This is a genomic window from Caballeronia zhejiangensis (assembly GCF_000698575.1).
In the GTDB taxonomy this organism is placed as follows: domain Bacteria; phylum Pseudomonadota; class Gammaproteobacteria; order Burkholderiales; family Burkholderiaceae; genus Caballeronia; species Caballeronia zhejiangensis.
The window spans coordinates 112,777-169,206 of the sequence record NZ_JFHD01000004.1 but is presented as its reverse complement, the minus strand read 5'-3'; the positions used below and the strand labels follow the sequence as shown (position 1 = coordinate 169,206).

The window sequence follows — 56,430 nt, the reverse complement described above, 5'->3', positions numbered from 1 at the left end:
ATCTATTCGCTGCATGTCGGCGTGCGTGGCGCGGGACGGTAAAAACATCAATAACAGGAGACGAGCATGAGAATCACAACACTGGCCGTGGCGCTGTGCCTGGTCGCGGCATCGGCGGGCGCGTCGGCGCAGGTCGCGACGGGCGATACGTCGTCGATGAAGATCGCGCTGTCGAACAACTACGCGGGCAATAGCTGGCGCCAGCAGATGCTCAAGAGCTGGGCCAACGTCGCCGATCCGGCCGTGAAGCAGAAGGTCGTCGCGGCGGCGCCCAGCTTCACGACAGCCGAAAGCCAGGCGACAGAGCAGGTTCAGCAGATCCAGAATCTCATCTTGCAAGGCTTCAAGGCCATCGCCGTCGATGCCGTTTCGCCCACGGCGCTCAACGGCGTCATCAAGCAGGCATGCGGCGCGGGCGTGACGGTCGTATCGTTCGATGGCATCGCAACCGAGCCGTGCGCGTATCGCATTGCCGTGGATTTTCAGGGCATGGGCCGCATGCAGGTCGATTACTTGGCGAAGCGGCTGAACGGCAAGGGCAACTTGCTCGAAATTCGCGGACTCGCGGGCGTCTCCGTGGACGACGAGATTCATCAGGGCATCGTCGACGAACTCAAGAAGTATCCGGGGATGAAGATCGTCGGTTCGGTGCACGGGGACTGGACGCAGACCGTCGCGCAGAAGCAGGTCGCGGGCATCCTGCCGACTTTGCCGAAGGTCGACGGCGTGCTCACGCAAGGGGGCGACGGCTTCGGCACCGCGCAGGCGCTCAAGGCCGCGGGGCGGCCGACGCCGATCATCATTCTCGGCAACCGGCAGGAAGAACTCGCCTGGTGGGCCGAACAGAAGAAGAGCGGTTACGAGACGATGTCGGTGACGATTCCGCCGGGCGCGTCCTCGTTCGCCTTCTGGGTGACGCAGCAGCTTCTCGCCGGCAAGAAGATGCCGCACGACATCCGTATGCCGGTTCTGGAAGTGAAGCCGGAGGAACTCGACGCGGTGCTGGCCAAAACGCCGGTTGGTGCATTGGCGAACAAGGAGTACACGCGCGACGAGGTCGTCGCCGTCGTGGATGGGAAGAAGTAGGCACGTATCATCGGAGATGGAAACACGACGAATGAATCTGCGGGTACACGGCGCGTTGAATGCGGTTGGCTCGTCGCCCGCCAGCCTGATCGCCTGCTCCGAGCGCTGATGAAGCTCGGCAAGCGTGTATTGGCCAGAGCGTCTCTGCTCGTGGTGTTCAGAAGGTATTGCCGAGACGTCCTGCGGCAAGGACGTCTCGCGCTCATTTCGCCCGCGAGGCGTTCGCAGTCAGCTTGACGATTGCGTCGAGCGCGCCATTCACCATGCCGCGTACCACCGGCTCCACTTTCTTCGCGACCTCGGGCAGATAGTGGAACGGTGCGTTTTCGCTCATATAGGTGGACTGGCACATCTCCAGTTGCACCGCATGCACGCCGTCCTGCGGCGCGCCGGCGTGCCGCGTGATAAAGCCGCCCTTGAAGCGGCCGTTCGCAATCCATGTGAACGGACTCGCCGCTGCGACGCGCTGTATTGCTTCCTGCACGGAGGGCGCGGCGGTGCGGCCATCCTGCGTACCGATGTTGAAGTCCGGAAGCTTGCCTTCGAAAAGGCGCGGCAGCACGCTCGCGATCGAGTGCGCTTCCCAGAGCAGCACATTCCGATGCTGGCTGCGCAGGCGCGTCAGCTCTTCCTGAAGGGCGTCGTGATACGACGTGCCGGACAGTTGGGAGTCGTTCCGAAGGGAGTCGAGCACAAGCCCTGTGCAAACGCAGAAGTCAAGCTGCTGCTTATCGAGCCGCGAGGTGTCGTGAACACAGGCGACGGCGCGGCAAGCGAGCGTACTGTCGCGAACGACCAGTGGATTTGAGCCGGCCACCGGGGTATGACCGGTGAGACGTGGCGGGCGGAGACGGGCGATTCTCCGAGGGCGCGATTGCGTCGATTCCAGTTCAACGTCCGCTCTTGTGTGGGGCCAGGTAGTTCCACCGGCGATTCGCTTGAGGACACAAGGCATGTGCCGGTCGAAACAGCCCGGCGCCTGCCACTCGGCCATGGCTGGTGAACCGGCGACAATCGCGAGGAAACACAGAGCGCAACTAATCGTCTGCGTTTCCGTCCGCCTTCAAGAACATCTCAGGTCACCATCTTCAGGATATGCCTTTGAGAAGGGGGCAAGACAATCAACCGCCCGAAGAATCACCCTCGGTCAGGCACACGCGATTCGTGGGGCGGGCTCGAAGGTTTCGTCGTGCGACAGTTTCGAGCCGAGCGAACCCGTTCCTGAATACGCTACCAGTCGAGCATCGTCCGCATTGCGCGGAAGCCAGAATGCTTAGCCGGACGGCAGGCTCACGTACTGCGGGGATCTTAACGGCCGCTCGCTTTACGGAGCGAGGCTCGATAGCGAAGCTCGAACATCAGGCGCGAGACATCCGAGGCCGATTAGCGTCTTTTCGACGGCCACGTCCAGCGGTGTATGCGGCTCGTGGCCGAGCGTCTGCACGAGCCGCGCGTTATTCAGATGCACGGACGTCGTCCATAGATAGCGCATTTCCTGAAGCTCCCTGAATGTTACGTTGAACGGCGCGGCAAGCGCGAGCAGCCACCACGGAAAGCCGACGACAGCGGGCGCCCGCCCGGTGCGCCGCGCGACCACGCGACGGATCGCGTCGGCAAAGCCGGTGCCGTCCTCGTCCCAATGACCGCTCATGTGAAAGCGCGCGAACGCATCGAGCGAATGGCGGTGCGCAAGCAGTTCAACCATCGTGCGAGCGACATCGGGTAGATACGCCCATTGATGCCCGATGCCACGCGCACCCGGATTGCTGACCTTCGCCACCGGCTTTCCTGGCTTCACGAGTCCTTGCGCGAGCCAGTTATTGCCCGCTCTTGGCCCGAAGAAATCGCCCGCGCGCACGATCAGCACTCGCGCACCTTCCTTGCTCGCGCGTTGCAGACGCGCTTCCATTTCCACGCGAATCGCGCCTTTGCGCGTGACGGGATGCTGTGGCGCGTCTTCGTCGATGAATGGAAACGCGTCCGGCCCGAAGTTGTAGACCGTGCCCGGCAACACGATGGTAGCGCCCTGCGCCTTCGCCGCCGCGATGGTGTTGTCGGTCATCGGCAGCACCAGTTCGGCCCAGCGCTTATAGCCTGGCGGATTTACCGCGTGCACGATCACGGATACGCCCTGTGCCGCGCGCATCACGTCGGCCGCGTTCATCGCGTCGCCGTGAATCCATTCGATGCCGTCGCCCTTCGATGCCCCCGCGCCACGCCGCAGCCCGTGCACGCGCCAGCCCCCATCGCGCAATTGCCGCGCAACTTCCCCGCCGATGCCGCCCGTCGCCCCAAGTACCAGAACCGTTTCGCCTTGCGCCATGTCACGCCTCCCAGGTTGTCGATGACGCCATTCTCCGCCCTTCGCGGACACATTAAAATTGGCGAACCTCGTTGATCCGATATTCAAAAACGTATGGCAGACGACATCGGCTGGGAGCTTTACCGAACGTTCCTCGCAGTGCTGCGCGAGGGCTCGCTGTCGGGTGCAGCGCGCGCGCTCGGCATCACGCAGCCGACGGCTGGGCGGCACGTTGAAGCGCTCGAACGGGCGCTGAAGGTAAGTCTATTTACGCGCTCGCAGAACGGGCTTCAGCCGACCGACGTTGCGCTTGCATTACAGTCGCACGCCGAAGCGATGCAGAGTACGGCGGCATCGCTCAAGCGCGCGGCGAGCGGCCACACGGGCGACGACGGCGCGGGCGTGCAGGGCGTCGTGCGCGTATCCGCGAGCGAAGTGGTCGGGGTCGAAGTGCTGCCGCCGGTCATCGCCGCGCTGCGCGAGCGGCATCCGCGATTGATCGTCGAACTCGTGCTGTCGAACCGCGTGCAGGACTTGCTGAGGCGCGAAGTGGATATTGCCGTGCGCATGGTGCGCCCGCGCCAGACGCAACTCGTCGCGCGGCGAGTCGGCGTGATCGAGGTCGGGCTCCATGCGCGGCGCGATTATCTCGACCGTCACGGCACGCCGCGCAGCATGGCGGCGCTCGCAGAACACGCGGTCATCGGCTACGACCAGCCAAACGCGTTCATTCGCGATGTGAGCCGCACGTTGCCGGGTTTTCGTCACGCGTTGTTTTCGATGCGCGCCGATAGCGATCTCGCGCAACTCGCACTGATCCGCGCGGGTGCGGGAATCGGCGGATGTCATGTCGCGATTGCGCGCCGTGATGGTCTCGTACGCGTGCTGTCGAAAGCGTTCGCGCTCCGGCTCGAAACGTGGGTGACGATGCACGAAGATCTGCGCGCGAGCCCGCGCTGCCGCGCTACCTTCGATGCCCTTGCTGACGCGCTCGAACAGTACGCGCGATAACGCCGCGACTGGGCGACACGCGCATCCGCAAGCCTCACTGTGAGCGTCGGCGCGAGGCATCGACACGGCGCAGTCCGCACCCGTCTTCCGAAACACTTCCAGCGGAGCTTCGACGAGCGGCGCAACCAGTTCGCATGGGCACGACGGATTTGTTCGATCCCGTATCGATGATTCTCCGCGAGACGCGACAGCGCATGTTATAGCGCGTGCTACCAGGGAGGAAGAGGCATTTGACCGTTCTGGGCGAGGTCAATCCAGAAACTTGACGCGGGCAGCGAGGTGAGAGCCGCGCGTTCTGATTGCCGAGCGAACCGAACAGCCATGTGCACGCCGATGAACTCAAGCGCGTCTACGAAGGGGTGTTGAATACGTACGGAATCTCGGCACCATGCGTGCTGCCGAGGCTGGTTTCTTTCCGGGGGTCCTACTGTACCTCTCGTACTGGATTCCGGCGTCGTACCGCGCTCGCATCGTTGCTATATTCATGGTGGCGATCCCGCTTGGTAACTTCGTCGGTTCACCACTATCCGCACTGCTTCTGCAAATGGATGGAATCGCAGGGATGCGCGGATGGCACTGGCTTTTTATCCTTGAAGGCCTGCCGACTGTGCTTCTTGGTCTGATGTGCCTGTTCTTCTTGACTAACAAGCCGGAGCAAGCGAGATGGCTCAAGGAGGAAGAGCGCACGTGGCTCGCCAATGAACTTGCGACAGAGACGAAGGCGCCAAAAAAAGTCTTGGATATGCCGCTGACGAAGCTCTTCCGAAACCGCTACGTCCTTTGCCTTGCTCTTGTCGATACCTGCGCGTCGGCTGCGGGTAGCACCCTGAACGTGTGGCAGCCACAATTGCTCAAGTCGTACGGCCTGACCGTTATGCAGACAGGCCTCATTAACTCCGTACCCTACGCGTTGGCGTGCGTGTTGATGGTCTATTGGGGCCGACGCTCTGACCGAGTAAAGGAACGTCGCTGGCACACAGTCATTCCGATGCTTCTTATCGGTATGGGCCTATTCGCCACGTCGCTTAGCGGCGCCGTGCTCCCGACGATCTGCCTGCTCTGTGCCGTTTTGGTCGGTGCTTATGCGTTCAAAGGGCCTTTCTGGGCGCTCTCTGGCGACATGCTCTCCGGCAGCGCGGCGGCGGCGGGCCTTGCAACGATTAACGCCATCGCAAATCTGCTTGGTGGCGGCCTCATGGTGAACGTCTACGGCTGGGTTAAGGAGGCAACGGGCAGTTACTCCCTCGCGCTCATGCCGCTTGCCATCCTTACGCTCGTCAGTGTCGCAACGTTGCTGCTCTTGACGCGCAAAGGACGATCCGGGCACATGGTCGGCAAGACGGAGGCAGCCTGAGCATGAAAATCTCGCGCGGCGCGGCTTTCTGGAGCTCGCCTGCGCTTCGAGGCGAATCTGGATTTACCTCGGTATGTTGCTTCTCGGATTGATCGCGATCGCCTTCATTCCCTCAATATCAACGGTCTTTCTGTGAGGCGCCGTCGAAAGCCGAGGTTGCTTAGTCAGAGGCCGCTGGCGCGCATCAGGGCGTACGCGAATGCAGGCGTCGATCCGATGACCATGCCTCGATTCCACGTACAGCAGGAATTTGCTAATTCCTGTCTGTACGGAGGTTTGAAGGTCGGAGAAGCTAGTGCCAAAACGACAACGGTGTCATTGCGCTGCGGCCGCCGTGTCGCGCAGCGCCGTGCGATCCCAGCCGCCTCCGAGCGCCTTGAGCAGTCGAACGCTAGCATTCAGTCGGCGCGCTTCGATCGTCTCGCCGTTGCGCTGGTTCTCGAGCGCAATGGTCTGCGCGCTGGCGACATTGAGATAGTCAACCGAGCCGGCCTGATAGCGGTTCGTCCCCTTGAGCACGAAAGGGTGGATGGAACGTTCTTACCTTCGTAGCTGTGTCGACTATGAGGTCCGACGTGCGCGCTAAGGTCTTAGCGACGTTCGGGACTGAAAGCGAGCTTGCTTGGCGAAACAAGTAGCATCGCCGATGGCGACCTCGACCGGCTGAAGTATGGCTGCTCGCGGCTGCCCGTTGGATCGCTAGCTGCGCGGGACGCAGCAAACGGACTTCGATTGAGATCATCTTCTAGTTCTTGACCGTTGCGGTTACTGGATCTGTGCCGAGTTCTCGCGATGGTGCTATGTTCGCGTGCATCGGTTCCGCGCATCCGAGCGGACCCCCAACGGAGTCGAACCGAACATGAAAGGTTGTGTACGGAAAGCGGTGGTCGGTTTCACCTTTGTCGCGTCGGGCGCCATGGCGCAATCCAGCGTCACGATGTATGGACGCCTCGACGGGGGCATCGAATATCTGAATCACATCGCGAACGGTACCGGCGGCACATCCGCGCGATGGAGCGCCGAGGGCGGCGACTGGGGCACCAGCATGTGGGGCCTCAAAGGCAACGAAGATCTAGGCGGCGGCCTGACGTCGGTGTTCAATCTCGAAACTGCGATCCAGATCATGAACGGCACCACGGGGGGCGGACGTCTCTGGTCGCGCCGCGCCTATGTCGGACTGAGCTCGAAGACATACGGGCAGTTGCAGGCGGGCCGCAATCTGTTCATTGACAGCGACGGCGTCTGGGAATTCGATCCCTTCGTGCAACAGGCGGTGTCATCGGCATCACTCGTGCGCGGACGCAACTGGCAGCAGACGAGCAACAACGTCGAATATCACAGCCCCGTGTTTCATGGATTCGACGTGCAAGGACAGTACTCGCTGGGCGGTCAGGCGGGCGCGTTCAACTCCGGCGCGGCGGGCGAGTTCGGCCGCTCGGACGGCATCATGCTGACTTACCACTCGCCGCTTTTCGACGTGCGCGGCATCTATGACGAACTGCGCAGCCAGAATGGCCAGATGAACAACGTATTTCAGGCGTCGCGCGAACTCTTCGTGGGCGCGAACCTGAAGGTGGATCGATGGAAAGTGCAGGCCGCCTACACGCACTATTCCGCGCCCGACACGCCCGCGGGCCTCTCCAGCACCGCCGATCACTATTGGCTCGGCGCGACCTATCAGGCGACGCCCGCTTGGGCCGTCACGGCGGCGGGCTTCTATGTCCACGTGGGCGAGGGCGGCGGCGACGCATCGCATGACCCGGCGAGCCACGCGATGCTCTATGTGCTCGGCACGACCTATAACTTCACCAAGCGCACATTTCTGTACAGCACGGTCGCTTACGTGCGCAACAGCGCGAACGGTACGTTCTCCGTCTTCGCCACGCCGCGCGACGCCGATCCGGGCACGAGTCCGCTCGCGGGGCAATCCCAGACGGGCGCGTACATCGGCATGATGCATATTTTCTGACGCGCCGACGTTTCTTTTCGGCCGAAGTAGTCATGTGCCTTGCGCTTGGTGCATTACGCGAGCGTGACCGCGCAATCGAGGCGTGGCTGCGGGATGAGGTTTTGCCAGACGACGACCGGCCTGTGCCCCGATCTGACGTTTCGCGGCGAGCAGGTGAATCGTGAAGGCTGCGCTCCCGATGCCGCCGAAAAGCAGCGTCGCGTGACAGCGTACTGGCAGCCGTATCACGATGCGATCGCCGCCGAGCTTGTGCGTCTGCGCGACATGCACGGGAACGTGCTGCTGTGGGAAGGGCACTCGATCGCGAGCGTGCTGCCGCGTCTTTTCGACGGCAAGCTGCCAGACCTGAACATCGGCACGCAGGATGGGAGGACGGCGGCGGAATCGGTGACGAGGGCGGTGACGGATGCGGCCGCGCAAAGCGATTACACGTGGGTCGCGAACGGGCGCTTCAAGGGCGGCTTCATCACGCGCCATTACGGCGCGCCGCAGGACGGGATTCACGCGGTCCAACTGGAAATGTGTCAGTCCGCGTATATGGATGAAGCGCCGCCGTTCGTGTATCTGCCGGAGAAAGCCGACGCTATCCAGCCGACGCTGCGCGCGATGGTCGGCGGCGCGCTCGATGCGGTCGTGGCGTTGGATTGACGTCGGCGAGCCGGTCATCGGCCACAGCATCGACGTGACTTGCCGGACGTCGACCCTCTTTCCGATCGTCGCTGGACTTTGCGCAGCAAGTGACGTGCTTCCGATGCAGATCGAATATTCATCGGGTTGCGTCGCGCGAACGGAATTGACCTCGCAATGACGCATTTCACGGTGATGCGCAACGGCCGCTGCTGGTCAGGCAGTCGGCCAGGCGCGCCGCTACGCGCCCATCGAGCTTACATGCGCGCTGGCGACGCGCCATCCCTCGGGCATCTTCACGCACGTTTGAGTCTGCCGGCCGATGCGCGGATCGCCATCGCGCCGGAACTCGATGTTCGCGACGGGAAGGCATCGCCGCATGTGGTCACGACGCGCGCGGTCACCGTGCGCGCCAGTGTCTTGCCCGGTCGTGCAGCCCGGAACGCGCGGATCGCCTTGTAACCGTAGAGGTTTTCCGTGGCGCCGTAGCGCAGCGTATGCGGCGTATCGAAAAACAGCGCGTCGAGCATCGCGACGTCGTTCGTGACGAGTGCGGTCTCGTACGCGTCGAAGGCCGCTTCGACCTCGGCCAGCTCGGCCCGAAGTCCTCGTAGCGTTCGCGGATCAACGCCAGCGCGCGCTGTGCCACGCCGTTGGGCAATTGATGGTTGCTCGGGCGTCCGCGTTTGCCTGACACCAGACCGGCCACGCCGGCCGCGTGGTAACGCCACACCAGGCGTTCGACTTGCCGTACGCTCAAGTTCAGCCGTTCGGCCGCACGCTCGGGTTTGAGTCGCGCGTCGGCGACCGCCTGAATCGCCTTGAGTCGGTCCAGTTCACGCATCGACATCGTGATGGTCCCAATCGTGTTCATCGCCCGCGCTCCTGAAACGCTTGTGTGGCGACGAACCTACGCCAAAACGCGACATCTCTACTTAGCAGAAACACGACATTTGAACTTGGGACCTACACTTAAAACTCTGATAATGTTGATTATGTAAAGCCAAGGATGGAAATTAGCCGCGCTTCCTGTTTGAAATTGTTGCTCACCGGGAAGCTCTATGGCGATTTGGGCGCGCGCTTCGGCCGCGTCTTCGTGCTTGACGTGCACTCACCACCGTCATGTGCCGCTCAGTGGCATCGCCGCAAGGCAGGGACGGTTCGACATCGTGAACTCGCCGCTGACCGAAGAGGCCGTGCTTGGATTCGAGTATGGCTACAGTGTTCAAACGAAGACCACGATGACTGTCTGGGAAGCACAGTACGGTGACTTCGTCAACGGCGCGCAGGTTTTCATCGATCAGTACATCGCGGCCGGCGAGTTCAAGTGGGGTTATGATTCGGCGCTCGCCGTATTGCTGCCGCATGGCCATGAGGGCGTCGGTCCGGAGCATTCGAGCGGCTATCTCGGCCGCTTCCTGCAGCTTTGCGCGGACGAAAACATGCGGATTGTCGTACCTTCGACCTCGGCGCAATGGTTTCATCTGCTTCGCCAGCAGGCGACGACCGAGCGTCGGACGCCGCTCATCGTCATGTCTCCGAAGTCGAAGCTTTACGGCAACGTCGCGTCGCACTCGACGCTGCGAGAGATGATCGATGGCGCATTTCAATGCGTACTGGGCGACGAACGCATCGCAGATGCAAGTGCGGTTGAACGCGTCGTCCTATGCAGCGGAAAGTTCTACTACGAATTGCGCGATGCTCGCGACGGGTCCGGCGACGAATCGACGGCGATCATCCGCATCGAGCAGCTGTATCCGTTCCCGCATGACCCACTCCGGCGCGTGCTCGCCCGGTTCACCAGCTTGCGCAGCATCGTTTGGGCGCAGGAGGAAGACCGCAATCAGGGCGCATGGCGATTCGTTCGCGACGAACTGGAGACCGTGCTTCCCGCCGATTGCGCCTTACGCGATGTCTGCCGCACCGCGACACCAGCCGGCGCGCATTCTTCCGTCGCGGCGCATCGTCGGGAACAAGCACAGCTGGGCGCGACCGCACTGGCGGCGGCCGAGCTTTAGGCCGAGTGCCAATTTTGCAGCAGGACGATGGGCGTCGATCGCGCGGAACGTACGATCGTACGCCGGGTACCCGAGTTCGCAATCTCCAGACTGATGAAACGTTGCGAGCTTGCTAGTCGAACCCTTGCGCGCGACGCATCGAGGATCCATCTCCATGTCCCCGCTGCTGGTTAAGCCGCGGCCGCCGGACGCCCTGTCGCTCGTGTGACGTCTTGCGTCCCTATTGCGGACCCCACTCACTCTCGCAATCACTCCCTTCATACTTCAAACCGGTGCATCGCCGTGCGCGGCGGTGCATTCGCCCGCTTCTACACCCCCCTTTCAGTGCATGTCGGAAGACGAAGCCCCGCAGGTCCGGGCGCTTCGCGTTGGCACACTTCATGCCTAATGAATTGCATTCAAGTTGCTTGAATGAAATTCCGATTGCCTTCAACATAGCCCATACGCAAGGGGAGTGTCATGAACAAACGTCTTCGCCATTTGCTGGCCGCACTGACGGGCGCGCTCGCGCTCAACGCCGCCGCGCCGTCGCTTGCGCACGCGGAAGATCTGCTCGCCCGCATCAAATCGAACAAGGAAATCACGATCGCGACGGAAGCGCGTTACGCGCCCTTCGAATACGTCGATAACGGCAAGATCGTCGGCTATGACGCCGATCTGATGGCCTACGTCCTCAAGTCTCTGCCCGATGTGAAGGTCAAGCAGCTCGACCTGCCCTTCCAGGGTCTGCTGCCCGGTCTCGATGCAAAGCGCTTCGACGTCGTCGTGACGGCCGTGACCGTCAACAAGGACCGCGCCGATCATTTCGCCTTCACTGTTCCCGTCGCCGACGCGACCACCGGCGTACTCACCCGGTCCGCCGATACCTCCATCAAAGCGCCGAACGATCTGAACGGCAAGGTGGTCGGCTCGCAGACCGGCTCTGCACAATTGCAGGCGCTGATGGCGCTCGACAAGAAGCTGAAGGAAGCAGGCGGTCCCGGCATCAAGCAGATCAAGCAATACGTCGCGTTCGACGAAGCCTATGCCGACCTCGCCGTCGGCCGGCTCGATGCCGTCGCGCAGTCCGTCGCCAATCTCGGGCCATTGCTGAAGTCGCGTCCGGGCGTTTTCGCGGTGTTGCCGCAGACCATCGGTCCGAAGAGCTACTTCGCCTGGGTCGCACGCAAGGACGCCGACAGCGCTGCCCTCCTCAAGCTCTTCAGCGATGGCATCGCGAGAGCGAACAGCGACGGCACCATGAAGAAGCTTCAGGAGAAATGGTTCGGCTCGACGATGGACGTTCCGGCCACGCTTCCCGCACCGTCTATCTGACATCGCGATGAACGGTCCCGATCTGCTTACGCGCTGCATCGGCTACTTGCCGCAACTGCTCGACGGCGCGCTGACGACACTCGTGCTGTCGGCGGTTGCTGTCTGCTGCGGCTTCTTCGTCGGCGTGTTCGTCTACACGATGTCGGTCAGCGACAGCCGGCCGATGCGCGGCACGGCGCGCGTGTATGTGAGCCTGCTGCGCGGCACGCCCGTACTCGCGCAACTGCTGGTGTTCTACTACGTGCCGTCCGCGCTCGGGCTGGAGTTACCGGGGCTCGCTGCCGCCGCGATCGGGCTGTCGCTCAACACGGGCGCGTATCAGTCGCAGATTCTGGGTGCGGGTTTTCGCTCCATCGCGCCGGGGCAAATCGAGGCGGCATCGACCTTCAATCTCACGCGGCGTCAGACCTTGTGGCATATCGAAGTGCCGCAAGTCGTGCGCGCGACGCTGCCCGCGCTCGTCTCCGAAATGATCGATATCGTCAAGGCGTCGGCGGTGGTGTCGGTGATATCCGTAACGGATCTGATGCGCGTCGGACAGCAGCTTTCGTCATCGACGTATCGGCCGCTCGAAGTGTACGCGTTGGCGGCGATGTTCTATCTGGCAATCACGTCGCTGCTCGCGGGCGCGGGTCATGTGTACGCGCTGCGTGTGGCACGGCGTCCGTGAGGCATCGGCATGAACAACTTCATCGCACTCGTTCCGCGCTTCATCGAAGCGATGGGCATCACGCTCGAAGTGAGCGTGCTGGCGGCCTTCATCGGCATCGTCGCGGGCTTCGCGATCAACGCGATGCGGCTCGCGTTCGGCCGTCCGTTCGCGCTCGTCTATGGCGCGTTCGTGTGGCTGGTGCGCGGCACGCCTTATCTGTCGCAGCTCGTGATCGTGTACTTCGGGCTGCCGGTTTTAGGCGTGACGTTGTCGGCCGTGCAGGCCACGATCCTTTCACTCGCGTTCTATTCGAGCGCTTATTTCGCGGAGCTTTTTCGCGCGGCATGGGCGAGCGTTCCGCGCGGTCAGCTCGAAGCCGCCGCCGCTTTCGGCGTGAGCCGGCGAGACGCGTTCCGCTCCATCGAACTGCCGCAGGCGCTCGCGTTCGCGGCGCCGCTGATCGCGAACCAGACGATTCTCGTCATCAAGGAGAGTGCGGTCGCGTCGATCATCACGGTGCCCGAATTGACGATGACGGCCAGCGATATCGTCGCATCGAGCTACACGTATATCGGTCCGTATGCGCTGCTGATCGCATGTTACTGGCTGCTGACGCAAGCCGTGTCGCTGATCGCGCAGGCCGCGACTTCCCGCATTCCGTTTCTGAAGAAGACATCATGAGCGACCTTCCGATTCTCAAGCTGCGCGCCGTCGGCAAGTCCTACGGCGAGAACCGCGTGCTCAAGGGCATCGACCTGGATGTGATGCGCGGCGAGATCGTCACGCTGATCGGGCCGTCCGGTTCGGGCAAGACCACCGCGCTGCGCTGCATGAATTTTCTCGAAGCCTATGACGAAGGCGAAGTGTGGATCAAAGGCCAGTTGCTGGGCTATCGATCGACAGGACGCACGGCGAAGGATCGTGACAGCGAAGCCAGCATCGCCGACGTGCGCCGTCCCATTTCGATGGTCTTCCAGCAATTCAATCTCTGGCCGCACATGAACGCGCTGGACAACGTCGCGACGCCGCTCGTGCTCGCCAAGAAGATGAGCAGGCGCGACGCGCGCACGAAAGCGTTGGCCGCGCTCACGCGTGTCGGTCTCGAGCACAAGGCGGACGCGTATCCCGCGCGGCTGAGCGGCGGGCAGCAGCAGCGCGTGGGCATCGCGCGGGCGCTGGCCATCGAACCGGAAGTGATTCTGCTCGACGAACCCACATCCGCGCTCGATCCCGAACTCGTCGAGGAAGTACTCAACGTGATCCGTTCGCTCGCGCAGGAAGGCATGACGATGGTGATGGTCACGCACGAGATGAGCTTCGCCGCGAAGATCTCCGACAAGGTCGTGTTCATGGAAGCCGGGAAAATCGTCGAAGCCGGACCGCCCGCGCAACTGTTCGGCAATACGCGCACACCGCGCTTGCAGCAGTTCCTTAGAGACGGATTCAAAAAGGCTGCTCCGTCCGTCTGAGGATGTTCCAGCAGACAAGGGAGCAACCGAGTTTGAGAAATGCTTCGTGAATGTCGGCGCGACGTTCGAAGCGAATACGAAGACGACGGAAGTTGTGAAGCCACGCATGAGTACGTTCGACAACCCAGCGGAATTTGCCCAGACCACTGCCGTGCTCTGTCCGGCGCTTGGCAATCACCGGCTTGATGCCGCGCTTGCGAAGCTTCTGGCGATGCGTCTCGGAGTCATAGCCACGGTCTGCGTAGATGACTTTGGGCTTCTGAAGAGGTCGGCCACGTACGCCGCGCATCGGTGGAATGGCGTCAACGAGTGGCAGCAATTGAGTGACGTCATTGCGATTCGCGCCTGTCACGATCGCGCTGACAGGAACGCCGTTAGCGTCTACCAGGATGTGGTGCTTGGAACCTGGTCGCGCGCGATCCGTGGGGTTCGGACCAGTTTTTCGCCCGCCCCAACGGCTCGCACAGAAGAAGAGTCGACGGCTGCTCGCGAGAAGTCCAGTTCGCCTGCCTCGCGCAACTTCGCCAGCAGTAGCTCGTGCAATCGCTTCCAAACACCCGCCTTCTGCCAGTCGCGCAACCGTCTCCAGCAGGTTGAGCCCGAGCCAAAACCCAATTTTGTCGACACGTCGCGCCAGCGGATACCGGTCTTGAGCACGAACAGGATGCCGTTCAGCGCAGCCCTGTTCGCGACTGGTAACCGGCCTGGATACTTCTTGCGCCGTGGTTTCGGCGTCGGCAGCAATGGCTCGATCCGTGCCCATAGTTCGTCATCAACAATCGGCGCACCCATCCTTGGTTCCCGTTGTTCAGATGGCCAAGGTTAACAGCTTGCCGAGAAGGTTAACAGCCCCACCGGAGTCTTTTTGATTCCGTCTCTTAAACCGTGGCTGGAACGCAGCCTCGATTTCGTGAGCGAAGGAGTGACATCGTGAGCGCAAGACAAGTGGCGGATGCCGTGAACGCGGCGCGCCTGCTCGAATCGATCGAAGCCCTCGCTGCATTCGGCGCGCGCGATGACGGCGGCGTGGACCGCCCCGCGCTCGGCGAACGCGATATCGAAGCGCGGCGCTTTCTGATCGACCGCGCGCGTGCGCTCGGCTGCAGCGTGCATGTGGATGCGTGCGCGAATCTGTTTTTCTGCCGCGAGGGCGACGCAGCACTTGCGCCGGTGATGACCGGCAGCCACATCGACACGCAACCTGCCGGCGGCAAGCTCGACGGATGTTACGGCGTGCTTGCGGGCTTCGAAGTGCTCGCCGCGTTGAACGATGCGAACGTGCCCACGCGCCGCCCGCTCGAAGTCGCGATCTGGACCAACGAGGAAGGCACGCGCTTCTCGCCGGGCGCGATGGGATCGAGCGCCTTCGTGGAGCCGTCGCGGATGGCGCGTTATGCGCACGTGCAGGACGCCGAAGGCACAACCCTGAGCGCGGCGCTGCAACGCCACGTCAGCGCGTTCCCCGAACTGCCGCCGCGCGCGCAGCAAGACGCCGCGCATGCCTTCGTCGAACTGCATATCGAACAGGGTCCGCAACTCGAAAAGGCCGAGGTGCCGCTCGCTGTCGTCAGCGGCATTCAGGGCGTGCGCTGGTACGCGTTCCATGTGCAGGGCATCGCCGCCCACGCGGGCACCACGCCGATGCCACTGCGCCGCGACGCGATGACGCTCGCCATCGCGCTGCATCGGGAACTCGATGCCATCGCCCATGAACTCGGCCGCGCCGATACGCGCGTCACGTTCGGCCGCTGGAACATCGCGCCGAATTCGATCAACACGATTCCGTCGGCGGTGAGTTTCACCGTCGACTTCCGCCATCCGGACGCGCGCGTGCTCGGCGCGTTCGATGAACACGCGCAGGCCATCGCGCAATCTCATGGCGCGCGCATCGAAGCGCTGTTCGCCCATGCGCCCGTCGCGTTCAATCCGTCCGTGTTGTCGCGCATCGACGAAGCCTGCCGCGCGCTCGATACCCGCGCGCTGCATCTGACCTCGGGCGCATTCCACGACGCCATGTATCTCGCGAAACATTGCCCGAGCGGAATGATCTTTGTGCCCAGCATAGACGGCATCAGCCACAACCCCGCCGAAGCGACGGACGCCGGACATCTCGTGCTCGGCGCACGCGCGCTCGCTCATTGCCTCACCACACTCTGCAACGACTGAAGGAGCCCACATGAACGCATCCGCAACGACTCTTGCAAGCACCGAAGACAACGGCCAGGAAACCGGCGTCAACGCCACGCTCAACGAACCCATCTCGCCGGACGGCACGCCTGAAATCGGCATGACGTATACGGTGCCCGCGCGCTGCGGCCGCGCGGTGCGCGTGAAGGCCGGGCAGACCATCCGCATCGCCAATCCGCACGGCACGCAAGTGTGCGATACGTGGATCTTCAACGCGCAGCATCTGAACGAGTTTCTGTCGTTCGAACATACGCGCGCGTTCATCGACAAGATCATTCCGCAGCCGGGCGATCCGCTCGTGACCAACCAGCGCCGCCCGATTGCCGAACTCGTCACGGATACGTCGCCGGGCGTGCACGATACGCTCATCGCCGCGTGCGATCTGTACCGCTATCGCAATCTCGGCGTCGAGCACTATCACGACAACTGCGCGGACAACCTGCGGCTTGCGCTGAAGGCTATTGGCTTGCGCACGAAGGAAGTGCCCCAGCCGTTCAATCTTTGGATGAACATTCCCGTCAAGCCGGATTATTCGATTGACTGGCTGCCGCCCGTGTCGAAGTCCGGCGATTACGTGGATATCAGGGCCGCGATGGACTGCGTCGTGGTCATGTCGGCGTGCCCGCAGGATATCATTCCGATCAACGCGCTCAACCCGCTCGAAGTCGAGTTCACGGTGCTCGCATAAGCGCGCCCTTCTTCTTTTCGATGGTGTTCATTCGTGGCCAGCAAACGACCTTCCTCAACTGCAGCGCGTACTTCACCTAAAGCCAACGCCGCGCCGGCGTCCGCCGCCGATGGCCTCGGCACGCGTCTGCGTCATGCGCGCATGGTGCGACAGATGACGCTCAAGGTGCTCGCGGGAGCGGCGGGTTGCTCGGAAAGTCTTCTGTCGAAGGTCGAAGGCGGCCACGCGACGCCTTCGCTCGCCATGCTGCACAAGCTCGCCATTGCGCTCGACACCAACATCGCGGCACTGCTGTCCGCGCCGACCCTCACGGCTTCGCCGGTTCAGCGTGCGAGCGAGCGGCCCTCGGTGCGCTTTCCGGGCGCGCGGGCCGCTCCGGCGGCCGGCAAACGCAGACGTGCCGAGGGCTCCATCATGCTCGAACGCCTTGTCGTGCCGAGTCCGGGCCAGTTGCTTCAGGGCGACATCCACGTACTGGAGCCGCTCGCGCGCAGCGACGAGCAGATTCATCACGTCGGCGAAGAGTTGGGTTATGTGCTCGAAGGCGAACTGGAACTCACGCTCGGCGATCAGAGCTATTCGCTCAAGGCGGGCGATTCGTTCTATTTTCCGAGCACCGAGCCGCACAGCTATCGCAATCCGGGCGATGCGGTGACGCGCATACTCTGGGTCAACACGCCGCCCACGTTCTGATCAGCGGGAACTCATCATGGCCAGCACCGATCTTTCGCAGATGCAGTTGCCGCGCTTCGCCGGCATTCCCACTTTCATGCGCGTGCCGTTCGAGCGCGACCTCGCGGCGCTCGATATCGCGCTGGCGGGCGTGCCCTTCGATGGCGGTGTCACCGCGCGTCCTGGCGCACGCTTCGGGCCGCGCGAGATCCGCAACATGTCCACGATGATGCGCGCGATTCATCACGTCACGCGATTCAATCCGTTCGAAGCGTGCCGCGTCGCCGATATCGGCGATGTGCCCTTTGAGCATCTCTACGATCTAGAAGCCGCGCACGCCGATATCCGCCGCTTTTTCGAGCCAGTATTCCGCGCGGGGAAGATAGCGCTGATCGCGGGCGGCGATCACTCGATCACCTATCCGGTCTTTCAGGCGATCGCGCCGAAGCAACCGCTCGCGCTCGTGCATATCGACGCGCACACGGACACGTGGGATGCGTTCAAGGGCTCGAAATTCACGCACGGCGCGCCGTTCAGACGCGCGGTCGAAGCGGGTCTTCTCGATCCCACGCGCACGATTCAGATCGGCATACGCGGCGCGCAGAATACCGACGAAGGCTGGCGTTATTCGTTGGATCACGGCATGCGCGTGGTGTTCATCGAAGAGTTCGAGGAACGCGGCCCGGCGGCGATCGTCGAAGAAGCGCGGCGCGTGGTCGGCGATGCGCCCGTGTATCTTTCGCTCGATGTCGATGGGCTCGATCCGGTGTTCACACCTGGCACCGGCACGCCGGAAATCGGCGGATTGACGACGCGCGAAACGCTTGCGTTGCTGCGCGGACTCGACGGGTTGAACTGGGTCGGCGGCGATGTGGTTGAAGTGTCGCCGCCGTATGATCCGAGCGGCAACACCGCGCTCGTCGCCGCAACGATGATGTACGAGATGCTGTGTCTGTTCGCGGCACATCAGGCGGGATCGAGCCGACGCTAGCGCAGCGTCGAACGGGCTGCCGCTCGATGGTCCCGGCGTTAGCGAGCGACGTACCCGCGTCGCGGCCATACGCGGCCAACTATGCGTCGACTAAGAGCTTCTTGCTGCCGGACCTGCTCTTTCAGGGAGCCCGATAGATGAACCGCCCTCCGAGAACTTCCTTTGACGCTGCTTGCAGTGTCGTAACAGCTCGCTAACAATGATGCAGGCGTGCTATTACGCGAATGTCTCGAAGCGCAGATCACATTGCTGTCGGGCTTTCGGTCGTCAACCGACACATCGCGACTGCGGCGCCCTTCGCAATGGGCGCGCTCCATGGATCGGCCGGCAAAGTCCGCCCGAGCAATGCCTTGCCGGAAGCTGCCACAAGCGTCTCCCGATGCCTCATTGATGCAGAATCGGCGCAAAGACCACACCGACACGACCTGAATACCATGGACGACGCAGAATCGCTTTCCCTCGCACTACCCGACGGCTCTAAGGTCTCTGCGCTCCTTCAAGTGCCAGAGCACGCGCGAGCGCTATATGTCTTCGCGCACGGCGCTGGGGCGGGCATGCAGCACGCCGGCATGTCGTCTTTGGCCGACGCGCTTGCCGCGGCGAACGTCGCCACATTGCGCTACCAGTTTCCGTACATGGAGCGGGGCTCCAGGCGGGTGGACTCGCCGGCCGTGGCACATGCTGCCGTGCAGGCAGCCGTCGCAGAGGCCCGCCGGCGGCTGCCAGCCCTGCCGCTCTTCGCGGGCGGCAGGTCGTTCGGCGGCCGCATGACGTCCCAGGCCCAAGCCATCTCCGCGCTCGATGGCGTGCGTGGCCTCGCTTTCGTCGCGTTCCCGCTGCACCCGGCTGGGGCGCCCGGCGTCGAGCGGGCGCGGCACTTGGCGGACGTCACGGTGCCGATTCTCTTCCTGCAGGGCACGCGCGACAAGCTGGCCGAGCTTCACCTGCTGAGGTCGGTCGTCGAGACGCTCGGGCCGCGCGCCACGCTGCATGTGGTGGACGACGCAGATCATTCGTTTCACGTGCGCGCATCCTCCGGCCGGACCGACGCGGAGGTCGTGCGCGAACTAGCGCGGACGATGTCGGAGTGGTTCTTCGCCGAAGGGTAGTTCGTGCGCGTTACCTGAGCAAGCGCAGGAATGCTTGTAGCAGAGTCGGGACGGGAAGCCGGCGAACTCGCCGTCCTGCACTCGCCCTCTCAACGCTTTGCTATCCGCAGACGGTCTGTCGCATAGCCACGACAACCGACGCCTGTCGCGTCGGCGGCGTTTTGCCAGTGCTTAGTGAGTGAATTTGTCAGATCGATCTTTTTGCGGTGCTTCCGCCCCCGGAAATCGCGGCGGGCCATCTGCTTTGATTTGGCCGGCGCCGATCCGTGCAAGCCGCTTAGGGATGCGGCCGGAAAGCAATCAAGACTTTGCGATCATCAACTCCGTGCTGCACGGATGCGATCCACGGTCGCTACCCCATCGGCGCCCCAACCTCTACTAAACTGGGTAGCGTACTCCTGCAAGCTCAGTGAGGGCGGCGCGCAGTTAGCTAGCTGATCCGCGCGACCGAACGCCACGGTGTCAACCCCGGAGTTGACTTGATGAACAGCGTCGTTACCAGGATGCTGATTGCGATTTCCGTCGGCTATCTAGTGGTCGGTTGCGCTGCGGTTCCGCCAGAAGCCGCAATACCGGCTTACCAAAACCGGGCCGTGACACGCGACGAGGCCGGCATCGAGGTTTCAACAGCCGTGCTGTCCTCAGAGGAAAGCGCGGCGGTGTACGGTGTCCCGCTTGCCGAAAGAAGAATTCAGCCCGTCTGGATCGAGGTCCGCAATCGCGAGGACCACAACTACTTTCTCCTGTCACCCGGCCTGGATCCAAACTTCTTTCCCGCATCGGAGGCGGCAGAGGCTTTCAGCAGCGATGCTTCGCCCGACCAGCGTTCCGAGCTCGCGCGCCGCTTCCGTAGTCTCGCTTTTCATAACCCCGTGCGTCCCGGAGAGACGGTCGCGGGGTTTGTGCTGACGAATTTCAACGCGGGCGCGAAGCTGGTGCAACTGGATCTCGTCGCGAGCGGACACGCTCGGACGTTCTCCGTTTTTGTATCCGTACCTGGGTTTGAAGCCGACTACAAGCGTAGTCAGGTCTTCAGACGGGCGACCGATCCGCAGGAGCCCACTGTAAATTACACGGACGACGCGAGCTTTCGAGAAGCGCTCGAAGCACTGCCCTGTTGCGCAACTGACGAGGACGGCTCAAAGAAGGGCGACCCGCTCAACCTGGTGATCGTCGGCAGCCTCGACGACGCCTTTCCCGCACTCGTGCGGCGGGGCTGGAGCCTCACGGAACGAAAGTGGTCGGGGGCAATCGAGCGGATGATCAGCGCCGCGTTGTCGGGCCAAGCGTACGTCAACGCGCCGGTGAGCGACCTTTACCTGTTCGGACGCGCCCAAGACCTCGCGCTTCAAAAGGCGCGGGGCGACATTCACCAGCGCAACCATATGCGGCTCTGGCTCAGCACGATGCGCTATCACGACAAGCCTGTGTGGGTTGGACAGATCAGCCGCGATATCGGGATTCGCCTGACGTGGCACTCGTCAACGTTCACGACACACAAGATCGACCCGGAGGTGGATGAGGCACGCACTGCGCTGACCGAAGACATGGCGTATTCCCAGAACCTGTTCAAGATGGGACTAGTGACGGGGGTGGGTGCCGTGTTGGAAGCTGCGCCGCGAAGGAATTTGACGACCGACCCGTATTACACCGACGGCTTCCGCGTCGTGCTGGTGTTCGATCGCACGCCGAGGCCGTTATCGCAGATCGAAATCTTCCCGTGGATCACTCCGTACAAGGTACTGCGGGTGACGCCAGGAGCGAGGCCATGACCATCCAGCAGACCTTGCGCAGGCGACGGTCTAATGCAGGACTCGCGCTATGCCTGGCGCTCGCGCTGGCCGGCTGCTCGACATGGCAAATTCCGCCCGAGGCGGACGCTGAGCCGTTGCGTCAGCGCGAGGTCAGCGCCTCCAGTCGCGGCGTACGCGTGAGCGCAACGGTGCTTAGCGAAGAAGACAGCAAGCGGATGTATGGTGCCGACGTCAACAGAACGGGAGTGCAGCCGCTTTGGCTCGAAGTGCAGAATGGGACGTCGCAGGCGCTGTGGCTTTTACGCTCGGGCACGGACCCGGACTACTTCTCACCTCATGAAGTCGCATGGTCAATGCATACGCTGTTTGGCGGCGCAAGCAACAAGCGCATGGACGACTATTTCCGTGATCTCAGGTTCAACAACCCCATCCCGTCGGGGGAGACACGATCGGGCATTTTGTTCACCAACCCCGATCAAGGCATCAAGCTCGTCAATGTCGATCTGCTGGGAAACCAGACGCTGATGCCCTTCTCGATCTTTCTGCGTGTGCCAGGCGGCACGATGGATCCACGGCTGTCGCAGATCCCTCTGCCACCCTCTGCCACTGGAATCATGGACTACCAGGACCTGGCGTCGCTGCGCGCGGCGCTCGAGCGCCTACCATGCTGTGCCACCGACCCGAGCGGGACTATTCAGGCCGATCCGCTAAATGCCATTGGCATTGGCCAGCTCACCGACATCGGGGCAGCGCTGGTGCGGCGCGACTATCGGCGCGATGCGCGGGAGTTTGACCTCGCGCAGCGCGTCTTCGGTCGGGAACCGGACTTTGTCATGCGCAAGCAGGCGCAGGCCGGGGCGCCCGCAAACTGGATCCGGGGATGGCTCGCTCCGATCCGCTTTCAGGGACAACTGGTCTACGTCGCGCAGGTCGGCGGCCCTGTCGGCGGGCGCTTTGCACCCCGCGATAAAAAACGCCTCACTCTCCACGAGAACGTCGACGAGGCACGCAACTTTCTGATGCAGGACCTGATGTATTCGAGCGGCCTCGAAAAGCTCGGATTTGTGAACGGTGTTGGCCCCGCACCGCCGACTCGTCCTCGTATAACCCTTGACGGTGCGACTTACTATACGGACGGATTGCGCGCGGTCGTGTTCTTCGCCACCCGGCCGCGGAGTCTGTCGGATGTCGATTTTCTTGAGTGGGTCCCCTATCTGGAAGAGCCAGATACTCGTCAAACTGGAGCAACCGGCAATGCGAGTCAGTGACTCGAGATCGAGATGGGCGCTCATTCAATTCAAGCGTCAGGTTGCCGCTGCCTTCGATGCGTGCCGCCAGATCAGCGCTTGGTTAGCGACGATCACGTCGTGCGTTCTCTTCGGCGCATGCGCGGCGAAGCCGCTTATCCCGTACTCGGCCGATACACCCCCGATGGTTCTCATGCCCGCGTCTCAGGCTGGCGTCATGGATAAGCGAGGGCGCTTTCGGGAAATTTATTGCGCGGTCCTCGAAGCACGCGGTGCAGCGCTACCCGACTACCGCCCGTGCGAGCAAGCGCTGACGCGGGTCGGCGCAGAGTCCCCTGGCACCGGCGAGCCCGTCGAACTTGGCCAGTCTAGGCGGCACCTGATTGGGGCGGTGGTGCATGGCGTCGGCTACGATTGCTTCGATCCCTGGCTGGATACGCCGGATACCGTCGTGACGCATCTTCGCGAGTATGGCTTCGATGCAGCGCTCATCAACGTCGACGCGCTGTCGAGTTCCACTAACAATGCACGGCAAATTCGCGACGCGATCATGGCTATGCCGGCATCGGAGGACGCGCCGCGGCTCGTGTTGATTGGTTATTCGAAGGGGGCGCCCGACATTTTGGAAGCACTGGTCGCCTATCCTGAGATACGAAGCCGGGTGGCGGCGGTGGTGAGTGCCGCCGGTGCGATCGGCGGCTCCCCGCTCGCCAACGACGCCGACCAATATCAGGCCGACTTGTTGCGATATGTTCCGGGCGCAACCTGCACATCGGGCGATGGTGGTGCCGTAGAGAGTTTGAGACCTGCGACTCGCAAAGCGTGGCTCGCGCAGCATCCGCTTCCGGCTGATCTGCATTACTACTCGGTCGTGACGTTCCCGCAGCCCGAGCGAATCTCCTCGATCCTGAAGTCGAGCTATGACAAGCTCGCGCGCGTCGACTCGCGGAACGACAGTCAGGTCATCTTTTACGATCAGGTTGTCCCCGGCAGCACGCTTCTCGCCTACGTCAATGCGGATCACTGGGCGCTCGCGGTGCCTGTTGCGCGGACCCACCCTACGATCGGGGCGCTCTTCGTTACACAGAATGCGTATCCTCGCGAGGCGCTGGCAGAGGCGATTCTGCGCTTCCTGGAGGAGGATCTTGGCGTGCCGATCCGCTGATTAGCTGGCAGTCGTCTGTCAACGAACGCGTTCGGGGCCGTTTCAACCGGTTGATGCAACCCAATGTACACCGGTCCGGCGTCGGTCCGGTCTCGACCTGAACCGGCCGCTGGAGCGGTCACACTGCGACTTGGTCGAACGGCAGAAACCGGCCGGTTGCGGAATTTAGCACAACGGCCAACCAGCTAACGAAAGGGTGAGGAAGTAAATCCGTGCAGCCATATGCGTTAAGCGGCAACCATCTCTGCAGACGTCGTTCGTCCGTCAAGGCTGTAACGTGTCCGGAAGGCGGCCCGTTCGCTGGCTCGTGCGATGGACAGCTTACTGCGCCCCGGATTGCGGCGATTCCAAGCTTTTCACGGCGTTCCTGATCTCTTGCAGAAGCCGGCTTTGTTGATACGGCTTGCGTAGTCTCGGTAGATCCGCTCCGGTGCCCTCCGGCAGTTCCGCGTAGCCGGTTGCGAGTATGACAGGCAGGACGGGCCTGAGTGCCCGCGCCGCATTGGCTAATTCAACGCCGGTCATCTTGGGCATTGAGAAATCAGTTAGCAGAACGTCAACTTTCTGGCCGGCGCGAAGGACTTGGAGCGCGGCGTCCCCTGATGCGGCCTCGATCACCTCATGTCCAAGGTCCTGCAGGAGATAAGATGTGCTTGACAAAATAAGTGGGTCGTCATCGACGACTAGTACGGTGGCGCGCAGCTCGCTGGCGTCGGCCGGACCGTCGTCCTTCGGGTCATCGGCGATACGCTCCTCGGCAGCCGGGCGACCCGTGACAGGAAGCCAGAGCGATGCACGCGTGCCCTTTCCATACGTGCTTTCTAGACGAAGCGCGCCTTGTAGCTGACGCGCGAGACCGTGAATCATCGAAAGGCCAAGCCCCGTGCCCTTCCCCACTTCCTTGGTCGTGAAGAAGGGTTCCGTCGCTTTGGCGAGTGTCGCGGCGTCCATGCCAGTGCCTGTGTCCCTCACTGTCACCCGCACGTAGTCGCCGGCTCGCAGGTCGCCATCGCCCGCAGAATGCGCGGTATCGACGCTGATTTGGATTGCGCCGCCGTCGGGCATCGCATCGCGCGCATTGACTACCAGGTTCAATATCGCCAGTTCAATCTGATTTGTATCGACGCGAGTGAACGGCACTTCTTCGGGCGTATCGATGACCAGTTCGATCATAGAGCCAATCGACCGGTCCAGAAGGTCGGCCATGCCGTGAACCAGCGCAGACATCTGGACAGGCTCGACCTTAAGGACCTGCTGTCGCGCGAACGCGAGCAGCCGTTGAGTGAGCGCGGCGCCGCGTTGAGCGCCTTTCAGCGCGCCATCGACCAACCGACCCACTCGCTCTTCCGGCGGCACTTCCTTTCGCACGAGTTCGAGATTCGCCATGATCGCCATCAGCAAATTGTTGAAGTCGTGCGCGATGCCGCCCGTCAACTGGCCGATCATCTCGAGCTTCTGGACCTGCCGCAGCAGCTTCTCTGTGTGCTCGCGCTGCCGTATTTCCTCGAGCACCGTTCGATGCGCGTCTTCCAGTTGCGCGGTGCGCTCCAGCACCTTGACTTCGAGCGATTCGTTCACCCGGCGCAGCTGATCTTCCGACGTTTTGCGCAGCGTCACGTCGGAGCAAACGCCGACGAGCCGAACGATCCGGTCGTCGCGCACGACACGCGCCCTGACTTCAACCCAGTGCACGGTCCCGTTCCGCCAGACGTTGCGATACTCGATCGCGTAGTCGCAGCCGGTTTCCGCGCTGACCGCGATGGCTGCCTGCACCCGCTCGCGATCCTCGGGATGAGTGCTTGCAATCAGTTCTTCATAAGTAAAGTTGTCGGTCTCCAAGCGGCCGAATATCGCTTTGCAAGTCGTCGATGCTGTCAGCGTGTTGCTGGAAAGATCGAGGCTCCAGGAGCCGAGGTGTCCGGCCGTGAGTGCTATGCGAAGATGCGCTTCGCCCTCATCGAGTTCTCGGATTCGAGCCCGAGCCTCGAACTGGCGATTCCGGCCCCGCACCGCTGTTTCGACGACGCTTACGAACGTCGTCGGATGAAACGGACGCTCGATGAACGTGACGTTGCCGAGTGCCGTAATCAACCGCTCGGCCATCGGTCTGCGAACGGGACCGCTGCGCTGTGTGAGTACGACAAATGGAAGGTCCGACCACGGCGGCTGCGACGACACCCATCCCGCCAGCGTGGCGAGGTCGGCGCCGTTCAACGCTTCGTCGGCGACGATAACGCAGCAGACGTCGTCTCTCAACGTCTCGCCGAGTTGCGCTACGTTCTTGCACGGCTCTGCGTCGATCCCGGCCGCCCCCAACAGCGCCTGCGCAACGACGCAGTCGCGTCCCGACGGGGTGAGGAGCAGCACGGGACATCGCTCGGTTTCGGCCATGCGATCGTCAGTCCTTGGTTGCAGTCTTCGGCGTCAGCAGAGGCGCCGACTTTCCGACGAACGTCGGCACGCCTCGAAGCACCCCCTGGAAATCTTCCAGCGGCTCTCCGAGCGTGAGCCCCTCCGAACCGATACGGAACTCGCGGATCGATTCCTCATGAGCCCCGGTGCGCTTCTTGATGACCGACACCGCGCGTCGAACGCGCCCGATCGCTTCGAAGTAACGAAGCAGGATGACCGTGTCAGCAAGATAGGTCACGTCGACCGGCGCCTTCATGTCGCCGACGAGGCCGTGCTGGGCGACAGTCAAAAAGGTGTTCGCGCCCTGCCGATTCAGATACTGCAACAACTCGTGCACGTGCAGTACGAGCGCATTTTCCTCAGGCATGGCGGCCTGATACCCGTTCAGACTATCGATGACAACCGTCTTTACACGCGCGCGGTCGACGCTCGCACGCACGCGATGCGCGAACTCGCCCGGCGACAGCTCTGCCGCGTCCAGTTGTTCGACGTGCAGGTCACCGGCATCTCTCATGGCTTCGAGGTCGATGCCCATTGGGCGCACACGGTCGAACAGAAGGCCGAGCTCTTCATCGAAGACGAAGAGCGCAGCCTTTTCGCCCCGCCGCACGGCCGCCGTGACGAATTGGATCGCGAAGAGGCTCTTGCCGGTCCCTGCGGGGCCAAGGATAAGCGTGCTGGATCCTTGCTCGACACCCCCGCCGAGCAAAGCGTCGAGTTCCGCAACGTCGCTTGTCATTTGCGTGCGCGCGTAACTGGTTCGGTGCTCACCGGCGACAAGTCGCGGGAACACCGCCACCCCGCCGTGTCGGATAGCAAAATCGTGATAGCCGCCACGAAAATGCTGACCGCGGTATTTGAGCACCCTTAGGCGCCGGCGCTCGGCGCCATATTGCGGCGATAACTCCTCCAGTTTGATGACGCCGTGCGCCACGCTGTGCACGGTCTTGTCCGCCGCATCGGAGGTGAGATCGTCCAGCATGAGCACCGTGGCGTCGCGGCCAGCGAAGTAATGCTTGAATGCCAGGATCTGCCGGCGGTAGCGCAGCGAGCTTTGCGCAAGCAAGCGAATCTCCGAAAGACTATCGATGACCACGCGCTTCGGTTTCACGCGCTCGAACTCGCCGAGGATGAGCCGCGTCGTCTCGCCCAGCTCGAGGTCGGAGGAATAGAGCAGCGTCTGCTGCTGATCGGCGTCAAGCAGATTTTCGGACGGGCTGACTTCGAAGATGCTGATCTGTGGACCGAGCCGCCATCCGTGCGACAAAGCGCCGTTGCGCAGTTCCTCCATCGTCTCGGAGAGCGTGATGTAAAGGCATGGCTCCCCCAGCTCGGCGCCAGCCTGCAGGAAACTCAGCGCGATGGTCGTCTTGCCCGTGCCCGGACTTCCCTCGAGAAGGAACAAGTTGCCCCGGCTCAGTCCGCCAACGAGAATGTCGTCGAGCCCCGGGACGCCCGTGCGAGCGTATTGGGGCATTACGGTACTATCGTTCATCTGTTGCTCCAAGCTGCTTCATTGCAACACGGGAGAGCCTGTGTTTCGGAATTTTCGTCAGCGCCTGCTCGAGCGAAGTACGAGCGTCGCAGACATCATGCGCGGATTGCAGTTCCAACCAGTGCATCGCCGGCACGCCACAAAAGGCCTCGAGACGCACCGCCATTTCGGGCGTGATGCTCGCGCTGCCGTCGAAGATCCGGTGAAGCGTTTGACGAGCCACGCCCAGATCTCGGGCCGCCTGGCTCACCGAGAGGCCCAAATGGGGCAGCACAAAGATCTTGAGAAGATCCCCTGGATGGTGTGCCTCGTCCTGATAGCGGGTGGTGCCGGGAATCGACGTGGAAGCCATGGTGGCAAGCGTAACGCGTTGCGTGACAAGTGATCAGGCTACCATGAAGCTGGGTGAGCCGCGCCGTGAGCGTCCCGGCCCGGCCCGGCCAGACCATCTTTTCACAGATTCCCTCGCTCTGAGCCGCGACAGTGCGAAGCAAGATACGGCGCAGCTAGCCTACTCACGCCGATGCTGATGTCGCAGCGGCCTGCCGCCGCTTCAAAGCGGATTGCCTGGCAAGCTGCAATGGATAGCCGTCGCCGCGATCGCGGCTTCGCCGACTGCCACGCAGATCTGATTCAACGAATTGACTGCATCGCCCGCGGCAAATATGCCGGCCACGCTAGTGCGCTGCCGCTTATCCGCCACGATCATGCCGTCCTCATCCCGTTCGACGTTCAAGCCACTCAATAGCTCAGTTTCTTCGCGAGAGCCAAGCACGGGATAGACAATATCGAACCTCTGTCGCCGCCCATCCGGGCAGACAACGCTCAAGCGCCCGTCAGCGTTAGCCGAAGCTTCGAGCGCACCCAACGGCACCAATTCTATGGCGTTCTCTACGGCCGACGCGCGCTCCTCTTGCGTCAGCGCCGAAAGGTCGGGCGCGACGACAGCTACCTGCCTGCAAAACGTTCGGAAGAACAAAGCGTGCGACAGCGCTCGTGACGCGGAACCCAGCATCGCCGCCCGTTTGCCTTGCGCCTCGAAGCCATCGCATATCGCGCACAACCTGAGCAATCCTTTTTCGGTAAGCCGTTCGGCTCCGACGATCGGCGGTAGCCTATCGCGGATCCCGAACGCGAGCAGGACACGATGTGCCAGAGCGCTCTGCCTGTCAGCATCGCCGCTGCTCCTGTAGTCCACGACGAAGCCGGCGGACACCTGTCGTATCGCGACGACTCGGCCGGCGATTATCGGCACCGGGTAGCAATCGACCTGTCGACGCATCTTGACGATGAGTTCCTTGCCGCTGATGCCGCCTTCAAAACCAGCAAGGTTACGCACGATCGGGATCCGCGACGCTCTGCTCTGACCGGCATCGATAACCAGGGTGGAGCGCCTGAACCGGGCAAGATAGAGTGCGGCGGTCAACCCAGCCGGACCGCCGCCGATAACAACACAGTCAAAAGCCTGATCCATCATCGATTCCTTCTTGCACAACCGACATAGCCGAATCAACACGGTGCGCGGTTCACTAACAAGCCTTCGTGGCAGGGTTGAGCAATTCCGATTCCCAAAAGTCCCATGTTGGAACCCGACAATCAAAGTGATCGCGACAGTGCGTACGGGTCGCAAGCACCCGACCCGTCGAGCCACGCTGCCGATTCGACATGCGCGGAGTTAGCAAGCGGGTCTCGTGCGCGGCAGCCCAGGCAGCCTTCGACTTCGTCGAAAAGCGAATCTCGTCTTTCGTCTCAGTCTCAGGTCGAGGCACCGAAAGCGCGCTTCGTGGGAAGGACACCGACGTTCGCGCGGGCCGCCCGCTTGCGGGTGGGATGATCGCGACGCCAGATCAACCAGCAATCAGAACGGGTGCGCGGTTCGGTGGCCAAAGGCAACCCGCCGTCCGCCTGTCACAGCGTTCCGACCGACTGTGTTTCACACTGAACGGTGCACCGATGTTCGGACATTGTGTCGCGAGCCGGTCGGCCAACCGTCTGTGGATCGGTGGCCGTGCAACTTTCAGCACGCGTCTTGAATATAAGAGGCCGGGTTCACTTCTTGAAACAGCGGCAGGCTGACGCCGGTCGCCTTGTCATCCGCGAGCGCTCTGCTGCCAGGCAGACCCTCGGTGTTCGGATCGCGCGGTTTGTGGACGCCCGCGTTTGTACTTCCGCGTTGACGTTCCGCTTCCTCGCATTTCGTACATGCGCGCTGAGTTGTGACGGGCGGCAGTGCCCGTGGCAATGAGCACGTACCTGTGGTGAAACCAGTCGAACATGCCTAAAGCCAACATCACTATTCGAACCATGACAGCGGAGCCGCTTCCCGAGCACGACCTGATAACCGCACTGATGCAGCGCCACGTCGCCGTTCTCGATGCCCGCGTCGCACCCGATGGCATCAACTTCGTTTGCGAGGCCGACATCGGCGCGCTCAGGCGCTGCGCCGAGCATCTCGCGTCGCTTTCCTTCGTCGGCGGCGTCTCGCTTCAACTGTGTCAGGCCGCGGCATCGCCCGGCGGCAGCGGAACATGAATCCGGCGCTCGCGCAGCACTTCCTGCTCTACGGCGTGCTTCCGTTGTGGCTCGCCGCCGGCACCGCGGACGCGCTTTGTCACCGCTGGGCGAATCTTCCCGAGACTGCCGGCGTGCGCGAATCGCTGATGCATATCGCCCAGCTAACCGAAGGCGCCGGTGTCGTGCTGTGCGCGTTGTTCCTGCAAATCAACGCGTTCGCGATCGTTGCGATGGCCGCGCTCATCGTCGTCCACCATCTCACCGTGTATGCGGATCTGCGCTACGCATCGGCGACGCGCGTCATTACACCCGTCGAGCAAATGGTACATAGCGTTCTTGAGATGGCGCCGATCGTCGGGCTAGCCATCATTTGTCTCGCACATCCCGATGTCTTCGCCAGACTGTTCGATAACGCCGCTGGTTACACGCCCGCATGGCGCGATCCTCCGTTGTCCTCGACGACCGTCACAGCCGTGCTGATGCTCTGCGCGATATTCGGCGTCGTGCCGTACGCGATGGAACTCGCAGCGTCTATCCGCGCTTCGCGCAAGCGGCAACGGCGGAAGACGGGTGCCGCCAGCGAGTCCGTCATGCGCTAGGCACGCGCCATGCGCAGACCGAGTCGTGCAGCGAGAAACGACGACTTGGAGCAAGCATGCAGAACGCCGAAGGCAACCCGACCCAGGCCCAGCAGAACGAGATGGCGGCAAAAAGCCCCGCCAAGACACCGGCGACAGGCACCGCATCGCCCGATGCCGCCACGCAGGCAGCGGAGTTCGGCCGCGACCGCAATGCTGGCTCGGCCGAGCCCGGGCAGCGCAATGACCCGTCGCCGCTGCCCGACATCGACCATGCTTCGATCGCGCGGGATTCCGGCGATCCGGTGCAGCGGGCGAACAGCCGCATCGTCGGCGTGGATTCGCAAGGCATGGGCTCGACGGACGATACCGTGGACGCGGACGCGAAGTCGATCGAGGCGCGCCGCGATCTGTCGGGCTGGCACGACAACGTCATCACATCGAACGCGACGCTCGAAAACAACGTGCCGGCGCCGGCCGCAGGACTGGGCGGCATCGATAGCCGCGTGACGGGCAATCTCCCTTCCATCTTGCCGAAGCCGGGCTATCGGGTCGTCGTTACGGAAACGGTGTACGCCGAAGAGCGCAACGGTTCACGCGCATCGCACGTGTTCAGGCTGGAGCGCGAATAGCCCGGGCCGCACCACGAGGAGCAAGCGATGAGTTTCTTGCAGCGTCTCTTTCATCGGCGCGAGCACGCCGTCAAGACCGATCTCTATGTGTCGGACTTCGAGCAGTTTCTGAATCGGCTCAAGCACGATCATCCCGAACTGGATCGCGAACAGATGCTCGGACGCGCGCTGCTGTGGGACAAGCTTCCACAGTTTCCGAATTCCGGCGATGTCGCCGCGAAGGAAGGCGAGCTGAGACAACCTTCGTATGTTTATTACAGCCGGACGGATTGAACCGCGTGCCTAGAGCGTCTTCGTGACCATCAGCCAGAAGATGCCGACGAACGCGACGAACGCCATCACGCCGAGCGCGATCCATGCGGACATGAGGCGCCAGTAGCGCCTCGACAGCCCGGCGTCGGATACGGCGCAGGCTTGCGCCTCGGCGGCGAGGCGCATCTGCAGCCACACGACGGGCAGCCAGCACGCGATCGCGACAACGTAGAGGCCGATCGACCAGGCGAGCCAGGGACTCGAAACGGGAAAGCCCGTGAGCCGCATCATCAGATAGCCGGTGAGCGGTTGAACGATGGCGGTCGGCGTCGTGAAAAGCCAGTCGGCCAGCACCACGAGCCGCGACACGCGCGCGACGGTCCGTGCATCGCGTCCGATGCTCGCGGCGAGCAGATAGAACGCGGAGCCGATTCCGGTGCCGAACAGGATCGTCGACGAAATCACATGCATCCACTTGATCGTCAGATAAGTCACGTCGAGCCCTTTCCATCAATGTTCATCAGCAGTAAGAGTGCGGCGATCATCGGCAGATTCTTCGACAGCGGGCCATACGGATGCAGCCAGAACTCCGGCAAGCGCCAGGTAATCAGCACCGAATAGACGACGATCAACCCGATCTGCGCCCACCAGAGACGGCGTCGCGGTCCGAGCCGCGCGGGCCACGCGAAGCACAGCACGCCCAATAGCAGGTCCAGCAGCGCGGCCGAATACAGCAGGAAGAGGCGCGTGCCTTCGGGCGCGCCGACTCGCGCCAGCAAGTCGAGGCTCGCCGCTCGCGGATAAAGCCAGGCGGACACGATCGCGGTCCATATCCACACCGCGCCGATGGCGCCCGCCAGCAGCGGCGCGAGCCACGCGAGCTTCGCACGCAGGCCAAGCGTGGCGCGTTTCGACGGCTCATCGCCGAGCGATCGCGGCGGCCTGCCGAGCCATCGCTGCATGCCATCCGCCGATGCCGCGTTGCCCCGTTCCAGCATCGCGAGTGCATCGGGGCTCATCAGCGCGCCGGGCAAGCGCGCGCATAACGCGGCGGCCGTCTTGACGAGCGGCATCGGCACCGGCATGAACAAGGGGGCACCGGCGGAGCAAAGCCGATTCAGCAGACGCAAGTATTCCTTCATCGTCACGGGTCTCGGACCGACAGCCGCCACCGTCTCGCTCGCGGGGGCTGCGCTTGCGCGCGTCAACGCGCCGCGCGTCACGAGTTCGACCACATCGTCCACATGAACCGGCTGCACGACCTGCGCGCCCGACCCCGGCAGCGGCACGACCGGCAACGTCGACCACGCGGCGAAGAACTGCGTGCTGCGTCCGTCTTCGGCGAACACGAGCGAAGGCTGCACGATCAACGACGAGATGGGCAACGCGCGCAACGCGTCGTCGGCGGCTTTCTTGGAGCGGTGATAAGGCGTCTGTGCGCCCCCATCCGCGCCAAGCGCCGATATCTGCACGATGCGGCCGACTCCCGCCATCACGGTCGCCTGGAACAGCGCGATCGGCGAACGCGTATGGATGCGCGAGAAGTCGTGTCCGGTCCGGTCCTCGAAGATGCCGGCGGCATTGATGACCACATCGACGCCTTCGAGCAGCGGCATCACGCTTGCTGGGTCGAGTTCATCGCTCAAATCGAGCGCCACGAAACGGCAGCCTCTCACGGCGCCTTCGCCGCCAGGCGCATGGCGCGCGGCGCACCTCACCGCGTGTCCTTGCGCAACCAGCGCCGCCGCGATGCGCGAGCCGAGGAGCCCCGTGGCGCCTGTCAGAAAAATGACCATGACTGAAGACATCGACCCTGTGACGGATATCCTGATTCCCGGCTCCGTTGCCGGACTGTTATCGACGGCGGCCCTTGCGATCTGTGGGCGTCTGCACGGCAAACGCGCAAGCGCGCCGATCAGCGCCGTCAGCCACTGGTTATGGCCGCAAGAAGCAAACCAGACCGCGCGGCCGGAATGGCGCCATCTGCTTGCCGGTCTCGCCATTCACCAGTCGATGTCGATCGGCTGGGCCGCCTGCAATGCGCTGGCTGTCGCGGCCGCGCGCACATCGCCGAGACTGCGCGGCGGTGCCGCGCAGTCTCACGGACAACGCGTCGCACTCGCCGCAGCGACGACGCTTGCCGCAGCGGCCGGCGATTATATCGTCGTCCCCAAGCGCTTCACGCCCGGCTTCGAATATCACCTGCCCGCGGCGCACATCGCCGCTGTCTATTTGGCGTTCGGCGCGGGACTGGTTGTGCCCTTTCTGTCGAAGCGCCGCTGAATGCGCAGCCTCGCTCGCTGCAATCCGCGTCGTGGACTCGACGTATCCGCTCGCGCGTGCAACCGACGCGCATCGGCGGATGGAATCGTCGACGAATGTCGGCAAGATCATTCTGTCAGCGGCTACGGCAATCAGTCAGGCGTGATCTCGCCATCCTCCTCGCCCATCCAGTAGTGAATGCGCTCGGCGCGAACCTTGATGAGTACGATCCCCGGCGTTTCGAAGCCTTTCGAGAACCATTTCTCGATGTCTTCGTTCCAGTGATCCTTCATCGCCGGTTTCTCGCGAATGAGCTCCGCGCGGCCCTCGACGGCCACGAAAAGCGGCGGCGCGCCGTCCGGGTTCGCGCTGCTCGTGAAAGTCAGCGCCACGGTCGCATCGGCCTTGATCTCCTGCACCGTATGCGTTTCTTCGAGTGTGAAGAAGTAGCTGTCGCCGTCGTATTCGACATCGCGGTTATTGCTCATCGGCCGCGCGGCGATCTTGCCGTTCAGCGAGCGCGTCGAAAGCATCGCGAAGTCGATCTCCGCCATCTTGGTTGCGAGATCGTGCAAAGTCAGTTGGCTCATGGTGCTCTCCGTGGGTTGATCGCGTATCTTCCGCAACCCGCGTGCCGGTTCGCATCGGAGAGCCGCGCCTTGCAGGTCTGCTCAGTCCGCCGAACGGTGATAGCGCGCCACGTAGCGCGCCTGGCCGATGACTTTCCCATGCATCTGATAGGCGACAAGCGCGGGACTTGAATCCGCTTTGACATCGAGGCTCGAAACGGTCAAAGCCGAAGCCGTCACGATGTATCGATGCGCTTTGCCCGGCGGCGGGCACGGTCCGCCATACGCCGAAGCACCGAAATCGGTCAGCGTCTCGATTGCACCTATCGGCAGCACTCGGGCATTGCCCGACGCGCCTTTTTCAATCGATGTTTGCGACGGCGGAATGTTTGCCACTTGCCAGTGCGTCCAGCCCAAACCGCCGGTGGGTGCATCCGGGTCGTAGATGGTGATGACGATGCTCTTCGTGCCGGCCGGAACATGCGACCACGAAATGCGCGGAGAGACGTTTTCGCCATGACAGCCGAATTGACCGTACACCTGTTCATTTTCGAACCGACCGCGATTCAGCCCATCGACCTTGACAGTGAAGGAATCTGCAACCGCAATGGCGGGTACTGTTGCAAGCAAAGCCGTGCAGCACACGGCTGGCAGGAGACCGTTGAGTTCCATATCGTGTCCGTTGTATAGAACCAGTAGAAGAAGGCCGCTCACTGACTATCATTGCCAGTGACGCGGATGTCCCTCGAATCCAACTCGCAATGCGCCGCGAAGTATCGATCAATAGTCCCACTGCACCGGCACGAAGCGGTAACGCTCACCGCTCTTTGCAACATGACCGATCGACGGAAACGCGACGTGCGCAGCAGCGAGCAGCGTGCCGGTGTCAGCGGCGTCGTCGAGCAGCGCAATACGCACGTCCACACAGGCTTCGGGATCATGTTCGAAGCCATTCTGCCAATCGGGGTTGTCGAAGTTGACTTCGAAAATGGCGTCGCCGACGAACGTCAGCTTCTCCCCGTTCGATGCGACATCCACGACGCAGTGCCCCGGCGTGTGGCCACCCGTCACCCGCGCCGACACGCCCTGTGCGACTTCAACTGTCTGATCGAACTGCACGATGTTCTCGCTGTAGCGTTTGGCGAACTTCGCAGCAGCCTCGCGGAGCGCCGGAGGAACCGCTTCGGGCATCACCGTCTTGCTGAAGTCCGGATTCTTCCAGAACGCGATTTCAGCGGCGGACACATGAATGCGCACGTCGGGACGCAGCTTCGCCTTGACGCCATCGACATTCAGCCCGCCGACGTGATCCATGTGCATGTGCGTAATCACGATATCGGTGATGGCAGCCAGGTCGATACCGGCCGATTCCAGGCGCATTACCGACTGACCGGCGCGCGAGAAGTATTCGAACCCATCGCCTACGCCCGAGTCGATCAGGATCAGGCGTTCGCCGCTGCGCACGAGCGCGATATTCAACGCCCAGTCGAACGTGTCCCGTTGCAGGAAACGGCCATCGAACCATTCGTTGCGATCGGCTTCGCTCACGTTCGTGGACATGGTGGAGGTCGGCAGCGGCAGCACGCCGTCGCTGATCAGCACGACATCGATATCGCCTATGCGAACTGCGTATCGGGAAGACACGAGCTCGCCCGATCCTTCTTTGCCGAGCTTGGCGATAACGGGCTGCACATTGCGGGTTGTCTGGCTCATCTTCGATAGTCCTGGAAATTTGATGGCGTGAGCGCGCGTTGCGCTTCCTTTCGCTCGCGTTCGACCGAGCGTGTGACGGATTGTAGGAAGCGGTAGCGAAGGCCAGTAGGGTCGCGAGTGCGTACACCGTGTTGCCTGAGTGGCGACAATGGACGGTCGCGCGACGGCCGTCATCCGGTGAGTCCAGACTGAACGGAAGATGCCGGAACCGGCATGTGAGGCGCTATCGAAGATGTGAGGCCGCGTCGCCGCGGCCATGTCACGCTCAGATCTTGAAGTTTTCCAGCGTCGCGGGATGAAAGAGTTCCTCGGGCTGCAGCAGCCGGCTGGACAAGCCTTCCTGATGATGCCGCTCAAGGAACCGCGACAACACGTGCCGGTTCGGCTCGAAGCCATACGACCAGAAATCGTGGCCCATGAGACGCCGCGCATTGCGCAATTGTTCTTCGACGAACGGCAGCGTCACCTTGGTCGCGGACGTATCGCTGAGTCTGGCGAGCGCCAGCGCCTTGCTCTTCTCGAACGCCTTCGCCACCGCGCCGGGCAGCCACGGATGCTGCTCGGCGAGCGTGCGCCGCACGCCCAGCAGATGCATGATCGGGAACAGCTTCGTGCGCGTGTACCAGTCGGCGGCGGCCTTTTGCGGATCGTCGAAAAGGTATTTGACGTTCGGATGCCCGTTCGCGAAGCACGACGGCGCGCGCGGGCCGATGAGCGCATCGATCTCGCCGGATGCGAGCATGCCCGAGATCGTCTGGTTCTCCGGTGCGTTTTCGAGCCTCACGTCGCCGGGCAGCTTGAGACTGATCTTTTCGAGCCGGCCGGCTTCCTCATAGCCGCCGCGAACCCACGTGACGTCCGACGGCTTCAGACCGTGATCTTCCTCGAGAAAGAGCCGCGCCCACACGTTCGCCGTCAGCTGATATTCCGGCACGCCGATGCGCTTGCCCTTCAAGTCGGCAGGCGATTCGATGCCGCGATCGTTGCGCACATAGATCGACGTATGCCGGAACGCGCGCGACGGAAAAATCGGCACGCCGATATACGGGCTCGTGCCCGCCGCCGTCTTCACGCTATAGCTCGACAGCGACAGTTCGCAGATATCGTAGTCGGCGTGGCGAAACGCGCGAAAGAAGATCTCTTCCGGATCCTGCAGCATGAAGGTCGGATCGACGCCGTCGATCTGCACTTCCCCATCGACCAGCGGCCGCATGCGATCGTAGTTCCCCACCGCGACCGACAGATTGAGCTTGCCCATATTCAACTTTCCTTTGTGATTGACGTTTCGCCGCCGATGAGCACGTCGCGCTGTTCGGCGCTCGAACGCAGCATCGCGAGGCAGATCTCCAGCGTGCCGCGCGCCCAGACGCCGTCGTGCAGCGGAGCGGTCTCGCCGTGCACGGCGGCCATGAGTTCGTCGATGACTTCCGCGCGCGGCACCTCGGGCGCATCGAGCTCGATGCGCTCGCGCCGTTCGTCTCCATACACGACGATGCTATCGGGCATCGGCCGGAGATCGCCGCGCTCGCACGACACGATCAGCGGCCCGAAGTGCTGATGCCTGCGGGTATGGGCTGTCTTGGCGGCGGGCGCATAGGCGTTGCCGCCGTACGTGCCCGCAGCCTTGAGACGCGCCTCTTCTTCGCGCGACGCCACTTTCGCGAGCTTGCGCCGCGCGGCGCCATACTCGTCGGCGTTGCGCGTCTGACCCATTTCGCCGATCCAGCCGGTCCACTCGTCGGAATCGAAATGTCCATAGCCGTTGTAGGCAAGCGTCGCGAATGCGCCGTTCTCGAACCAGAGCGTCGCGGTGTACGCGCCTTCGGTCGGACGCGCCGTATCCCAGTTGCCGACGGCAGCCCGGATGCGCGTAGCACGGCTTCCGGCAAGCATTCGCACGATATCCACCTGATGCGCCGCCTGGCTGAAAACCGCGCCGCCGCCCTCTTCCGTTTTCAGTTCCTCCGGACGGCGCGGCCGGTAGAGATAGTCGGTGTAGTTGAGCGCCTGGATCATCTTCACGTCGCCGAACGCGCCCGATGCGATCAACTCGCGGGTTCGCAGATACGGCGTGTCGAAGCTATGGCAGTGACCGACGATGAGATGCACGTTCGCCTCGCGACATGCGGCGATCATGTCGTCGCACTCGGCGAGCGACAGCGCCATCGGCTTCTCGACGAGCACATGCTTGCCGTGCGCCGCCGCGATTCGCGTATGCGCCGCATGAAACTGATGCGGACTCGCGATGTAAAGCGCATCGATATCGGCGCGGCGCGCGAGCGCTTCGATGTCGTCGAAAGCGGGCGCGTCGAAATCCGCTTCGAACTGCGCGCGCGCCGTCTCGCGCGGATCGCACGCCCCGGCGAGTCGCACGCGCGCGTCGCCGAGAAACGTCGGCAGCATCAGCGAAAAGGCGCGGCCGAGGCCGACGATGCCGAGTCTGATCGTGGTCATCAGACCTGAACCTGATAGTTCGATTCGAGTTCCGGCGCTTCCTTGTCGACGGACTCCATCCAGACCGGATGCGCCGCGTATTGCTTCCAGTCGGTGTCTTTCGGCACCATCGCCTGGAACGAGCACACGCTGCGTGGAATGGCCTTCTCGCCGGTCCCGATGGCCGCCTCGCCGGACTTGAACGCCTCGAGCGCATCGAGCATGCGGCGGCGGAACTCGACCACGGCGACATCGCTCGCGCCGAGGCGCTCTTCGGTGCGATCCGCGATCGCGCCCATCGTCACCCACATGGCGATGTCCTGATTCGGGAAGCCCTTGATGCCGGTGAAGTTGCCGGCCTTCATGGCTTCGCGATCCTGCCAGAAACGGTTGTCGTGATTGCGCAGCGGCCGATAGTTCTCGTCGAGATCGATGCCGACCTGCTGCCCCAGGAATTTGCGCCACGTCTCGGTTTCCGGCGTCTTGTCCGGATGGCCCCACGCCATGAAATAGAACGCCGTGCTGTGGTCGTCGCAGGGCACGTTGATGTTCGCGACGTTGTAGAGGTTGTTCGGCGGGATCAGCGCGGTTGCCGGCGCGACGAACACGGTCGAGCGCACGTAGTCATGCGTAGCCGCGTTCTGTATCGGGCGGCGCAGCGCGGCATAGCGAAAGCCGTATTCGGTGCGATGCACCTGGAGGCGCGGCGCCTTGTCCGTCGATGGACGCAGCCAGTTCTTCGAGGTCGCTTCCGCGCCGCCCACACGCGCCGGCACGAAGTCCGACGAGTGCAGACTGGAGCTGTGCGCCGAATCGATCGCGCCTTCGAGAATCTGCGCCCAGTTGCACGGCAGGATCGCCTTGGCGATGCTCACGCGCGTGTCTTCGGTCGGCGCCCATGCCGGCGGCACGAACTCGGGAATGGCGTCCTGCGGGCCCATGTAAGCCCATACGAAGCCGCCCCACTCTTTCGTTTCATAGGCCTTGTGCTTGACCTTCTTCGTCATGTCGCTGCACGAAGGCTCCGAGACCATCTCGATCACATTGCCCTTCACGTCCATCTTCCAGCCGTGATAGAGACAGCGCAGACCGCAATCTTCGTTGCGTCCATAGACGAGCGACACCCGGCGATGCGGACAGTACTCGTCCATCACGCCGACATTGCCGTCGGTATCGCGGAAGACGACCAGATCCTCGCCGAACAGGCGCGCCTTCACCGGCGCCCCGTCAGGTTCGCTGACTTCTTCGATGAGACACACCGGCGTCCAGTGACGGCGCATCAACTGACCCATCGGCGCATCGCCTTCGACGCGGCACAGCAATTCATTTTCTTCATGCGTGAGCATTTACGCTTCTCCTGACCAACCTATGCAGTGGGGAATGTTCTTCAGAGATCCAGCACCAGTTCTTCGCTCTTCGCACGCGATACGCAGATCATGATCTGATCGCGCTTCTCGTCCTCGCCGAGCACCATGTCGCGATGATCCGCTTCGCCCGCGCACAGCGTCGTACGGCACGATCCGCAAGTGCCGCTTTCGCACGAGCTCGGCGCGCGGATGCCGTTGTCTCGCAAGATTTCGAGAATCGAGCGGTCCTTCGGAATCTCGAAAGAGCGGCCCGAGCGTTCCAGCTTCACGCTGAAAGGCGCGTTGTCGGCTGCGCGCGACTGATCCACGCCGAAGCTCTCGAAGTGCACGCTGCCGGTCGGCCAGTGCCCGGTCATGTCGCGCACGCCGTCCATCAACGCGCGCGGGCCGCAGCAATACACATGAGCGCCGCTCGCGGGCTTCTCGAACACGGGCCAGAAATCGAACGCTTGCGCGAGGTCGCCGTGGTCGTGATGAATGACCACATGCGGCTTCCATTCCGGGCCCGACAGTTCGTCGATGAAAGCGGTGGTCTCAGGGCTGCGCGAGACGTAGATGAGCTTGAAACGCGGGCCGTCGATGGCCTTCAGATAACGCATCATCGAGAGAATCGGCGTGATGCCGATGCCGCCCGCAACGAATACGAAACTGCGCGCGCGCTCGTTGAGCACGAATTCGTTGCGCGGCTCCGAGACGTCGATGCGATCGCCTTGCGCGAGGTCGTCCGCCATGCTGACCGAGCCGCCGCGACCCGCCGCGTCGCGCTTCACGGCGATCACATAGCGGTCGGTCTCGGCCGGATCATTGCACAGCGAATAGCTGCGATTCGCGCCGTTCGGCACGCGCACCGTCAGATGCGCGCCGGCCGTGAACGCAGGCAGCTCGCCGCCTGCGCCGTCACGCAACTCGAAACGGAAGATGCCTTCCGCCACCTGATCCTTCTTCGTCACCACGAGCGTCCTGAATGACAGTTCGTCGTTCATTGCACCGGCTCCCCTGCTTGTCGCCTCATTCGATCGAGCCTTCCCAGCGTCGATCACCATGACGTTTATATTAGATATCTAATCATTTATCGGCAAGCGGGTTTTCCCTGAAACGCGTCACCTCGTTACAAGAAAAAACGGCGCCTTCATGACGAAGGCGCCGCCGCTGCTGCGAGAATCGATGCTTACGAATGCTTTTCCGCGTGCTCGCGCAGCGTGTTGGCCGGCACGCCGATCAGCACGGCGAGTCCGCCCAGCATGACGATGGCCGCGATCGCCGATAGCCCGATGGCCAGACTGCCCGTCATCGTCTTGATCCAGCCGAGCGCGATGGGTCCGCAGAACGCGCCGACTTGCCCCAGGCAACTGATCGCGCCGATGCCCGCGGCGGCGGCGTCATCGGAGAGATAGGCCGGCGGAATCGACCAGATAATCGCGGCCGCGCCGAAGTACGAAATGGAGATCATGCCCAGACAGACGATGGCCGCTGTCGTATTGCCGGCCAGCACGGGCAGCAGGAAGCCGCCCAGCGCGCCCACCGCCGTACACAGGAAGAAATGCCAGCGGCGTTCCAGCGTCACGTCGGAACTGCGCGCGACCGCGAACATGCCGAGCGCGCCGATGATGTACGGCAGCGCGGACAGCAAACCGACGTTCAGCACGTCCGACACGCCCGCCTGACGGATGATGGTCGGCGTCCAGTAGTTGAGGATCGTGCCGCACAAAGGCACCGTGCCCCAGCCCGCCGCGAGGATATACACGCGCGGATCCTTGAGCGCCGCCAGCAACTGATGACGCGTATGTTTGGCGGGCTTTTTCTCGGCGCGGTCGGCGGCGAGCGCATCGAGGATGATCTTCTTCTGTTCCTCGTCGAGCCAGCGCGCGTCTTGCGGGCGATCGACGAGATAGAAGAACGCGACGATGCCCATCAGCAGCGCAGGCAGGCCTTCGAGAAAGAAGAGCCACTGCCAGTTCTTGTAGCCGAGCACGTCGACGAAGTTATGCAGGATCCAGCCCGAGAGCGGCCCGCCGATGATGCCCGCCGCGGCAATCGCCAGCAGGAAGCGCGATGTGATCCGCGCGCGCCGCGCGCCCGGGTACCAGTACGTCAGATAGAGAATGATGCCGGGCCAGAACCCGGCCTCCGCCGCGCCGAGCAGGATGCGCGCGATATAAAACTGCGCCGGCGTGGTCATGAAGGCCATCGCGGTCGAGATGCCGCCCCACAGGATCATGATGCGGGAAATCGTGAGGCGTGCGCCGATCTTCTTGAGCCACAGCGTGCTCGGCACTTCCAGCAGGATATAGCCGATGAAGAACAGACTCACGCCGAGACCGTAAGCGGCGTCGGACAGACCGAGATCCTGCTTCAGATGCAGTTGCGCGAAGCTGACGTTCACGCGATCCAGATAATTGAGCACCCAGCAGACGAAGATGAACGACATCAGCCGCCAGGTGACCTTGTGATACGTGGCCTCTACACGCGCTGCCGCCGCGTCCGATTCCGATATGAATTGCGTGACTGTGGATTTGGCCACAAAGCGTCTCCGATTCCCATGCTCATGAGGACGATGCCCTGGCGCAGAAAGATGCCTCCCGCGACCCGGACATACCTTATTTTTATTCGATATCTAATCATTATGGTAAGGAGACAGGCGCGCGCGGACAAGTTCGGGTTTGCACGGAGTTCTGCGCGCTTTGCAACGGATGCGGGCGCGACGGCTGCGCGGCTATGATGTCGGGAAGACCAACTGCATTCGGGAACGAACCGCCATGACACGAAAGAAGGCTGTGGAGGGCGCGCCCCGCGAGACCGCGGAGATGCTGCGCCATTGGCACGAATCGGTGCCCAACGATCGCCTCGCGCACCTTGTAAAGGACGCCACGCGCTCGATGGTGCGCGCACTGCAGATGCGGCTCGCCGAGCACTCGGTGTCGTTCGGGCACTGGACTTTCCTGCGCATTCTGTGGGAGAAAGACGGCCTGACGCAGCGCGAATTGAGCGAACAGGCCGGCGTGATGGCGCCGACGACCTTCGCCGCCGTCACTGCGATGGAGAAGCTGGGACTCGTCGAGCGTCAGCAGCGGCCGGACAACAAGAAGAACACGCATGTGTTCCTCACCGCCGAAGGGCGCGCATTGAAAGACCAACTGGTTCCGCTTGCCGAGGAAGTTAACGAGATCAGCGTGACGGGTTTGACTGACCGCGAAATCAAGACAGCGCGCAAGGTGCTGCTCACGATCATCGAGAATCTCGCGGATGATGAGTCGGGCTCGACCAATCCCATGCGACGCGTCTTATCGACGCGCGAACTGGGCAAGCTGATCGCCGAGCGCGGCGAGAGTTTTGAAGACGCGTGATGCGCCGTAGCGCCTCCGCGCCGATCGCGTCATGCGACCTCGAACGGATCGATTGGGCGGTCATCCATCACGATTTCCGCATCGAGTTTTTGGGTGCTGATCGAGAAGCGCGCCTGGTGCGGGAATGACGTGCAAAGGGCGTTTTGGACGCTTGCTTATGGCCGGTCCCTTGCCGGTCACGATGGATTCGGCGGCGTCCGAGTGTTGCCGTCATCAGCCTCCGTCAAAGGCAAATCCTGTTTCGGTTCAGCGGGCTTCGTGTCGGGTTGCTTCGTCTTGTCGGTATCGACAACGTCAGTGCCGGGTTCGTTCTGCGGAATGGTCATGATCGGCTCCAATCGGTACGTGAATGTGAGCGCCTCGAGGCGCCCAACATCGACTGCAGCACGAAGAATGCCAAACGGCCGGAACACCGTTTGCTGTTCTTGAGAAATCAAGACAACGATGGAGCCGATCATGTGCGCCGCACGAACGGAAAACAGCAAGCCGCCTCAGAATCCGATCGATTTCGACGGGCTCACCGATCTCGGTCCGGCACAGCCCAAGAACCCGCCCCACCGCGCTAACGAAGACGCTGAATTACGCGATCCTCCAAGTCCGGCCGGCGTGCCGTCCACTGGCGCGAATGAAGGACAACGTTGACGGCCGGCTCACGGAGGCTGGTCATGGTCCATCGTCGAATGCAAACGGCGGGCGCACCTGCTCGGGTGGGCGCACTCGATGCAGGTTCAGCGCGACATCCGCAGCATCGGCACGGCCCTCACGCGCGCACCGAGGCGGATGGTGAGTCCCAGCGACGGCCAGCCAGACGCATCGCGTAGTCGATTAAACGCGAGTCAGCATCCGGCCACCGGTCGCGCTCCATGCTCAGCGCCCTGCCGTCTACGCCGCCGGTTATGTAGAAACTACGCTCGAGCGCTTCTCGCAGACGCCGAAAAAATCCTCTTGTGTCGCTTGCGAGCGACCAAGCAGAGCGCACGCGCCATCATAGGGTTCTCTCGAAGATCGCGCCGAATCCGGATGTGTCCTTACCTGTCGGCGCGGCGCTGGCTAAAGGCGGCGCAATTTGAGCCAGCTTGTCTGCGAGCGCGGCTTCTGAAAACGGCTTCACGATATAGCCGCTCGCACCGGCGTTGATCGCGGCGAGCACGTTCTCGCGCCGCTTTTCGGCGGTCACCATCAATACCGGCAGTTCGGCCAGATCGGACTTGCGGATCTCCTGCAGGAGAGTCAGCCCGTCCATATTGGGCATGTTCCAATCAGTTATGACGAGATCGAACTGTTGCGTGCGCAACTTTTCGAGCGCTGACACTCCATCCTCTGCTTCGTCGATGGTCGTATAACCGATCGCTCTCAGCATTTTCCGGATCAGATTGCGCATGGTGGCCATGTCATCGACCACCAACAAACGCGTGTGAGCATTTACCACCCTTTCCTTCTCCTTCATTCAAAGAAGCGCTCGCAAGTATTGGCTATCGCCCCTGCAAGATGCTTCGCACTATTGATTCACTACAACGGCCGCCTTTCGAGACGACGGTGTTGAGCGAGCCCAAGGACGTCCGATCGAGACTACGCGTCGAATTCGACGCAAGCCTTCGCCGCCGACTCAGGCCAAGGCATCGGCCGCCCGCCACGCTCAGAACGTCGACCAGTCGCCGTCAGCCGCCGCCGCGACTGCAACCGGCTTCTGCCCGCTCGAAGGCTTCGGCACGCGCGGCGTCGTCCCGCTTTTTTCGGCGAGTGCGGATCGCGGCGTCTGAGGAGCGCGATGACTGATTGGCTTGACGGCGAGCGTCTGACCGGTGCGAAACACGCCTACGGCGGCGGTCAGTTGCTTCGCCTGATCCTCCATCGAACCTGCCGCGGCCGCTGCCTCTTCAACGAGCGCGGCGTTCTGCTGCGTCACCTCGTCCATCTGCGAGATAGCTTGATTCACTTGCTCGATGCCACGGCTTTGCTCGTTGGATGCGGAGGCGATCTCGCCCATGATGTCGGTGACTCGCTGGATCGCCGTGCCCACACGCTTCATCGTCTCGCCTGCCTGTGCGACGAGTACGGTCCCTTCTTGGACTCTTCCGCCTGACGTTTCGATGAGATCCTTGATCTCCCTGGCGGCCGTCGATGACCGCTGCGCAAGGTTGCGCACTTCGCTCGCAACGACGGCAAAGCCGCGGCCCTGCTCGCCGGCGCGTGCTGCTTCGACTGCAGCGTTGAGCGCTAGGATGTTGGTCTGGAATGCGATGCCTTCGATAATCCCGATGATTTCGGCGATCTTTTCGGAGCTCTGCTCGATGCCATCCATCGTCTGAATCACCTGACCGATGATGGCGCTTCCTTCGTTGGCGACCGCATTCGCATTGTCCGCCAGTCCGCTCGCTTGCTGGGCGTTCTCCGAGTTTTGCTTAACCGTCGCCGTCAGTTCCTCCATGCTCGCGGCGGTTTCTTGCAGCGATGCCGCTTGCTGCTCTGTGCGACTCGAGAGGTCGGTATTGCCAGCCGCAATCTCAACAGCGCCAAATGATACGGATTCCGAACTTGTGCGGATCGTGATAACCATGTCTTGCAGACCACGGCGCATGCTTTCGACTGCCGCGAGAAGGCTGCGGTCATCACCGTCCTTCAAGGGCGTTGGCGAACCGAGGTCGCCGCCTGCAATCTCCCGAACAACGCGCGCGGCAAACTCCGGTTCTCCGCCGAGGGCTCCGGTGACGCTGCGTATGATTTTCCACGCCAACGCAGCAATGACCAAGAGCGCTACGCCTATCAAGCCGGCAGTCTGAAGCGTCGTATGCAGGATGGTGGCGCTGATATCGTCGGTGAAGAATCCGGTGCCGATCCACCAGCCCCAAGGCTTGAACTCGACAATGCCGTTCATCTTGCCTGTCATGACGCCGGTCGATGGGTGGGCGGTGACCACCATCACCACGGGGATGTGCTCCTTGGCGAGCATCTCGCGATAGAACTCTGTGTCTGGCCGTCCGTCCGGCGCCTTGCCCAGCAGGATTTTGCCGATGTTCTCCTGTTTGCGATGAACGAGCGAGGTCCCATCCGGGAGGCGGGCCCAGAAGTAACTCTGATCGGAATGATTCATCCTGTTCAAAGCGGTCTTCGTTGCGGACTGCGCTTGCTCCGTAGTCATCGCACCGGCAACTTCCTGATTGTGATAATACTCAGCGAGGTGCTCGGCCATTTTCAACAGGTTGACTATCTCCGCCTGTTTCGCATCGAGCATTGCGCGTCGCTCGCTATAGACGCTGTATCCTCCGACTGCGAGCAAAGCGATAAGCGCTGTGACGGCTAACAGTGTCAGCCGAGTAGAAACTTTCATTGCAGATTCCGTGTGCATGGTTGTGGTCGCGGCAATTCGCGGCGTCCTCCCTGCTAACGGCACTAACCGCAAGCACTTGAGTCGAGGATCGCGGCGGACATCCGGTTTTCGTCTGGCCGACCGCGGGACGCGCTGCGGACACGCTGCCGCGGTACCCGAGCGTTCCCCCGTCGGACGTGTTCAAAGGTCGACTTGACCCCTTTCAAGCAAAGCTACGTCTGGTCGGCCGGTATCGTGATGCCCAACCCCCGCTTGCGAACGCGTGGGCGGCACACCGAATGCTTCGAGTCTTTCCGCCGCGACGCCGTCGTAGCGGGGCCGCGTCAGACGGGTTCGGCGCTCGGTCAGTCAGCCTTGCGAACGCGCGAGTCGTCCGGGCCGTGCTTCGTCGGCTGCCAATGAAGGCGGCACGCAAAGGAAAAGCGTTGCCGTTTTTCGGCCGGTGACTCTGATCTTGCCGAGCGCGAAAGGACTCAGATGATGCTACGTAACAGGCGTAAATCTGCCGACACGGAAACGCATGGTGCCGAGCGCGGACTCGACCGCTTCGAGGGATTCAGCGACGCGGTGTTCGCGATCGCGCTGACCCTGCTGATCGTCGAGATCAAGGTTCCCGGATCCCCCGAGGGCACGCATGACTATAGCGACCTGGCAAGCGCCATGGCGGAGCAGTGGCGCGAATATCTCGCGCTCGTTCTCTGCTATGTCGTGATCGGAGCCTACTGGCTGCAACACCATTATTCGGGTCGCATTTATGCAAAGAGCGATCACTGGTTCGGCGTAATCAACCTCCTGTTCCTGCTGGCGATCGTCGTCATTCCTTATCCGATCCGCGTGTGGTGCTTTCACCTGGGCACGGGCTTCGAGCCCGTCGCATCAGTAACCCTCGTTGCCGGTCTTGCCCTGACCGCCTGCACCTGGATGGCGAAGTGGTTCTATGCAATGCCAGGCCGCCGGCTGATGGACGAACGGCTCGCGCCGGATTTCCTCCAGCAGATGACGCGCCGCTACGGCGCTGCGACGCTGGTTCAGATCGCTGCAGTTCCCGTCGCGATCGCGGCGTGCCGCATCGGCGTGGCCATTGCACTGCTGTCCATCGCCTTCTTTCTGCTGCCACAGCCCACGCCGCGCTACAACCCCAGAGAGGAGCCGAGCGAGGCTGAGAAATTAGGCAAGTAAAGGGGGCGCGCTGTCTCGAGCGGGATCGGCCAAATTCGGCCGTTTGCTCAATCCCGCTCGTCATTCCAGCAGAGTTCGACGGCTGCACGGGCGCCGGCCTCGATGCTTCGCCTCAAGCCGGCGAAGCATCGAGCGCCTCGTCCTGCCGCGCCCTGTTCCACAGCACCAATTCCTCGGCTGGGATCGCCGGTGCGAACAGGAAACCTTGCAACTCATCGCAGCCGATCTTGCGCAACACTTGCGCTTGATGGCCGGTTTCCACCCCTTCGGCCACCACGCGCAAACCAAGCTCATGCCCGAGATCGACGATCGCCTTGACGATGGCAAGATCGGCAGATGCGTCGAGCATGTCTCGCACGAACGCGCGGTCGATCTTCAGACGGTCGAGCGGAAACCGGTTCAGATAGCTGAGACTCGAGTAGCCGGTGCCGAAGTCGTCGAGCGAGAGCTTGACGCCAAGCCCGCGAATGGCGTGAATGGCTTGCGCGTAGTGTTCGGCGCCATCCATGAGAACCGTCTCGGTGATTTCGAGTTCCAGGCAATGCGGCGGCACGCCATGCGCGAGCAGACTCGTGCCAAGCGCCGCAACGAGCTCCGGCTCGCGTAGCTGGAGCGCCGAAATGTTGACGGACGCGCGTATTTCGAGGCCCTCTTCGTCGCGCCAGGCGGCAAGCTGCCGGCACGCTTCCTCGATCACCCACGCGCCAATGGAAACGATGAGGCGCGTGTCCTCCGCCACCGGGATAAACACAGCCGGACCGATTTCACCCAGTACCGCGCTCTTCCAGCGCAGCAGTCCTTCGACGCTCGCGAGCGCACCGGACCGCGCTTCGAGGCACGGCTGCCACTCGAGCCGCAACTCGCCGAACTCGATAGCCGTGCGCAAACACGTTTCCAGCGTGAGCCGATGCCTCGCCTGTTCGGCCATGTCGGCCGAGAAAAACTTGACCTGATTTCGTCCGGCAGACTTGGCCTGATACATCGCGGCGTCGGCGTTCTGCATCAACGTATCGATGTCTTCGCCATCATCCGGGTATAGTGCGACGCCGATGCTGCTCGCAACCTGCAGTGTCAGCCCGCTCACTTCATGCGCTTCGCGAAGCAGCGGGAGCAGCCGCTGTTCGATGCTGCGCGCCACTTCGCTCGCGTGACCGACTCCGTTGAGCAGCACCGTGAACTCGTCTCCGCCCAGGCGGCTCACGGTGTCGTGGGTGCCGACCGCATTGAGCAGGCGTCGCGACACGGACCGCAACAGGCCATCACCGATGTGATGTCCGAGCGAATCGTTGATGTTCTTGAAGCGGTCCAGATCGATGAACAGCACCGCGACGCGCTGCCGCGTTCGCTGCGCTGCTGCGATGGCAACGCCGAGCTTCGCGGCAAAGAGTGCACGGTTGGGCAGTTCGGTGAGCACGTCATGCTGCGCGAGAAACTGAATGCGCGCTTCGCTCTTCTTGCGGTCCGTGATGTCGATCAGCGTGCAGATGTAATGCGATACGGTGCCGCGCTTGTCGTGTACCGCGCTGATCATGAGCCACGCCGGATAATCACCGCCCTCGCGGCGGCTTATTTGCGCTTCGCCGTGCCAGGTGCTGCTGCGCCCGACGCGTTGCAAGAGGTTACCCAGCGGACCGTTTTCGTCTTCCTGCGCCTGCGTGTCGATGAAGGCCGGCGGCTTGCCCGCCACGTCGTCCATCCGATAACCGGTTGCGCGAAAGAACGAAGGATTCGCAGTGAGCAGACGCGCCTCGGCGTTCAGGATGACGATCGCCTCGGACGATGCCTCGAACACCTTGCCCCACAGTTCCAGCCGCTGCTCCATGAGCTTGATCTGATTGATCGGCGTGAAGGCGGTGAGAATGGCGTCGCGTCCCTGGAAGTCGAGACGGCGCGCCGACAGCATCGCCCAGCTCGGCTGCGAGGTCGCTTTCCAGTGAACTTCGAATTCGTCGATGGCTTCGCGGTCGGAAAGTTGCTGAAAGAAGCGCGCGCGGGTCGCGGAGTCGAGACCCTGAGCCCACGGGTCGGTGCTGCTCCCATTGAGCCAGAAGAGTCCAGGCGCATTGGCGTGCAATACCTCGTGGCCGGGAATGGCGGTGACGACCATCGGCACGGGCGTGGCTTCCACGAGCGCTGATTGCGCGGCCGACGCGCGGGCGGTCGCCGCCAATTCCTTCTGCACGACGCGTTCGCGATCCAGTTGCGCAAGCATTTCGTTGAAGCCGCGCACGAGTTGGCCGATCTCGTCCTGACTGTCCCAGTCGGCGCGCTTCGTGTGATCGCCGGTGCGGCGCACCACATCCATCACGCGCGCGAGTTTGCGTAGCGGCGACGAAATCTGCTGCGCGACGCAATAAACCAGTGTCAGGATGGCGCAGAGCAGGAAAAGCGCCGTGCCCAAATGCAGCCACATGCGCGAAAACAGGGCTTGCACGCGTGCATGCAGCAGGCCGTCTAGCTGCTCGCCGGTATCGCGCCAGAGGCCGTCTACGCTTTGAACGAGCGCTTGCTGCGCGCTGTCGACGATCATCAGCACAGCTGCATCCGGCGCCACGTTGTCGTCCACCACCACGCGCGCCGCATGCCTGAATGCCTCGACGGCAATGCGCATTCGATCAAACGACGGGCTGAGTGTGCGCTCGAATTGACGATTGGCCGCCCCCGCCTCGGCGTAGTCCGACCGCAAACCTTGCATGACCCCGTCGAGTTGCCCTTCGAGGACCAGATAGCGCGAACGCACTTCCTCTCGCGAGCGCGCGTGAGCGCCGTCGTGCAGATGGCGCCCGATGCTGTTCACCGCGGTCAGCAGCGCGGGATAGCGCAAGATCGAGAGCGACATCGCGTAGTAGCTGTCGAGATCCGGGTCGAGAATCAGGTTCGACTGATTACCGATGCGCGTTATCAGATCGCGGGAGGCGGTCAGCGCCTGGTCCGTCGACGCGATCCCGACCTCGCGTTCGTGCGCCATCGTCTGCAGAGCGGTCCGCAGCGCGTTGCTCGGCTCCGCGCTTCCCATTTGCGCGCCGTATTGCTGCTCGGCACGAACGAGCCTGTCGATCTCGGCATCGAGCTGCGCCGCCGTCGGCGGTTTGCCCGCGCCCGCCATCGCGATGGACGTGATGCCATGTTCGACCTCGTGAACATACGCGTTGCCGACAATCTCCTTGTTCGAAAAATCGATCGCCAGATACTTTTCGTGAATCAGAATCCCGCTGATGTAGATCACCGCGCTGAGATCGAGCAGGTAGATGAGCAGCAACTTGTGCCCCACGCGCAAACGCGCGAGCAGCTTGAAGAAAGGATTCCGTTTCATGGGCGAGACGTTTGGAAACGTGCAAGAAGAGTCATGCAGGCGGGCGCTCACAGGGCAGCGAATGGCCGCCGGCGATCGTGTTCGCCCACCTATCTATTACGCCTCTTACGGCTCGCCAAAATTAACCTTTAATTAAAGTCTTAGTGCGCCGCTTTAGCCCCGAAGAAGTGCATGGCCATGCACGCGTTTAGTGCCGGAAAAGTCACGCTCAGCGCATCATCCCCGCGTGGCGAGTCTCTTCAGACCGCACTGAGCGACTCTTGCTTGTTCATCGATCTGAACCGGTTGCGATAATCGACCGGACTGATCTGCAGACGGCGCAGGAAGGTGCGGCGGAATTTGTCGGTGTCCTCGAAGCCGCATCGGTGTGCGATGACTCTCAGCGGCAAGTCCGTGGCTTCCAGGTAGCGCCGCGCGGCATCGATGCGCGCATTGGCGAGGTAAGTCATCGGCGTGATGCCGCAATCCTTGGCGAAGATGCGCGAGAGATTGCGCGCGCTCATATGCACGCGTTCCGCGAGCGACGCGACCGTATGATCCACATGCAGGTTATCCAGCATGAATTGCTGGACTTCGATAGTCTGCGAACCCGGCGAAGCCTGCGTTTCCAGCAGCGGGCTGAACTGCGACTGCCCGCCCGAGCGCCGCAGATAGACGATCAGATACTTGGCGACATCGAGCGCCATTTGCCGGCCGAAGTCGTCTTCGATCATCGCGAGCGAGAGGTCGATGCCCGCCGTGACACCGGCCGTCGTGTAGATGCTGCCGTCGCGAACGAAGATATGATCCGGCTCGATGCGCGCCTTCGGAAAAGTGCTGGCGAGCCGGGGCACGTCCATCCAGTGAGTCGTCACCAGTTTGTTGTCGAGCAGCCCCGCCGAGCCGAGGGCGAACAACCCGTTGCAGATAGCGGACACGCGGCGGCACTGCCGATGCTGCGCGCGCAGCCAGTTGCTCAGCGCCGGATCGTCGAAGGCGTCGAAGATGCCGAGCCCGCCCGGCACGATGATTGTGTCGAACTCCGGGCACGGATCGAAGATCGTACGATCCGGCACGGTAGTCAGGCCGCTCGACGATTGCACCGTGCCCCGCGTCGTGCCGACCATCATCATCTCGTACTCGCACTCGCCTGAACTCAGCACCTTGACTTCGGCGAACGCATCCTTCGGCCCGGCGATGTCGAGCAGCTGAAATCCAGGAAAGACGAGCATTCCGACCTTGATGCGTTTCATCGCGGATATCCGGATCCTCTGAGAACAGACTTGCTCATGGGCATGCCTCGATGCACGCGCGCAGCGCCGGGCAACGCCATGCGCTCCGCCGCCACGCCGAACGCAGCGCCGATGACCGTCCAGATGATCGCCTGCATGCCGATCGACGCCACCCGGAATTGCCACAGCAACGTGGCGGGAAACTCGGCGGGCACTTCGTCGATAGCCGGCAACAGCGCGAGCATCGCGGCGGCCATGATCGCGAAAGCCAGCAGACCGGCGAGCGTCGCGTTGGCATCGCCCCATTTGCGCGACAGGGCTTGGCGCAAAGCTATCGACAGCAGTGTAATGGCGACGGAAATCCCCATGCATAAAAAATAAAGCGCGGTGCGCACGCCGATGGTTTCCGCCGCGCCCACCGAAGGCGGATTCGCCGGATATTTCAGCGCCGGCAGCACCACCAGGGCGGCGAAAGCCGCGAGCGCAAGCCATGCTGCAAGCGGCCGCGCGCCCATGCTTCCCGCGCGTCCCCACGCATAGGCGAAGCACAACGCGAAGAGCCCACCGAATGCAGCGCCGTACGCGAGTACCCCCGTCAGCAAGCCCACGCCCGCTTGCATTTCACGACTGACGATTTCAGGCTCGGGCGCATCGCCGGCGTGAGCGTGCTCGTGCGCTTCATGGGCCTCGAAAGCGATCGCGCGTTCGACTTGCGGCTCGCCCGCCACCCGCGCGAAGCAGAACGCCAGCAGTCCCGCGATGAGGCCCGCGAGCATGCCGCGCATCAACAGTTTGCCGACCATCGTCGTCTCCTCGTCAGTGGCAGGGGAAGCCCAACAGATGGCGTCCGTCATGCACGAACTCGTGAATGGCGGTGCCCTGAAAGACCGCGGTAGCACCCTGCTCCGCGCCGACGAAATACAGCGCCAGCAGCATCAGCAATCCGCCGAAGATCGTCCACGGCAGCAGTTCGCGCAGTGGAATCGGTTCGAACGTGTCAGTGGAATGCAGGACAGCTTGATTCATGAAGTACCTCCAAAAGAGTCGGAAAAATGTTAACGGCTGCGCGCCGCGGCGATCGCTTCGATCTCGCGGCGCGACAGCACGCCGCTCGTCTCGACCACGTTCAGCAGCGCTTCGAGAAAACGCTCGTAGTAGTCCCAGCGCGGCTGATTCGCGCATTCGATTGCTTCCCACTTCGCGATGGACGCGATCAGGCTCTGGCGAAAGTCCTCCCACTCGAAACATCCCGCCTTCGATAGCGAGAGCGCGAGGCCGAACACATCGCGCTCCCAGCGATTGGTGAACAGCAGCTTGCCGTCGAGACGCGGCGGAGAATCTGGTGCGCCGAGCATCGACGCGGCAGCGTATTCTTCGAAACGCGTGAACATGGCACGCTCCTCAGGCTGCGGGCGCTTCGACGAGTGCGACGCCCATCATCGACTCGGGCGTAACGAGCGCGGCGAGTTCTTCCTCACTCAGATGCTCCGTGTTCGCGGGGCGCTCGGGCACCACGAACCAGCGAATCTGCGCGCTGCTGTCCCACACCTTCACCTCCTTCGTGGCGGGCACCTGTACGCCGAATTCCTGCAGGACGGCGCGCGGTTCGCGCACGCCGCGCGCGCGAAATACAGGGTCCTTGTACCAATACGGCGGCAGGCCGAGCACCGGCCACGGATAACACGAACACAGCGTGCAGATGATGAGGTTATGCACGTTCGCGTCGTTTGCGACCGCCGCCATATGCTCGCCTTCCGCGCCCGCCATGCCGAGCGGAAGCGAGAGTTCGGCGATCGCCTTCGGCGTGTCTTCGACGAGACGTCTCGCGTAGTCCGGATCGACCCATGCGCGCGCGACGATCTTCGCGCCGTTGAACGGGCCGGCCATCGTCTCGAAGTGCTTGAGCACGACATCGACGGAGTCGGTGGCAATCACGCCTTTTTCGATCAGCAAGGCTTCCAGCGCACGCACTTTGGCGGCGCTCGATGCTTCGCGGTCGCCGGAAAATTCGAAGAGTTGGCTCATGGATTCGCTCGGGGTTGGCTTATGTTCGAGTTCAATCGGCGGCCTGCACGTAGGCTTCGTACAGGTCGGCGTAAATGGTCGTGTTCGGCTCGCTTTTGCCGGCGCCCCAGATCGACGCGGCGTCGAAGGCAACGCGATACACAGGCATCGGCGCGCCGATACCGTCCACGCCCGTCGAGACGAAATAGGAGAACGCGCCGGGATAGACGAGATCCACCACGCCGGTCTTGTTGCGCAAATACCCCGGCAAGCGCGTGTGGTCCACCGCTTCGGGATCGGCGATACGCACGGCATGGCCCGCTCGAAAGCGCGCCGCGCCGTCGAGCGCGTGATAGCCCGAGTCGCCGTGCTGCAGATAGGCGTCGATCTGCGCCGCGAGTTCGGCATTGGGGCGATCGGGTAGAGGCGCGTCCGGGTGCGCGCTGTAGTGGGCGGTTTTCTCAGCGAGTTCCTCCGCCGACACATACCCCTGATCGACGAAAAACTGCGCAATGCCGCCGAGCCATTTCTCGTAGTAGCGATACTTGAAGTACTCGAACGGCTGCATGTCTTCGGCGCCGGTGCGCAGCGAGGCCCAGGTCCAGTTGCTCTTGAAGGCGGTGGGCAGCGTATCGACCGGATAGCGATGCGGCGTGTCCGACAGATGCGCGCTCTCCGCCATCATCACCGTATGAATGCCGAAGATGCGCTTCTCCCACGGCTCGACGAATACGCGCTTTTCAGTGCTGACCGGCCCCAAATTTTCGATGCCGCCGAGATGATGTTGCAGCTTCATGTTGTGCTCCGCTTGAATGGAAACGGTCTTATCCGAGCCGATGCTCGCGTCTGAATTGCAGGGCTTCGCCGACCACTTCCGAGACGAAGCCGAACACTGCGCCGGTAACGAGCGCGGCGGCCGCGACCAGCGCAGGATTGCCGATGCCCGCCGTGGTGATCGCCTTGCCCGTTGCGACCATCGTGCCGACCGTCGAGGCGAAGCCCCAGACGATCGCGGGCAACACATCGAGCAATTTGATCTTCGACGCCTGAACCATCGCCGCGCTGCCGATGCCAACCAGCACGGCCACCGCGATCGCGCCGCCGCTCGTCGTCGCAATGCAGAGCAAGGTAAGCGAAGCGATGACGAGTCCCGTGAGATTCGACGCCACGCTCTTGACGAAGCCCGCGCGCCCGCCGCCGAGCACGAAGAACGACGCCCACGCGATGAACGTCACCCAAACCGGAACCGGAAAGATCGTGCCGGTGAGCCATGTATCGACGACCGCCAATACGCCGATGCTCACCGTGTATGCCTCTGGCTTTTTCATGCGTAGCTCCTTGAAGAAGAAATGAATGAAGGCTTCAGTTCATGCAACTCAGAAGGCCGTCGCGCATTCGCGCAGCGTCGATGTTGCGGCCGATCATCACGAAACGGCTCTCTCGTGTTTCGTCGCGCATCCACGCACGGCCGAACGTGGTGTCGAGCAACATATGCACGCTATGGAAATGCAGGCGTCGCGGTTCGTCGTGCATGTTGAGCACGCCTTTCATGCGCAGAAGTTGTGTGCCTTGCGTTTGCACGAGCTGATTGATCCAGCGGTTGAAACGCGTCGCATCGATGCCGCCGGGCACCACGATCGCGCACGATGCGATGCTGTCGTCGTGTTCGTGATCGTGGCCGTCTTCGTCGAGCAGATTCGGCTCGATGGCGAGCAGGTTGTCGACCGAAAAGCTCCGCGTGCCGAAAAGCGCATGGGCGTCGATCCTCGAACGCTGCGCGTACTCGATGCGTGCAGTGGGATTGAGCCGGCGAATCCCGGCGACGAGCGCATCGACGGCATCGGTCGAAACGAGATCGGTCTTGTTGATGACGATGCGGTCCGCGAACACCACTTGCTCCCGCGCGATGTCGTCATGTAGCTGGGACTGCGCGTGCATTGCATCGACCACGGCGACGACCGATTCCAGTTCCACGCGCTCGCGCACGTCGGGATCGGCGAGAAAGGTCTGCAGCACCGGCGCGGGATCGGCGAGGCCCGACGTTTCGATGATGAGACGCGCGAGCCGATCGCCGAAGCGCATCAACATGTCGCGCACGCTGGCGACGAGATCGGTGCGGACCGTGCAGCAGACGCAGCCGTTGTTGATCTCGATCACGGCGCGTTCATCGGCGACGATCAACTGGCCGTCGATACCGACTTCGCCGAAT

At 62.6% G+C, this 56,430-nt stretch carries 53 protein-coding genes and 8 pseudogenes (2 of these 61 cut by a window edge); 28 read left to right on the top strand and 33 right to left on the bottom strand.

Going from position 1 to position 56,430, the window contains the following annotated elements; translation table 11 throughout:
- Together BG60_RS08735 and BG60_RS08730 are read left to right on the top strand one after the other, a co-directional pair.
- A protein-coding gene (locus BG60_RS08735) for an SMP-30/gluconolactonase/LRE family protein (protein ID WP_008345503.1) crosses the window boundary here: on the top strand, positions 1-42 show its end. It extends 867 nt beyond the left edge of the window; 42 of the gene's 909 nt are visible here — the last part of the coding sequence; its start codon lies off the left edge, out of view; the stop codon is at positions 40-42.
- Positions 43-66: 24 nt separating this feature from the next.
- Positions 67-1,086, top strand: coding sequence for an ABC transporter substrate-binding protein (locus BG60_RS08730; protein ID WP_008345505.1), 1,020 nt, complete (start codon positions 67-69; stop codon positions 1,084-1,086).
- A gap of 202 nt (positions 1,087-1,288) precedes the next feature.
- Here the strand turns inward: BG60_RS08730 and BG60_RS08725 are convergent, their stop codons facing one another.
- Positions 1,289-1,681: an N-formylglutamate amidohydrolase gene (locus tag BG60_RS08725; RefSeq protein WP_008345508.1), complete on the bottom strand. Its 393-nt coding sequence runs from the start codon at positions 1,679-1,681 to the stop codon at positions 1,289-1,291.
- Between the two features lie 42 nt (positions 1,682-1,723).
- Between BG60_RS08725 and BG60_RS39505 the strand changes: the two are divergent.
- Positions 1,724-1,894: pseudogene (locus tag BG60_RS39505) on the top strand (cupin domain-containing protein); the annotation flags it as partial.
- 516 nt (positions 1,895-2,410) lie between these two features.
- Here BG60_RS39505 and BG60_RS08715 read toward each other — a convergent pair.
- Entirely contained in the window at positions 2,411-3,409 is a 999-nt protein-coding gene (locus BG60_RS08715; RefSeq protein WP_008345511.1) for an NAD-dependent epimerase/dehydratase family protein, read from the bottom strand.
- A gap of 93 nt (positions 3,410-3,502) precedes the next feature.
- On the opposite strand from BG60_RS08715, the gene BG60_RS08710 reads away from it, so the two are divergent.
- Both BG60_RS08710 and BG60_RS08705 read left to right on the top strand, forming a co-directional pair.
- Complete coding sequence (locus tag BG60_RS08710; RefSeq protein WP_008345513.1) at positions 3,503-4,399, top strand: LysR family transcriptional regulator; 897 nt, start codon at positions 3,503-3,505, stop codon at positions 4,397-4,399.
- Positions 4,400-4,793: 394 nt separating this feature from the next.
- Positions 4,794-5,753, top strand: a pseudogene (locus tag BG60_RS08705) (MFS transporter); the annotation flags it as partial.
- Between the two features lie 315 nt (positions 5,754-6,068).
- Here the strand turns inward: BG60_RS08705 and BG60_RS08700 are convergent.
- Positions 6,069-6,260: pseudogene (locus tag BG60_RS08700) on the bottom strand (RND transporter); the annotation flags it as partial.
- Between the two features lie 352 nt (positions 6,261-6,612).
- On the opposite strand from BG60_RS08700, the gene BG60_RS08695 reads away from it, so the two are divergent.
- Both BG60_RS08695 and BG60_RS08690 read left to right on the top strand, forming a co-directional pair.
- Positions 6,613-7,722, top strand: coding sequence for a porin (locus BG60_RS08695; RefSeq protein WP_075583492.1), 1,110 nt, complete (start codon positions 6,613-6,615; stop codon positions 7,720-7,722).
- 93 nt (positions 7,723-7,815) lie between these two features.
- Positions 7,816-8,370: an N-formylglutamate amidohydrolase gene (locus BG60_RS08690; RefSeq protein ID WP_008345517.1), complete on the top strand. Its 555-nt coding sequence runs from the start codon at positions 7,816-7,818 to the stop codon at positions 8,368-8,370.
- Between the two features lie 219 nt (positions 8,371-8,589).
- On the opposite strand, the pseudogene hpxZ reads toward BG60_RS08690, so the two are convergent.
- Positions 8,590-8,942, bottom strand: a pseudogene (gene hpxZ / locus BG60_RS08680) (oxalurate catabolism protein HpxZ).
- Positions 8,942-9,223 (bottom strand): annotated as a pseudogene (locus tag BG60_RS36775) (helix-turn-helix domain-containing protein); the annotation flags it as partial. The pseudogenes BG60_RS36775 and hpxZ, both read right to left, overlap by 1 nt.
- 244 nt (positions 9,224-9,467) lie before the next feature.
- Between BG60_RS36775 and BG60_RS08675 the strand changes: the two are divergent.
- The 5 genes and pseudogenes from BG60_RS08675 to BG60_RS08655 all read left to right on the top strand — a co-directional run.
- A pseudogene (locus tag BG60_RS08675) lies at positions 9,468-10,367 on the top strand (2-oxoglutarate dehydrogenase E1 component); the annotation flags it as partial.
- A 459-nt stretch (positions 10,368-10,826) separates the two neighbouring features.
- Positions 10,827-11,681 (top strand): transporter substrate-binding domain-containing protein, encoded by an 855-nt coding sequence (locus tag BG60_RS08670; RefSeq protein WP_008345520.1) that lies wholly within the window; start codon positions 10,827-10,829, stop codon positions 11,679-11,681.
- A 7-nt stretch (positions 11,682-11,688) separates the two neighbouring features.
- Positions 11,689-12,351, top strand: a complete 663-nt coding sequence (locus BG60_RS08665) for an amino acid ABC transporter permease (RefSeq protein WP_034471115.1) — start codon at positions 11,689-11,691, stop codon at positions 12,349-12,351.
- Positions 12,352-12,360: 9 nt separating this feature from the next.
- Complete coding sequence (locus tag BG60_RS08660; RefSeq protein ID WP_008345529.1) at positions 12,361-13,014, top strand: amino acid ABC transporter permease; 654 nt, start codon at positions 12,361-12,363, stop codon at positions 13,012-13,014.
- Complete coding sequence (locus BG60_RS08655; protein ID WP_034471112.1) at positions 13,011-13,802, top strand: amino acid ABC transporter ATP-binding protein; 792 nt, start codon at positions 13,011-13,013, stop codon at positions 13,800-13,802. Before BG60_RS08660 ends, BG60_RS08655 begins: the two co-directional genes overlap by 4 nt.
- On the opposite strand, the gene BG60_RS36770 is transcribed toward BG60_RS08655, so the two are convergent.
- Together BG60_RS36770 and BG60_RS39500 are read right to left on the bottom strand one after the other, a co-directional pair.
- Positions 13,777-14,355, bottom strand: coding sequence for an IS5 family transposase (locus BG60_RS36770; protein WP_241484852.1), 579 nt, complete (start codon positions 14,353-14,355; stop codon positions 13,777-13,779). The genes BG60_RS08655 and BG60_RS36770 overlap by 26 nt on opposite strands.
- Before the next feature lie 44 nt (positions 14,356-14,399).
- A pseudogene (locus tag BG60_RS39500) lies at positions 14,400-14,594 on the bottom strand (transposase); the annotation flags it as partial.
- A gap of 138 nt (positions 14,595-14,732) precedes the next feature.
- Here BG60_RS39500 and BG60_RS08645 point away from each other — a divergent pair.
- The 8 genes from BG60_RS08645 (at position 14,733) to BG60_RS08610 (ending at position 23,615) form a co-directional block, all read left to right on the top strand.
- A complete protein-coding gene (locus tag BG60_RS08645; RefSeq protein WP_008345532.1) occupies positions 14,733-15,968 on the top strand; it encodes a M20 family metallo-hydrolase in 1,236 nt (411 codons plus the stop codon).
- Between the two features lie 10 nt (positions 15,969-15,978).
- Positions 15,979-16,677: a DUF1989 domain-containing protein gene (locus BG60_RS08640; protein ID WP_008345533.1), complete on the top strand. Its 699-nt coding sequence runs from the start codon at positions 15,979-15,981 to the stop codon at positions 16,675-16,677.
- 141 nt (positions 16,678-16,818) lie between these two features.
- A complete protein-coding gene (locus BG60_RS08635; RefSeq protein ID WP_008345534.1) occupies positions 16,819-17,370 on the top strand; it encodes a cupin domain-containing protein in 552 nt (183 codons plus the stop codon).
- Positions 17,371-17,386: 16 nt separating this feature from the next.
- The gene (gene speB / locus BG60_RS08630; RefSeq protein ID WP_008345535.1) at positions 17,387-18,340 is read left to right on the top strand and encodes an agmatinase; all 954 of its coding nucleotides are present in this window, start codon (positions 17,387-17,389) and stop codon (positions 18,338-18,340) included.
- Between the two features lie 434 nt (positions 18,341-18,774).
- Positions 18,775-19,449 (top strand): alpha/beta hydrolase family protein, encoded by a 675-nt coding sequence (locus BG60_RS08625; protein WP_008345536.1) that lies wholly within the window; start codon positions 18,775-18,777, stop codon positions 19,447-19,449.
- A 482-nt stretch (positions 19,450-19,931) separates the two neighbouring features.
- Positions 19,932-21,221 (top strand): LssY C-terminal domain-containing protein, encoded by a 1,290-nt coding sequence (locus BG60_RS08620; protein ID WP_008345537.1) that lies wholly within the window; start codon positions 19,932-19,934, stop codon positions 21,219-21,221.
- Positions 21,218-22,471, top strand: a complete 1,254-nt coding sequence (locus tag BG60_RS08615) for an LssY C-terminal domain-containing protein (protein ID WP_034471152.1) — start codon at positions 21,218-21,220, stop codon at positions 22,469-22,471. The genes BG60_RS08620 and BG60_RS08615 overlap by 4 nt, the downstream gene beginning before the upstream one ends.
- Entirely contained in the window at positions 22,458-23,615 is a 1,158-nt protein-coding gene (locus BG60_RS08610) for a lipase family protein (protein WP_008345539.1), read from the top strand. The genes BG60_RS08615 and BG60_RS08610 overlap by 14 nt, the downstream gene beginning before the upstream one ends.
- A 321-nt stretch (positions 23,616-23,936) precedes the next feature.
- On the opposite strand, the gene BG60_RS08605 is transcribed toward BG60_RS08610, so the two are convergent.
- From BG60_RS08605 to BG60_RS08590, 4 genes are all read right to left on the bottom strand, one after another.
- Complete coding sequence (locus tag BG60_RS08605) at positions 23,937-26,006, bottom strand: hybrid sensor histidine kinase/response regulator (protein WP_008345540.1); 2,070 nt, start codon at positions 26,004-26,006, stop codon at positions 23,937-23,939.
- 7 nt (positions 26,007-26,013) lie between these two features.
- Positions 26,014-27,522, bottom strand: coding sequence for an ATPase domain-containing protein (locus BG60_RS08600; RefSeq protein ID WP_033535654.1), 1,509 nt, complete (start codon positions 27,520-27,522; stop codon positions 26,014-26,016).
- On the bottom strand, positions 27,512-27,874 hold the full coding sequence (locus BG60_RS08595; RefSeq protein ID WP_008345543.1) for a HigA family addiction module antitoxin: 363 nt from the start codon (positions 27,872-27,874) through the stop codon (positions 27,512-27,514). Before BG60_RS08595 ends, BG60_RS08600 begins: the two co-directional genes overlap by 11 nt.
- Positions 27,875-28,075: 201 nt before the next feature.
- Positions 28,076-28,999 (bottom strand): NAD(P)/FAD-dependent oxidoreductase, encoded by a 924-nt coding sequence (locus tag BG60_RS08590; protein WP_034471109.1) that lies wholly within the window; start codon positions 28,997-28,999, stop codon positions 28,076-28,078.
- Between the two features lie 797 nt (positions 29,000-29,796).
- Between BG60_RS08590 and BG60_RS08585 the strand changes: the two genes are divergently transcribed.
- From BG60_RS08585 to BG60_RS08570, 4 genes are read left to right on the top strand one after another with little or no spacing between them, the layout of a single operon-like run.
- A complete protein-coding gene (locus BG60_RS08585) occupies positions 29,797-30,054 on the top strand; it encodes a hypothetical protein (protein ID WP_144403552.1) in 258 nt (85 codons plus the stop codon).
- Positions 30,051-30,635 (top strand): hypothetical protein, encoded by a 585-nt coding sequence (locus BG60_RS08580; RefSeq protein WP_008345549.1) that lies wholly within the window; start codon positions 30,051-30,053, stop codon positions 30,633-30,635. The genes BG60_RS08585 and BG60_RS08580 overlap by 4 nt, the downstream gene beginning before the upstream one ends.
- Before the next feature lie 56 nt (positions 30,636-30,691).
- Positions 30,692-31,246: a DUF3005 domain-containing protein gene (locus BG60_RS08575; protein WP_008345556.1), complete on the top strand. Its 555-nt coding sequence runs from the start codon at positions 30,692-30,694 to the stop codon at positions 31,244-31,246.
- 27 nt (positions 31,247-31,273) lie between these two features.
- Positions 31,274-31,519, top strand: a complete 246-nt coding sequence (locus BG60_RS08570) for a DUF3460 family protein (protein WP_008345557.1) — start codon at positions 31,274-31,276, stop codon at positions 31,517-31,519.
- Positions 31,520-31,528: 9 nt separating this feature from the next.
- Here BG60_RS08570 and BG60_RS08565 read toward each other — a convergent pair whose 3' ends face one another.
- Positions 31,529-31,993: a DUF2269 family protein gene (locus BG60_RS08565; protein WP_008345559.1), complete on the bottom strand. Its 465-nt coding sequence runs from the start codon at positions 31,991-31,993 to the stop codon at positions 31,529-31,531.
- The gene (locus tag BG60_RS08560) at positions 31,990-33,294 is read right to left on the bottom strand and encodes an SDR family oxidoreductase (protein ID WP_008345562.1); all 1,305 of its coding nucleotides are present in this window, start codon (positions 33,292-33,294) and stop codon (positions 31,990-31,992) included. Before BG60_RS08560 ends, BG60_RS08565 begins: the two co-directional genes overlap by 4 nt.
- Here BG60_RS08560 and BG60_RS08555 point away from each other — a divergent pair.
- Entirely contained in the window at positions 33,293-33,781 is a 489-nt protein-coding gene (locus BG60_RS08555) for a hypothetical protein (protein ID WP_008345563.1), read from the top strand. The two genes, BG60_RS08560 and BG60_RS08555, sit on opposite strands and share 2 nt — an antisense overlap.
- Before the next feature lie 28 nt (positions 33,782-33,809).
- A pseudogene (locus tag BG60_RS08550) lies at positions 33,810-33,926 on the top strand (zinc-binding dehydrogenase); the annotation flags it as partial.
- On the opposite strand, the gene BG60_RS08545 reads toward BG60_RS08550, so the two are convergent.
- The 8 genes from BG60_RS08545 to BG60_RS08510 all read right to left on the bottom strand — a co-directional run bounded on the left by BG60_RS08545 (position 33,913) and on the right by BG60_RS08510 (position 42,363).
- Positions 33,913-34,350 carry a pyridoxamine 5'-phosphate oxidase family protein gene (locus tag BG60_RS08545; protein WP_008345574.1) on the bottom strand — a complete coding sequence of 146 codons (438 nt, stop codon included), beginning with the start codon at positions 34,348-34,350 and terminating at the stop codon, positions 33,913-33,915. The pseudogene BG60_RS08550 and the gene BG60_RS08545 sit on opposite strands and share 14 nt — an antisense overlap.
- Positions 34,351-34,431: 81 nt before the next feature.
- A complete protein-coding gene (locus tag BG60_RS08540; protein WP_008345576.1) occupies positions 34,432-35,001 on the bottom strand; it encodes a YbhB/YbcL family Raf kinase inhibitor-like protein in 570 nt (189 codons plus the stop codon).
- Positions 35,002-35,109: 108 nt separating this feature from the next.
- On the bottom strand, positions 35,110-36,042 hold the full coding sequence (locus BG60_RS08535; protein ID WP_008345578.1) for an MBL fold metallo-hydrolase: 933 nt from the start codon (positions 36,040-36,042) through the stop codon (positions 35,110-35,112).
- A gap of 265 nt (positions 36,043-36,307) precedes the next feature.
- Positions 36,308-37,300 (bottom strand): ABC transporter substrate-binding protein, encoded by a 993-nt coding sequence (locus BG60_RS08530; protein WP_008343726.1) that lies wholly within the window; start codon positions 37,298-37,300, stop codon positions 36,308-36,310.
- Positions 37,301-37,302: 2 nt separating this feature from the next.
- A complete protein-coding gene (locus BG60_RS08525; RefSeq protein WP_008345579.1) occupies positions 37,303-38,496 on the bottom strand; it encodes a Gfo/Idh/MocA family protein in 1,194 nt (397 codons plus the stop codon).
- Positions 38,496-39,821, bottom strand: a complete 1,326-nt coding sequence (locus tag BG60_RS08520) for a Rieske 2Fe-2S domain-containing protein (protein WP_008345581.1) — start codon at positions 39,819-39,821, stop codon at positions 38,496-38,498. The genes BG60_RS08525 and BG60_RS08520 overlap by 1 nt, the downstream gene beginning before the upstream one ends.
- A 41-nt stretch (positions 39,822-39,862) precedes the next feature.
- A complete protein-coding gene (locus tag BG60_RS08515; RefSeq protein ID WP_008345583.1) occupies positions 39,863-40,825 on the bottom strand; it encodes a PDR/VanB family oxidoreductase in 963 nt (320 codons plus the stop codon).
- A gap of 185 nt (positions 40,826-41,010) precedes the next feature.
- On the bottom strand, positions 41,011-42,363 hold the full coding sequence (locus BG60_RS08510; RefSeq protein ID WP_008345585.1) for an MFS transporter: 1,353 nt from the start codon (positions 42,361-42,363) through the stop codon (positions 41,011-41,013).
- A 235-nt stretch (positions 42,364-42,598) separates the two neighbouring features.
- Between BG60_RS08510 and BG60_RS08505 the strand changes: the two genes are divergently transcribed.
- Complete coding sequence (locus BG60_RS08505; RefSeq protein WP_033535651.1) at positions 42,599-43,186, top strand: MarR family winged helix-turn-helix transcriptional regulator; 588 nt, start codon at positions 42,599-42,601, stop codon at positions 43,184-43,186.
- Between the two features lie 176 nt (positions 43,187-43,362).
- Here BG60_RS08505 and BG60_RS08500 read toward each other — a convergent pair whose 3' ends face one another.
- From BG60_RS08500 to BG60_RS08490, 3 genes are all read right to left on the bottom strand, one after another.
- The gene (locus BG60_RS08500) at positions 43,363-43,644 is read right to left on the bottom strand and encodes a hypothetical protein (protein ID WP_034471106.1); all 282 of its coding nucleotides are present in this window, start codon (positions 43,642-43,644) and stop codon (positions 43,363-43,365) included.
- A gap of 527 nt (positions 43,645-44,171) precedes the next feature.
- Entirely contained in the window at positions 44,172-44,615 is a 444-nt protein-coding gene (locus BG60_RS08495) for a response regulator (RefSeq protein ID WP_144403563.1), read from the bottom strand.
- 207 nt (positions 44,616-44,822) lie between these two features.
- Positions 44,823-46,514: a methyl-accepting chemotaxis protein gene (locus BG60_RS08490; protein ID WP_008345593.1), complete on the bottom strand. Its 1,692-nt coding sequence runs from the start codon at positions 46,512-46,514 to the stop codon at positions 44,823-44,825.
- Between the two features lie 477 nt (positions 46,515-46,991).
- On the opposite strand from BG60_RS08490, the gene BG60_RS08485 reads away from it, so the two are divergent.
- Complete coding sequence (locus BG60_RS08485) at positions 46,992-47,693, top strand: TMEM175 family protein (protein WP_008345595.1); 702 nt, start codon at positions 46,992-46,994, stop codon at positions 47,691-47,693.
- Between the two features lie 112 nt (positions 47,694-47,805).
- On the opposite strand, the gene BG60_RS08480 is transcribed toward BG60_RS08485, so the two are convergent.
- The 9 genes from BG60_RS08480 to BG60_RS08440 all read right to left on the bottom strand — a co-directional run.
- Entirely contained in the window at positions 47,806-51,006 is a 3,201-nt protein-coding gene (locus tag BG60_RS08480; protein ID WP_008345596.1) for a bifunctional diguanylate cyclase/phosphodiesterase, read from the bottom strand.
- A gap of 239 nt (positions 51,007-51,245) precedes the next feature.
- Complete coding sequence (locus BG60_RS08475; protein WP_008345598.1) at positions 51,246-52,238, bottom strand: GlxA family transcriptional regulator; 993 nt, start codon at positions 52,236-52,238, stop codon at positions 51,246-51,248.
- Positions 52,235-53,020, bottom strand: coding sequence for a CbtA family protein (locus BG60_RS08470; protein ID WP_008345601.1), 786 nt, complete (start codon positions 53,018-53,020; stop codon positions 52,235-52,237). The genes BG60_RS08475 and BG60_RS08470 overlap by 4 nt, the downstream gene beginning before the upstream one ends.
- A gap of 13 nt (positions 53,021-53,033) precedes the next feature.
- A complete protein-coding gene (locus BG60_RS08465; protein ID WP_008345603.1) occupies positions 53,034-53,243 on the bottom strand; it encodes a CbtB domain-containing protein in 210 nt (69 codons plus the stop codon).
- Positions 53,244-53,272: 29 nt separating this feature from the next.
- On the bottom strand, positions 53,273-53,608 hold the full coding sequence (locus tag BG60_RS08460; protein WP_008345605.1) for a nitrile hydratase accessory protein: 336 nt from the start codon (positions 53,606-53,608) through the stop codon (positions 53,273-53,275).
- Between the two features lie 10 nt (positions 53,609-53,618).
- Entirely contained in the window at positions 53,619-54,242 is a 624-nt protein-coding gene (nthA, locus tag BG60_RS08455) for a nitrile hydratase subunit alpha (protein WP_008345607.1), read from the bottom strand.
- 31 nt (positions 54,243-54,273) lie between these two features.
- Entirely contained in the window at positions 54,274-55,017 is a 744-nt protein-coding gene (gene nthB / locus BG60_RS08450) for a nitrile hydratase subunit beta (protein ID WP_008345609.1), read from the bottom strand.
- A gap of 28 nt (positions 55,018-55,045) precedes the next feature.
- The gene (locus BG60_RS08445; protein WP_008345611.1) at positions 55,046-55,549 is read right to left on the bottom strand and encodes a DUF1097 domain-containing protein; all 504 of its coding nucleotides are present in this window, start codon (positions 55,547-55,549) and stop codon (positions 55,046-55,048) included.
- 34 nt (positions 55,550-55,583) lie between these two features.
- A protein-coding gene (locus BG60_RS08440; RefSeq protein ID WP_008345613.1) for a CobW family GTP-binding protein crosses the window boundary here: on the bottom strand, positions 55,584-56,430 show its 3' portion. Its footprint extends 122 nt past the window's final position; only the last 847 of its 969 coding nucleotides appear in the window; its start codon lies off the right edge, out of view — the gene reads right to left on this strand; its stop codon occupies positions 55,584-55,586.

Coding starts and splice junctions, on each gene's coding strand:
- BG60_RS08485 (WP_008345595.1), top strand. CDS start 46,992: ATGATGCTACGTAACAGGCGTAAATCTGCCGACACGGAAACGCATGGT.
- BG60_RS08465 (WP_008345603.1), bottom strand. CDS start 53,243: ATGAATCAAGCTGTCCTGCATTCCACTGACACGTTCGAACCGATTCCA.
- BG60_RS08690 (WP_008345517.1), top strand. CDS start 7,816: ATGAGGTTTTGCCAGACGACGACCGGCCTGTGCCCCGATCTGACGTTT.
- BG60_RS08600 (WP_033535654.1), bottom strand. CDS start 27,522: ATGAACGATAGTACCGTAATGCCCCAATACGCTCGCACGGGCGTCCCG.
- BG60_RS08515 (WP_008345583.1), bottom strand. CDS start 40,825: ATGAACGACGAACTGTCATTCAGGACGCTCGTGGTGACGAAGAAGGAT.
- BG60_RS08540 (WP_008345576.1), bottom strand. CDS start 35,001: ATGGAACTCAACGGTCTCCTGCCAGCCGTGTGCTGCACGGCTTTGCTT.
- BG60_RS08580 (WP_008345549.1), top strand. CDS start 30,051: ATGAATCCGGCGCTCGCGCAGCACTTCCTGCTCTACGGCGTGCTTCCG.
- BG60_RS08625 (WP_008345536.1), top strand. CDS start 18,775: ATGGACGACGCAGAATCGCTTTCCCTCGCACTACCCGACGGCTCTAAG.
- BG60_RS08710 (WP_008345513.1), top strand. CDS start 3,503: ATGGCAGACGACATCGGCTGGGAGCTTTACCGAACGTTCCTCGCAGTG.
- BG60_RS08620 (WP_008345537.1), top strand. CDS start 19,932: ATGAACAGCGTCGTTACCAGGATGCTGATTGCGATTTCCGTCGGCTAT.
- BG60_RS08505 (WP_033535651.1), top strand. CDS start 42,599: ATGACACGAAAGAAGGCTGTGGAGGGCGCGCCCCGCGAGACCGCGGAG.
- BG60_RS08535 (WP_008345578.1), bottom strand. CDS start 36,042: ATGAGCCAGACAACCCGCAATGTGCAGCCCGTTATCGCCAAGCTCGGC.
- BG60_RS08730 (WP_008345505.1), top strand. CDS start 67: ATGAGAATCACAACACTGGCCGTGGCGCTGTGCCTGGTCGCGGCATCG.
- BG60_RS08640 (WP_008345533.1), top strand. CDS start 15,979: ATGAACGCATCCGCAACGACTCTTGCAAGCACCGAAGACAACGGCCAG.
- BG60_RS08445 (WP_008345611.1), bottom strand. CDS start 55,549: ATGAAAAAGCCAGAGGCATACACGGTGAGCATCGGCGTATTGGCGGTC.
- BG60_RS08555 (WP_008345563.1), top strand. CDS start 33,293: ATGACTGAAGACATCGACCCTGTGACGGATATCCTGATTCCCGGCTCC.
- BG60_RS08475 (WP_008345598.1), bottom strand. CDS start 52,238: ATGAAACGCATCAAGGTCGGAATGCTCGTCTTTCCTGGATTTCAGCTG.
- BG60_RS08575 (WP_008345556.1), top strand. CDS start 30,692: ATGCAGAACGCCGAAGGCAACCCGACCCAGGCCCAGCAGAACGAGATG.
- BG60_RS08490 (WP_008345593.1), bottom strand. CDS start 46,514: ATGAAAGTTTCTACTCGGCTGACACTGTTAGCCGTCACAGCGCTTATC.
- BG60_RS08670 (WP_008345520.1), top strand. CDS start 10,827: ATGAACAAACGTCTTCGCCATTTGCTGGCCGCACTGACGGGCGCGCTC.
- BG60_RS08500 (WP_034471106.1), bottom strand. CDS start 43,644: ATGATCGGCTCCATCGTTGTCTTGATTTCTCAAGAACAGCAAACGGTG.
- BG60_RS08570 (WP_008345557.1), top strand. CDS start 31,274: ATGAGTTTCTTGCAGCGTCTCTTTCATCGGCGCGAGCACGCCGTCAAG.
- BG60_RS08590 (WP_034471109.1), bottom strand. CDS start 28,999: ATGATGGATCAGGCTTTTGACTGTGTTGTTATCGGCGGCGGTCCGGCT.
- speB (WP_008345535.1), top strand. CDS start 17,387: ATGGCCAGCACCGATCTTTCGCAGATGCAGTTGCCGCGCTTCGCCGGC.
- BG60_RS08660 (WP_008345529.1), top strand. CDS start 12,361: ATGAACAACTTCATCGCACTCGTTCCGCGCTTCATCGAAGCGATGGGC.
- BG60_RS08460 (WP_008345605.1), bottom strand. CDS start 53,608: ATGTTCACGCGTTTCGAAGAATACGCTGCCGCGTCGATGCTCGGCGCA.
- BG60_RS08585 (WP_144403552.1), top strand. CDS start 29,797: ATGCCTAAAGCCAACATCACTATTCGAACCATGACAGCGGAGCCGCTT.
- BG60_RS08610 (WP_008345539.1), top strand. CDS start 22,458: ATGCGAGTCAGTGACTCGAGATCGAGATGGGCGCTCATTCAATTCAAG.
- BG60_RS08470 (WP_008345601.1), bottom strand. CDS start 53,020: ATGGTCGGCAAACTGTTGATGCGCGGCATGCTCGCGGGCCTCATCGCG.
- BG60_RS08545 (WP_008345574.1), bottom strand. CDS start 34,350: ATGAGCCAACTGACTTTGCACGATCTCGCAACCAAGATGGCGGAGATC.
- BG60_RS08695 (WP_075583492.1), top strand. CDS start 6,613: ATGAAAGGTTGTGTACGGAAAGCGGTGGTCGGTTTCACCTTTGTCGCG.
- nthB (WP_008345609.1), bottom strand. CDS start 55,017: ATGAAGCTGCAACATCATCTCGGCGGCATCGAAAATTTGGGGCCGGTC.
- BG60_RS08520 (WP_008345581.1), bottom strand. CDS start 39,821: ATGCTCACGCATGAAGAAAATGAATTGCTGTGCCGCGTCGAAGGCGAT.
- BG60_RS08595 (WP_008345543.1), bottom strand. CDS start 27,874: ATGGCTTCCACGTCGATTCCCGGCACCACCCGCTATCAGGACGAGGCA.
- BG60_RS08655 (WP_034471112.1), top strand. CDS start 13,011: ATGAGCGACCTTCCGATTCTCAAGCTGCGCGCCGTCGGCAAGTCCTAC.
- BG60_RS08665 (WP_034471115.1), top strand. CDS start 11,689: ATGAACGGTCCCGATCTGCTTACGCGCTGCATCGGCTACTTGCCGCAA.
- BG60_RS08560 (WP_008345562.1), bottom strand. CDS start 33,294: ATGGTCATTTTTCTGACAGGCGCCACGGGGCTCCTCGGCTCGCGCATC.
- BG60_RS08635 (WP_008345534.1), top strand. CDS start 16,819: ATGGTGCGACAGATGACGCTCAAGGTGCTCGCGGGAGCGGCGGGTTGC.
- BG60_RS08605 (WP_008345540.1), bottom strand. CDS start 26,006: ATGGCCGAAACCGAGCGATGTCCCGTGCTGCTCCTCACCCCGTCGGGA.
- BG60_RS08615 (WP_034471152.1), top strand. CDS start 21,218: ATGACCATCCAGCAGACCTTGCGCAGGCGACGGTCTAATGCAGGACTC.
- nthA (WP_008345607.1), bottom strand. CDS start 54,242: ATGAGCCAACTCTTCGAATTTTCCGGCGACCGCGAAGCATCGAGCGCC.
- BG60_RS08530 (WP_008343726.1), bottom strand. CDS start 37,300: ATGGGCAAGCTCAATCTGTCGGTCGCGGTGGGGAACTACGATCGCATG.
- BG60_RS08480 (WP_008345596.1), bottom strand. CDS start 51,006: ATGAAACGGAATCCTTTCTTCAAGCTGCTCGCGCGTTTGCGCGTGGGG.
- BG60_RS08525 (WP_008345579.1), bottom strand. CDS start 38,496: ATGACCACGATCAGACTCGGCATCGTCGGCCTCGGCCGCGCCTTTTCG.
- BG60_RS08715 (WP_008345511.1), bottom strand. CDS start 3,409: ATGGCGCAAGGCGAAACGGTTCTGGTACTTGGGGCGACGGGCGGCATC.